Origin of the sequence: Rhodococcus sp. 5A-K4, from assembly GCF_046097995.1 — a bacterium.
GTDB classification, from domain to species: Bacteria; Actinomycetota; Actinomycetes; order Mycobacteriales; family Mycobacteriaceae; genus Rhodococcus_F; species Rhodococcus_F erythropolis.
The window spans coordinates 56176-112886 of the sequence record NZ_JBJURM010000012.1; the positions used below are offsets into that span (position 1 = coordinate 56176).

General features: G+C 63.1%; 54 protein-coding genes and 1 pseudogene (2 of these 55 only partly in view). 34 read left to right on the forward strand and 21 right to left on the reverse strand.

Features of this window, described 5'->3' with window-relative positions; genetic code table 11:
- The 7 genes from ACKAMS_RS17265 to tsaD form a co-directional block, all read left to right on the forward strand.
- Window positions 1-663, forward strand: partial view of an NAD(P)H-hydrate dehydratase gene (locus ACKAMS_RS17265; RefSeq protein WP_408989292.1) — the final stretch only. The gene continues 771 nt to the left of window position 1, outside the view; the window shows 663 of its 1434 coding nt (coding positions 772-1434); its start codon lies beyond the left edge, outside the window; it ends in the stop codon at window positions 661-663.
- A 55-nt stretch (window positions 664-718) separates the two neighbouring features.
- Window positions 719-1921 carry an alanine racemase gene (gene alr / locus ACKAMS_RS17270; protein ID WP_019747575.1) on the forward strand — a complete coding sequence of 401 codons (1203 nt, stop codon included), beginning with the start codon at window positions 719-721 and terminating at the stop codon, window positions 1919-1921.
- Window positions 1918-2970, forward strand: a complete 1053-nt coding sequence (locus ACKAMS_RS17275) for an alpha/beta fold hydrolase (protein WP_003940782.1) — start codon at window positions 1918-1920, stop codon at window positions 2968-2970. Before alr ends, ACKAMS_RS17275 begins: the two co-directional genes overlap by 4 nt.
- The gene (gene tsaE / locus ACKAMS_RS17280) at window positions 2960-3451 is read left to right on the forward strand and encodes a tRNA (adenosine(37)-N6)-threonylcarbamoyltransferase complex ATPase subunit type 1 TsaE (RefSeq protein ID WP_019747576.1); all 492 of its coding nucleotides are present in this window, start codon (window positions 2960-2962) and stop codon (window positions 3449-3451) included. The genes ACKAMS_RS17275 and tsaE overlap by 11 nt, the downstream gene beginning before the upstream one ends.
- 107 nt (window positions 3452-3558) lie before the next feature.
- Window positions 3559-4227, forward strand: a complete 669-nt coding sequence (gene tsaB, locus ACKAMS_RS17285; RefSeq protein WP_408989293.1) for a tRNA (adenosine(37)-N6)-threonylcarbamoyltransferase complex dimerization subunit type 1 TsaB — start codon at window positions 3559-3561, stop codon at window positions 4225-4227.
- Between the two features lie 10 nt (window positions 4228-4237).
- The gene (gene rimI, locus ACKAMS_RS17290; RefSeq protein ID WP_020906927.1) at window positions 4238-4732 is read left to right on the forward strand and encodes a ribosomal protein S18-alanine N-acetyltransferase; all 495 of its coding nucleotides are present in this window, start codon (window positions 4238-4240) and stop codon (window positions 4730-4732) included.
- Complete coding sequence (gene tsaD / locus ACKAMS_RS17295; RefSeq protein WP_046378262.1) at window positions 4729-5766, forward strand: tRNA (adenosine(37)-N6)-threonylcarbamoyltransferase complex transferase subunit TsaD; 1038 nt, start codon at window positions 4729-4731, stop codon at window positions 5764-5766. The genes rimI and tsaD overlap by 4 nt, the downstream gene beginning before the upstream one ends.
- Window positions 5767-5769: 3 nt before the next feature.
- On the opposite strand, the gene ACKAMS_RS17300 is transcribed toward tsaD, so the two are convergent.
- Window positions 5770-7356 (reverse strand): Hsp70 family protein, encoded by a 1587-nt coding sequence (locus ACKAMS_RS17300; RefSeq protein ID WP_046378263.1) that lies wholly within the window; start codon window positions 7354-7356, stop codon window positions 5770-5772.
- Between the two features lie 161 nt (window positions 7357-7517).
- On the opposite strand from ACKAMS_RS17300, the gene ACKAMS_RS17305 reads away from it, so the two are divergent.
- Window positions 7518-8078: a potassium channel family protein gene (locus tag ACKAMS_RS17305; protein ID WP_020906930.1), complete on the forward strand. Its 561-nt coding sequence runs from the start codon at window positions 7518-7520 to the stop codon at window positions 8076-8078.
- A gap of 19 nt (window positions 8079-8097) precedes the next feature.
- Here the strand turns inward: ACKAMS_RS17305 and ACKAMS_RS17310 are convergent, their stop codons facing one another.
- Entirely contained in the window at window positions 8098-9813 is a 1716-nt protein-coding gene (locus ACKAMS_RS17310) for a TIGR03767 family metallophosphoesterase (RefSeq protein ID WP_019747582.1), read from the reverse strand.
- 233 nt (window positions 9814-10046) lie between these two features.
- Here ACKAMS_RS17310 and groES point away from each other — a divergent pair, with 233 nt between their 5' ends.
- Entirely contained in the window at window positions 10047-10346 is a 300-nt protein-coding gene (gene groES / locus ACKAMS_RS17315; protein ID WP_003940763.1) for a co-chaperone GroES, read from the forward strand.
- 86 nt (window positions 10347-10432) lie between these two features.
- On the forward strand, window positions 10433-12043 hold the full coding sequence (gene groL, locus ACKAMS_RS17320) for a chaperonin GroEL (RefSeq protein ID WP_019747583.1): 1611 nt from the start codon (window positions 10433-10435) through the stop codon (window positions 12041-12043).
- 76 nt (window positions 12044-12119) lie between these two features.
- On the opposite strand, the gene ACKAMS_RS17325 is transcribed toward groL, so the two are convergent.
- The 4 genes from ACKAMS_RS17325 to ACKAMS_RS17340 all read right to left on the reverse strand — a co-directional run bounded on the left by ACKAMS_RS17325 (window position 12120) and on the right by ACKAMS_RS17340 (window position 14743).
- Window positions 12120-12857, reverse strand: a complete 738-nt coding sequence (locus tag ACKAMS_RS17325; RefSeq protein ID WP_019747584.1) for an anti-sigma factor domain-containing protein — start codon at window positions 12855-12857, stop codon at window positions 12120-12122.
- A gap of 1 nt (window position 12858) precedes the next feature.
- Window positions 12859-13527 carry a sigma-70 family RNA polymerase sigma factor gene (locus ACKAMS_RS17330; RefSeq protein WP_019747585.1) on the reverse strand — a complete coding sequence of 223 codons (669 nt, stop codon included), beginning with the start codon at window positions 13525-13527 and terminating at the stop codon, window positions 12859-12861.
- 88 nt (window positions 13528-13615) lie between these two features.
- Window positions 13616-14281 (reverse strand): fasciclin domain-containing protein, encoded by a 666-nt coding sequence (locus tag ACKAMS_RS17335; protein ID WP_007728616.1) that lies wholly within the window; start codon window positions 14279-14281, stop codon window positions 13616-13618.
- 165 nt (window positions 14282-14446) lie between these two features.
- Window positions 14447-14743 (reverse strand): WhiB family transcriptional regulator, encoded by a 297-nt coding sequence (locus ACKAMS_RS17340; protein ID WP_003940939.1) that lies wholly within the window; start codon window positions 14741-14743, stop codon window positions 14447-14449.
- 755 nt (window positions 14744-15498) lie between these two features.
- Between ACKAMS_RS17340 and ACKAMS_RS17345 the strand changes: the two genes are divergently transcribed.
- From ACKAMS_RS17345 to ACKAMS_RS17355, 3 genes are all read left to right on the forward strand, one after another.
- Window positions 15499-16197, forward strand: coding sequence for a hypothetical protein (locus ACKAMS_RS17345; protein ID WP_097388218.1), 699 nt, complete (start codon window positions 15499-15501; stop codon window positions 16195-16197).
- A gap of 176 nt (window positions 16198-16373) precedes the next feature.
- Window positions 16374-16952, forward strand: coding sequence for a sigma-70 family RNA polymerase sigma factor (locus tag ACKAMS_RS17350; RefSeq protein ID WP_003940953.1), 579 nt, complete (start codon window positions 16374-16376; stop codon window positions 16950-16952).
- The gene (locus ACKAMS_RS17355) at window positions 16936-17871 is read left to right on the forward strand and encodes an anti-sigma-D factor RsdA (protein WP_223257858.1); all 936 of its coding nucleotides are present in this window, start codon (window positions 16936-16938) and stop codon (window positions 17869-17871) included. The genes ACKAMS_RS17350 and ACKAMS_RS17355 overlap by 17 nt, the downstream gene beginning before the upstream one ends.
- Window positions 17872-17973: 102 nt before the next feature.
- Here the strand turns inward: ACKAMS_RS17355 and ACKAMS_RS17360 are convergent, their stop codons facing one another.
- The gene (locus ACKAMS_RS17360) at window positions 17974-18378 is read right to left on the reverse strand and encodes a DUF5319 domain-containing protein (protein ID WP_003940777.1); all 405 of its coding nucleotides are present in this window, start codon (window positions 18376-18378) and stop codon (window positions 17974-17976) included.
- A gap of 243 nt (window positions 18379-18621) precedes the next feature.
- Between ACKAMS_RS17360 and guaB the strand changes: the two genes are divergently transcribed.
- From guaB to ACKAMS_RS17375, 3 genes are all read left to right on the forward strand, one after another.
- Complete coding sequence (gene guaB, locus ACKAMS_RS17365; protein WP_020723641.1) at window positions 18622-20145, forward strand: IMP dehydrogenase; 1524 nt, start codon at window positions 18622-18624, stop codon at window positions 20143-20145.
- A 27-nt stretch (window positions 20146-20172) separates the two neighbouring features.
- Window positions 20173-21312 (forward strand): GuaB3 family IMP dehydrogenase-related protein, encoded by a 1140-nt coding sequence (locus ACKAMS_RS17370; protein ID WP_021332462.1) that lies wholly within the window; start codon window positions 20173-20175, stop codon window positions 21310-21312.
- 173 nt (window positions 21313-21485) lie between these two features.
- A complete protein-coding gene (locus ACKAMS_RS17375; RefSeq protein ID WP_020906934.1) occupies window positions 21486-23240 on the forward strand; it encodes a GMC oxidoreductase in 1755 nt (584 codons plus the stop codon).
- An 83-nt stretch (window positions 23241-23323) separates the two neighbouring features.
- On the opposite strand, the gene ACKAMS_RS17380 is transcribed toward ACKAMS_RS17375, so the two are convergent.
- Both ACKAMS_RS17380 and ACKAMS_RS17385 read right to left on the reverse strand, forming a co-directional pair.
- Window positions 23324-25081: an Ig-like domain-containing protein gene (locus ACKAMS_RS17380; protein WP_408989294.1), complete on the reverse strand. Its 1758-nt coding sequence runs from the start codon at window positions 25079-25081 to the stop codon at window positions 23324-23326.
- Window positions 25082-25132: 51 nt separating this feature from the next.
- The gene (locus tag ACKAMS_RS17385) at window positions 25133-26902 is read right to left on the reverse strand and encodes an Ig-like domain-containing protein (RefSeq protein ID WP_408989295.1); all 1770 of its coding nucleotides are present in this window, start codon (window positions 26900-26902) and stop codon (window positions 25133-25135) included.
- Window positions 26903-27269: 367 nt separating this feature from the next.
- Here ACKAMS_RS17385 and guaA point away from each other — a divergent pair, with 367 nt between their 5' ends.
- Entirely contained in the window at window positions 27270-28841 is a 1572-nt protein-coding gene (gene guaA / locus ACKAMS_RS17390; RefSeq protein ID WP_019747593.1) for a glutamine-hydrolyzing GMP synthase, read from the forward strand.
- A gap of 56 nt (window positions 28842-28897) precedes the next feature.
- On the opposite strand, the gene ACKAMS_RS17395 is transcribed toward guaA, so the two are convergent.
- Window positions 28898-29131, reverse strand: coding sequence for a hypothetical protein (locus ACKAMS_RS17395; RefSeq protein WP_020906937.1), 234 nt, complete (start codon window positions 29129-29131; stop codon window positions 28898-28900).
- The gene (locus ACKAMS_RS17400; RefSeq protein WP_408989296.1) at window positions 29128-30522 is read right to left on the reverse strand and encodes a PspC domain-containing protein; all 1395 of its coding nucleotides are present in this window, start codon (window positions 30520-30522) and stop codon (window positions 29128-29130) included. The genes ACKAMS_RS17395 and ACKAMS_RS17400 overlap by 4 nt, the downstream gene beginning before the upstream one ends.
- Window positions 30523-30758: 236 nt before the next feature.
- Between ACKAMS_RS17400 and ACKAMS_RS17405 the strand changes: the two genes are divergently transcribed.
- The 3 genes from ACKAMS_RS17405 to ACKAMS_RS17415 are packed head-to-tail and all read left to right on the forward strand — an operon-like array spanning window position 30759 to window position 34190.
- Window positions 30759-32039: a PspC domain-containing protein gene (locus tag ACKAMS_RS17405; protein ID WP_408989323.1), complete on the forward strand. Its 1281-nt coding sequence runs from the start codon at window positions 30759-30761 to the stop codon at window positions 32037-32039.
- A complete protein-coding gene (locus tag ACKAMS_RS17410; protein WP_020969075.1) occupies window positions 32036-32695 on the forward strand; it encodes a response regulator transcription factor in 660 nt (219 codons plus the stop codon). Before ACKAMS_RS17405 ends, ACKAMS_RS17410 begins: the two co-directional genes overlap by 4 nt.
- A gap of 49 nt (window positions 32696-32744) precedes the next feature.
- Complete coding sequence (locus tag ACKAMS_RS17415) at window positions 32745-34190, forward strand: MFS transporter (RefSeq protein ID WP_211917119.1); 1446 nt, start codon at window positions 32745-32747, stop codon at window positions 34188-34190.
- Window positions 34191-34194: 4 nt separating this feature from the next.
- Here the strand turns inward: ACKAMS_RS17415 and ACKAMS_RS17420 are convergent, their stop codons facing one another.
- The 6 genes from ACKAMS_RS17420 to ACKAMS_RS17445 all read right to left on the reverse strand — a co-directional run bounded on the left by ACKAMS_RS17420 (window position 34195) and on the right by ACKAMS_RS17445 (window position 39773).
- Window positions 34195-35403: an MFS transporter gene (locus tag ACKAMS_RS17420; protein ID WP_211917117.1), complete on the reverse strand. Its 1209-nt coding sequence runs from the start codon at window positions 35401-35403 to the stop codon at window positions 34195-34197.
- Between the two features lie 188 nt (window positions 35404-35591).
- The gene (locus ACKAMS_RS17425) at window positions 35592-36986 is read right to left on the reverse strand and encodes a cell wall metabolism sensor histidine kinase WalK (RefSeq protein ID WP_042951320.1); all 1395 of its coding nucleotides are present in this window, start codon (window positions 36984-36986) and stop codon (window positions 35592-35594) included.
- Window positions 36983-37681: a response regulator transcription factor gene (locus ACKAMS_RS17430; protein ID WP_211917115.1), complete on the reverse strand. Its 699-nt coding sequence runs from the start codon at window positions 37679-37681 to the stop codon at window positions 36983-36985. The genes ACKAMS_RS17425 and ACKAMS_RS17430 overlap by 4 nt, the downstream gene beginning before the upstream one ends.
- A gap of 75 nt (window positions 37682-37756) precedes the next feature.
- A complete protein-coding gene (locus ACKAMS_RS17435) occupies window positions 37757-38398 on the reverse strand; it encodes a phosphatase PAP2 family protein (RefSeq protein ID WP_211917113.1) in 642 nt (213 codons plus the stop codon).
- Window positions 38399-38400: 2 nt separating this feature from the next.
- On the reverse strand, window positions 38401-38985 hold the full coding sequence (locus ACKAMS_RS17440; RefSeq protein WP_020969077.1) for a M15 family metallopeptidase: 585 nt from the start codon (window positions 38983-38985) through the stop codon (window positions 38401-38403).
- A gap of 110 nt (window positions 38986-39095) precedes the next feature.
- On the reverse strand, window positions 39096-39773 hold the full coding sequence (locus ACKAMS_RS17445; protein WP_029254940.1) for a helix-turn-helix domain-containing protein: 678 nt from the start codon (window positions 39771-39773) through the stop codon (window positions 39096-39098).
- Between the two features lie 151 nt (window positions 39774-39924).
- Here ACKAMS_RS17445 and ACKAMS_RS17450 point away from each other — a divergent pair, with 151 nt between their 5' ends.
- Both ACKAMS_RS17450 and ACKAMS_RS17455 read left to right on the forward strand, forming a co-directional pair.
- Complete coding sequence (locus tag ACKAMS_RS17450) at window positions 39925-40761, forward strand: class I SAM-dependent methyltransferase (RefSeq protein WP_019747605.1); 837 nt, start codon at window positions 39925-39927, stop codon at window positions 40759-40761.
- Window positions 40761-42149 carry an FAD-binding oxidoreductase gene (locus ACKAMS_RS17455; RefSeq protein WP_019747606.1) on the forward strand — a complete coding sequence of 463 codons (1389 nt, stop codon included), beginning with the start codon at window positions 40761-40763 and terminating at the stop codon, window positions 42147-42149. Before ACKAMS_RS17450 ends, ACKAMS_RS17455 begins: the two co-directional genes overlap by 1 nt.
- 27 nt (window positions 42150-42176) lie before the next feature.
- On the opposite strand, the gene ACKAMS_RS17460 is transcribed toward ACKAMS_RS17455, so the two are convergent.
- Window positions 42177-43376 carry a serine/threonine-protein kinase gene (locus ACKAMS_RS17460; RefSeq protein WP_020906948.1) on the reverse strand — a complete coding sequence of 400 codons (1200 nt, stop codon included), beginning with the start codon at window positions 43374-43376 and terminating at the stop codon, window positions 42177-42179.
- Between the two features lie 227 nt (window positions 43377-43603).
- On the opposite strand from ACKAMS_RS17460, the gene ACKAMS_RS17465 reads away from it, so the two are divergent.
- From ACKAMS_RS17465 to ACKAMS_RS17495, 7 genes are all read left to right on the forward strand, one after another.
- A complete protein-coding gene (locus ACKAMS_RS17465) occupies window positions 43604-44524 on the forward strand; it encodes a hypothetical protein (RefSeq protein WP_408989297.1) in 921 nt (306 codons plus the stop codon).
- Window positions 44521-46074, forward strand: a complete 1554-nt coding sequence (locus ACKAMS_RS17470; RefSeq protein WP_029254945.1) for a DNA polymerase Y family protein — start codon at window positions 44521-44523, stop codon at window positions 46072-46074. The genes ACKAMS_RS17465 and ACKAMS_RS17470 overlap by 4 nt, the downstream gene beginning before the upstream one ends.
- A 164-nt stretch (window positions 46075-46238) precedes the next feature.
- The gene (locus ACKAMS_RS17475; protein WP_097387591.1) at window positions 46239-47084 is read left to right on the forward strand and encodes an alpha/beta hydrolase; all 846 of its coding nucleotides are present in this window, start codon (window positions 46239-46241) and stop codon (window positions 47082-47084) included.
- Window positions 47071-47826, forward strand: coding sequence for an alpha/beta fold hydrolase (locus ACKAMS_RS17480; protein ID WP_020906952.1), 756 nt, complete (start codon window positions 47071-47073; stop codon window positions 47824-47826). The genes ACKAMS_RS17475 and ACKAMS_RS17480 overlap by 14 nt, the downstream gene beginning before the upstream one ends.
- Before the next feature lie 67 nt (window positions 47827-47893).
- On the forward strand, window positions 47894-48235 hold the full coding sequence (locus tag ACKAMS_RS17485) for a DUF6292 family protein (RefSeq protein ID WP_020906953.1): 342 nt from the start codon (window positions 47894-47896) through the stop codon (window positions 48233-48235).
- 45 nt (window positions 48236-48280) lie between these two features.
- Complete coding sequence (locus ACKAMS_RS17490; RefSeq protein ID WP_408989298.1) at window positions 48281-49918, forward strand: sulfatase-like hydrolase/transferase; 1638 nt, start codon at window positions 48281-48283, stop codon at window positions 49916-49918.
- 87 nt (window positions 49919-50005) lie between these two features.
- A complete protein-coding gene (locus ACKAMS_RS17495; RefSeq protein WP_408989299.1) occupies window positions 50006-50962 on the forward strand; it encodes a R2-like ligand-binding oxidase in 957 nt (318 codons plus the stop codon).
- 9 nt (window positions 50963-50971) lie between these two features.
- Here ACKAMS_RS17495 and ACKAMS_RS17500 read toward each other — a convergent pair whose 3' ends face one another.
- Window positions 50972-51610: an HD domain-containing protein gene (locus ACKAMS_RS17500; protein WP_408989300.1), complete on the reverse strand. Its 639-nt coding sequence runs from the start codon at window positions 51608-51610 to the stop codon at window positions 50972-50974.
- A gap of 125 nt (window positions 51611-51735) precedes the next feature.
- On the opposite strand from ACKAMS_RS17500, the gene ACKAMS_RS17505 reads away from it, so the two are divergent.
- The gene (locus ACKAMS_RS17505) at window positions 51736-52692 is read left to right on the forward strand and encodes a GlxA family transcriptional regulator (RefSeq protein ID WP_408989301.1); all 957 of its coding nucleotides are present in this window, start codon (window positions 51736-51738) and stop codon (window positions 52690-52692) included.
- On the opposite strand, the gene ACKAMS_RS17510 is transcribed toward ACKAMS_RS17505, so the two are convergent.
- Window positions 52689-53522 (reverse strand): alpha/beta hydrolase, encoded by an 834-nt coding sequence (locus ACKAMS_RS17510; protein WP_019747617.1) that lies wholly within the window; start codon window positions 53520-53522, stop codon window positions 52689-52691. The two genes, ACKAMS_RS17505 and ACKAMS_RS17510, sit on opposite strands and share 4 nt — an antisense overlap.
- A 127-nt stretch (window positions 53523-53649) precedes the next feature.
- Between ACKAMS_RS17510 and ACKAMS_RS17515 the strand changes: the two genes are divergently transcribed.
- From ACKAMS_RS17515 to ACKAMS_RS17530, 4 genes and pseudogenes are all read left to right on the forward strand, one after another.
- Window positions 53650-54153, forward strand: a complete 504-nt coding sequence (locus ACKAMS_RS17515) for a hypothetical protein (protein WP_046378271.1) — start codon at window positions 53650-53652, stop codon at window positions 54151-54153.
- A 9-nt stretch (window positions 54154-54162) separates the two neighbouring features.
- Window positions 54163-54736 (forward strand): annotated as a pseudogene (locus ACKAMS_RS17520) (YdeI/OmpD-associated family protein).
- Between the two features lie 30 nt (window positions 54737-54766).
- Window positions 54767-55669 carry a sucrase ferredoxin gene (locus ACKAMS_RS17525; RefSeq protein WP_372436777.1) on the forward strand — a complete coding sequence of 301 codons (903 nt, stop codon included), beginning with the start codon at window positions 54767-54769 and terminating at the stop codon, window positions 55667-55669.
- Window positions 55670-55853: 184 nt separating this feature from the next.
- Complete coding sequence (locus ACKAMS_RS17530; RefSeq protein WP_021332472.1) at window positions 55854-56435, forward strand: GNAT family N-acetyltransferase; 582 nt, start codon at window positions 55854-55856, stop codon at window positions 56433-56435.
- A gap of 14 nt (window positions 56436-56449) precedes the next feature.
- Here ACKAMS_RS17530 and ACKAMS_RS17535 read toward each other — a convergent pair whose 3' ends face one another.
- On the reverse strand, window positions 56450-56711 hold the final stretch of the coding sequence (locus tag ACKAMS_RS17535) for an NAD(P)H-dependent oxidoreductase (protein ID WP_141487504.1). Its footprint extends 353 nt past the window's final position; only the last 262 of its 615 coding nucleotides appear in the window; its start codon lies beyond the right edge, outside the window — the gene reads right to left on this strand; it ends in the stop codon at window positions 56450-56452.

The window sequence follows — 56711 nt, forward strand, 5'->3', positions numbered from 1 at the left end:
CTGGTTCGCTACGCCGGGCACGGCGCCGCCGAGGTGCTCGCCCGGTTCCCGGAGGTGATTGCGAGTGAGACGTTCCAAGCCGCCGGGCGGGTTCAGGCCTGGGTGGTCGGACCCGGTATGGGTACCGACGACGACGCCGCGCGGCTTCTGGCGTCGGTACTGGCTACCGATGTACCCGTTGTCGTCGATGCGGACGGACTTACCCTCCTCGCTCAACGTCCCGAACTTGTCGCAGCCAGGACCGCGCCGACTCTTCTGACGCCCCACGCCGGCGAGTTCGCACGATTCACACCACTCGGCGACGACAGAATCGCGGCCACGCGTGCTCTCGCCGAACGCCTCGGAGTCACGATTCTGCTGAAAGGCCATACGACGGTGATCTCGGATCCCGGCGGTGAGGTCCTGGTCAACGACGCCGGCGGCTCCTGGGCGTCGACCGCAGGCTCGGGTGACATCCTCTCCGGTGTGATCGGCGCGTTGCTGGCGGCGGGTCTGAGCCCTCTCGAAGCCGGGGCCGTCGGGGCGCGGGCTCACGCGTTGGCTGCGAACATCGCCGCTGCCGGCGGTCAGAGCGATGTCGCCGGAGCACCGATTTCGGCTTCGCCGCTGCTGGGAGGTCTGCGCGAGTCGGTGCGTGTGCTTCGCTCTCTTGCCCTTGATTGAGGGTGTTCAAACCCGAACACGTGTCCGATTCTGCGCGGGTGGCAGGATTGTCGCCATGACGCTTGCCCAGGGAAGAGCACCGAAGGAGCCTGCGGAGGGGAAGGCGAGCCGACTCGACGACGCAGTAGGGCCGCAGACGGAGGCAGTCGTCGATCTGGACGCGATCGCGCACAACGTGCGTGTCCTGCGTGAATTTGCCGGTGATGCAGCGTTGATGGCGGTCATCAAGGCGGACGGATACAACCACGGCGCAGTTGCGGTTGCGCGGACGGCACTGTCGGCCGGAGCCCGGGAACTCGGCGTCACCACCATCGCGGAGGCACTGGTCCTTCGCGAGGCAGGCATCACCGCTCCCGTCCTGGCCTGGCTGCACGGCCTCGACGCCGATTTCTCCTCGGCGATCCGGTCCGACGTCGAGATCGGCGTGTCCTCGCCGCGGCACCTGGCTGCTGTCGTCGACGCGGCACGGGTTCTGGGACAACAGGCGACCGTGACGCTCAAGGTGGACACCGGTCTCAATCGCAACGGCGTCTCGAGAACCGAGTGGCCGCAGATGCTCGACGACCTCGCTACTGCCCGGGACGAGGGCACGATCAGGCTGCGCGGAGTGTTTTCCCATCTTGCGCACTCGGACGAACCGCATCATGACGTCATCGACATGCAGAAGCAGCGTTTGATCGAAGCGGTTGCCGACGTCCGCGCTCGCGGATTCGAACCCGAAGTTGTTCATCTTTCCAACTCCGCCGCTACAGTCACCCGTCCTGACCTGCAATTTGACATGGTTCGACCCGGAATCGCGATATATGGATTGTCTCCGGTGCCCGAACTCGGAGATTTCGGTTTACGACCGGCGATGACGCTGCGAGCGAAGGTGATTCTGGTGAAGAAGGTGGCCGCCGGAGAGGGCGTCTCCTACGGGCATCAGTGGGTCGCACCGCACGACACCACTCTTGCGCTGCTTCCCGTCGGCTACGCCGACGGTCTGACTCGTTCACTGAGCGGCAAGTTCGAAGTGCAGTTGGGCGGCAAGCGTCGCCAGGCCGTCGGGCGGATCTGCATGGACCAGGTGTTGGTGGACCTGGGGCCGGACGGCGACGGAGTTCGCGAAGGCGACACCGCGATCTTCTTCGGCAACGGCGATCACGGCGAACCCAACGCGCAGGCCTGGGCCGACGTACTCGACACCATTCACTACGAGGTCGTGACCGGAATACGTGGACGCACTGTGCGTACGTACATCGGGGGAGAGACGTCATGAAGACTGCAGGAAAGATGAGCATTCTCGGTGGCCTGCTCAGTGCTGTGGCGCTCGGCTCGATGGCCGGCGTGAATGCATTCAAGACCGCGACGCGTCCGGGCCGGGAAATCTACGCGGACGAGGACTTCGACCTCATGACGCGCGACCGCAAGAGCACGGTGCGCACCGAGGACGGCGTCGAGCTGGCAGTTCGCGAAGTGGGACCGGATGACGCTCCGCTGACAGTCGTTTTCGTGCACGGGTACTGCCTGAGTGCGCTGTCCTGGCATTTCCAGCGCCGCCAGCTCGAAGAGCGATGGGGCAACAAGGTTCGCATGGTGTTCTACGACCAGCGCGGACACGGAGATTCAGGTATGCCGCGTTCGAAGAGTTGCACGGTCTCGCAGCTGGGCCGCGACCTCGCGACTGTCGTCGAGGCCAAAGTGCCCAAGGGACCGATAGTTCTCGTCGGCCACTCGATGGGCGGCATGACGGTGCTCGCGCTTGCCGGTCAGCGACCCGAATGGTTCGAGGGCCGAGTCATCGGCGTCGGGCTGGTCGCGACGACGGCGGCAGGGCTGGCCGAGACCGGTCTGACCCGCAATCTGCAGAATCCGATCATCGACGGGTTCCGGTTGGCAGTGCGCACCTCGCCAGGAGTGGTTCAGCACGCCCGGGGCGCTGCGCGAGTACTGATCACGCCGATCCTGCGTGCAGCGTCGTACGGCACCGATGTCAGCCCACGACTGCATGAGCTGTCGGACGGCATGCTCGACCGGACCTCGGTCGTGACCATCGTCAATTTCTTGCGGACGTTGGAACTGCACGACGAGTCCGCGTCCCTCGAGGTGCTCGCGCACACACCGGCAGTCGTGATCTGCGGCGATCAAGACATGATGATTCCGTTCATCAGCTCCAAGCGTCTCGCTGCCGATCTCCCCGAGTCTGAACTCGTGAGAGTTCACGGGGCCGGCCATCTGGTGCAGCTCGAGTTCCCGGCGATCGTGACGGACGCAATCGACAAGCTGGTGCAGCGTGCACAGGTAGAAGAGCGGTCCGATGTCGGCTGAGAACGCCACGGGACTTCCCGAATCCGGACAGATCACGTTGGAAACGGCAGAGGATACCGAGGCTTTCGGCCGACGGTTGGCGGCGGGACTTGTTGCCGGCGACCTGGTGGTGCTGGACGGGCCACTCGGGGCGGGCAAGACCGCGTTGACGCGCGGAATCGGCGCCGGGCTCGGAGTGCAGGGCCGGGTGACGTCCCCGACGTTTGTCATCGCTCGTGAGCATCGTCCGGGCACCCGCCCCGGCGGCGGAGTTCCCGTCGGCATGATCCACGTCGACGCATACCGGCTGGGAGACAGCGGACCGCATGCGCTCGACGAACTCGATGCCCTCGACCTCGACACCGATCTCACCGATGCAGTGGTGGTGGTCGAATGGGGTGGTGACGTCGTGGAAAGGCTCGTCGAACGACACTTGCGAGTGCAGCTTCATCGGGAACCTGAATCGGATGTGCGGACTGCGAGTTGGTCCTGGACGTCGTGAAACGGCGTTTGGTGTCGCAGACGTCGTGAAACGGCGTTTGGTGTTACGGACGTAGTGACCCTCCCGGGCCGGAAGTAGTTCTTCACGTGCGGGTACCCTGAGAAATCGTGCTTGTTCTCGCAATTGACACCTCCACTCCGGCAGTCACTGCCGGTGTCGTCTCCCTGTCTGCTCCGTCACCGGACACCGAGTCACCGGGCACAGTGGAGACGCTTGCCGTGCGTGTCACGGTCAATCCTCGTGCGCACGCCGAGGTCTTGACCCCTCACGTCCTCGAATGCCTCGCCGAGGCCGGGCTCATGCCGGCAGAGTTGAACGCCGTCGTCGTGGGTGTCGGGCCGGGGCCGTACACCGGACTGCGTGTCGGCATGGCGACAGGCGCTGCTTTCGGTGATGCACTCGGTGTTCCCGTGTACGGCGTGTGCAGCCTCGACGCCATCGCGGCTGCGGTACCGACCACACAGAGCCTGCTCGTCGTGACTGACGCGAGGCGTCGCGAGATCTACTGGGCGCGCTACGACGGCGGAGTGCGCGTCGAAGGACCGGCTGTGAATTCCGCCGGCGACGTCGATCCTTCGCCTTCGACGCTGATTGCCGGATCTGCTTCGCACGTGGACTTCTTCGATCTGCCCGTCGACCCGGCGGAGACACCCTCACCGGCCGGCTTGGTCACAGTCGCTGCTCGCGAGATTGTGGCCGGATCGGTTCCGGCCCCGCTCGAGCCGCTGTACCTCCGACGCCCGGATGCGAAGACCCTCGCAGAACGTGGCAAGTGAGACCGAGCAGATGAAGTACAGCATCGAGCCGATGAACGTCGATGACGCCGAACGGTGCGGGGAGTTGGAGCGCGCGTTGTTCGCGGGCGACGGACCCTGGAGCGCGCAAGCGTTTGTCTCGGAACTTGCGGGCGCACATAATCATTACTTCGTTGCCAGGGAACCCGACGGTCACGTCCTCGGCTACGCCGGAGTCGCGTTGTTGGGCGCGTCGCCGAACATGGAGGCCGAGGTTCACACCATCGGTACCGATCCCTCGGCTCAGCGACTGGGAATCGGCGGCGCGTTGCTCGATGCGCTTCTGACCCTGGCGGATTCACGGCAGTGTCCGGTGTTCCTGGAAGTGCGCACCGACAACGACCCTGCCATCGCGCTGTACCGGCGCGAAGGATTCGAGATCGTCGGAACACGAAAGAAGTACTACCAGCCCAGTGGGGCAGATGCGTACACGATGAGACGGCCCGCCGTGCTCGGTGTCCGCGAAATTGAGGAGCAGCAAGCATGATCGTCATGGGTGTCGAAAGCTCTTGCGACGAAACAGGTGTCGGTATCGTTCGCTGGAACGGTGACGGAACCTGCGACCTGTTGGCCGACGAGGTGGCATCGAGCGTGGATCAGCACGCCAGGTACGGGGGAGTGGTTCCCGAAGTAGCCTCGCGGGCTCACCTCGAGGCGATAGTGCCGACGATGCGCCGTGCCCTTGCTGCCGCCGGTATCGAGAAGCCCGACGCACTTGCCGTCACCATCGGACCCGGCCTGGCCGGTGCGCTACTGGTCGGTGTCGCCGCCGCGAAAGCCTATGCCGCAGCCTGGAACATACCGTTCTATGCGGTCAATCATCTCGGCGGTCACGTCTCGGTTGACACTCTCGAGCACGGTCCGTTGCCCTCGTGCGTCGCATTGCTGGTCTCCGGTGGTCACACGCACCTGCTTCACGTCGAAGATCTGGGCAAGCCCATTGTCGAACTGGGCACGACTGTCGACGACGCCGCCGGTGAGGCCTTCGACAAGGTGGCCAGACTGCTCGGGCTCGGCTTTCCCGGCGGACCGGCACTCGATGCTGCTGCGCAAGAGGGAGATCGGAACGCAATCGCCTTCCCCCGCGGCATGACCGGCCCGCGCGATTCGCGGCACGACTTCTCGTTCTCGGGACTCAAGACGTCCGTCGCCCGCTATGTCGAATCGAAAGAGCGCGCAGGCGAGGCCTTTTCGATCCCGGACATCGCTGCCTCGTTCCAGGAAGCGGTTGCCGACGTCCTGACGATGAAGGCAGTGCGTGCAGCCAAGGACGTCGGGGTCGACACGTTGGTTCTCGGCGGCGGCGCCACGGCCAATTCACGTATCCGTTCACTCGCCGAGCAGCGCTGCGCCGAAGCCGGCATCACGTTGCGCATTCCGAAACCTCGACTGTGCACGGACAACGGCGTGATGATCGCTTCGTTGGCTGCCCACCTGATCGGAAACGGTGCGGGCCCTTCGGAATTGAGTGTTGCCACGGACCCGGGGCTGTCGGTCTCGGTCAGCCAGTTGATGCACTGAGAATCAACCGGCTGGGACCGGTTCCCGATCCGGTGTGGTCGCGGGGCCGGTTTCGGGCGTCGAGGTATTCGGTTCACCGGGTTTTGTCGTCGGATCACCACCGGGGGTGGTGAGTTCGGTTTCGGTGGAACCGGATCCAGGATTTTCCGGCGTCGTCGGGTTTTCGCCGCCGCTCTCACCCGGGCCGAGACCGCCGCCGGGGTTTGCCTCGGTCGGATCGACAGGGGGAGTCGCCTCGGTGTCCGGAAGCGTCGGCCACCACGCCGGTGGATCGGGCAGCGTGATTCCGGGGATGGTCGGCCAATTCGGGGTGGTCGTTGTCGTCGTCGGCGGTGTGGTTGTCGTCGACGTGTCCGGTATCGGCGCCGGCGGAAGCGTGTACTGATGCGTTGTGTACGAGTGAGTGTCGAACGGCTGTGAGTCGAACGGCGTTGTGGGATAGCCGTACTGCGGGAACGTGCTGCCCACTACCGAAGGCAGAGGATCATGCGAGGGGATGATCGTCGATCCGGTGCTCGGCGTCGCTTCGGGGCTCACCGTCGTCGTGGTCGAACCGGTTCCGACAGGAGAGACCGCGGTGTCGTCGGTCGGCACCAATTCCTTTGCGCCGTAGCCGAGTACCAGTCCGCCGACCACGAGCGCACCGATCAAAGCTCCCGAGACCTTGGCGGTGGATCCCGAGCGCTGGTCACTTCCGGAGCCCAGCAAGGGGAAACGAATTGCGGTGATCGAATCTGCCAGGAGTGCAGCACCTTTGGTTGCCGCAGTCTCGGGCTCGACGATCTCGACCAAGGGGAGGTCGACGGCAGCGGCGACGGCGGACCGCACGGCCGGAATGTGTGCGCCACCGCCGATGAGCACAACGGCACCGACCGGCCGCGGTGAGCCGTTCACGACTTCACGGATGAAGGTGACGGCGCGCTCGATATCCGGGGCGATGATGGCTTCGAACTCGTCGCGCGTGATCGCCATTGCGTCGACGGGAAGGTCGATGGTCACCTTGGCGGCGGTGGACAGTTGCTCTTTCGCGACGTGGCACCGGGCAGCAAGAAGCTCCGCGTCGGTGTACCGGCGCAGGTGCCCTGGCGCCTTCTCCGTCACGAAGTCGACCAATGCCCGGTCGATTCCGGCCCCTGCGAGGGCGTCGATACGGTCGGAATGCAGAACCTCACCGGTGTGGTCGACGACGGACACCGTCAGACCCTGATCGCCGACGTCCACCTGAGCTGTCGTGTCGTACCGCTCGGTTTTCCCGGTCTCGGCGAGATACGCGTGTACTGCGGCAGGTTCGGGGATGGCACGGACCTGCTTCGGCGAGCGCGAGAGAGATGACCTGATGCTCGCGAGCTGGTCGTCCGTGCGATAGCTGACACCGATCGAGCGCGGCGCTTCAGATCCGTCCGTTACCTGCGTCGTCATCAGCTTGATGGACGCCCGGACGAGGTCACCGACGTTGGAATTGGCCTGATCCGCCGAGACGAAGCGAGTCTCGGCAGGTACCGCTCCTGGCGCGTTTGTGCTGGTATCGGTGTCGACGAGTGCTGAATAGACACCGGAAGATCCAGTAGAAATTCCCAGTGAACAACTCATCGCGCACCTCCTCACAGTCAATACCGGTCAATGTTCAATCGACCGCCGTTATATGAACGTTACAGAAGGTTCGTGAGGATTGCTCAGTGCTTTTTGTCTCCATGACACCCTTTTCGGACCGAAAGGGTGGTTTTACCTGCGAAATTGTCGATCATTGATTCATGCGGAAAAAAGGCGATTCTCCCCACATCGACCGGGATCGACGACGCGCGCTGATCCGGGGTGCGGTGCTTCGACCCACGCTGACGATGATCGCCTTCGGATGTGCGTACTTCTTCCTGCCGTGGATCGATGTCCACACAGTGGGTGCGATTTTCCTCTTGATCGGTGGAGGGGCAGCGGTGCTTGCCGTGACGACCTGGCAGGTGCGTCGAATTCTGCGTTCCGATGTGCCTTCTCTGCAGGCGGTCGAAGCAGTGGCGGTCGTGATGCCGACCTACTTGCTGTTGGTGTCCATCACTTATTTTTCGGTCGAGCATGCGAGTGCCGGCAGTTTCACCGAACCGCTGTCGCGTATGGCGGCCCTGTACTTTTCGCTGTCGGTGTTCTCGACCGTCGGCTTCGGCGACATCGCTGCACAGACGGACCTTGCCAGGGGACTCGTGAGCCTTCAGATCGTCTGCAATCTGGTGTTGATCGGATTCGGCGTTCGATTCGTGGTTGCCGCAGTGTCGTGGGCGAAAGCGCACCGCTCGCCTTCGAGCGGACCTGAAATCACCTAGGACACTGCGGCAATCGGAGTCATCGTCCGGTGTGGACCAACAATTCGACGTTCTGGTCGACGCCGGTACCCGTCAACTTCGGGTCGCGGTGGATGTCGTTGAACGACAGTTCGCGGTACAGCGAGGCGAGCCCGGCTGCCGACTTGTCGCTGTACTCGACTGAATTGGGACTTTCCGCTTCGAAGAGCGTCGCAAGCAACGACACCGTTCCGTCGTGATTGTCCGCGATCTCGATGATGCGCCCGAGCTGTGGGTAGTCGATGTGAGAGGCGGTGTTGATCTCCCAGAAGCCCTGCTCGGGGGTCGCGCCGGGCCACGGGGTGATCTTGTTCTCGTGGGTGTGTCCGTTCACCCAGGCAAGTACGTTCGGGAAACGATGCAGCAAGTCCAGAAGCTGTGAACCGCGCAGGCGCGGCTCGAGGACGTTCTCGGGGTCGGGAATGAGATTGTCCATCGTGTCGCTCGTGTGGTGACTGAACAGCACGAAATAGGTGTCACTGCGCGACTCGGTGACGCGAGAGCCCGCGGCGTCGTAGTAGGTGCTGCTGCCGGCGCGCAGGGTGTTCTCGATCCACTGGAACTGAGCGGCGCCCAGCGAACCGTCGACAAGGCCTGCGCGGTTGGTGGAGTCCATGCTGATGCCGACGACGCCCGGTGCGATCTGGAACGAGTAGTAGCCGATACCGGTTTCGCCGGCGTCGGGGGCGAAACCGTGCCCGACAGGGCCGGGGCCGGTGTGCGCGGGATCAAGGTGTGCGGCGATGAACTGCCGGGGTGTGAACGGTGCGCGCGACGGGTCGGGGGTGACCTGGCGCGGCGGCGTCGTGAAGGCGGACAGGATTCCGGGAATCGCACTGGGATCGAACTTGGTGGCGATGTCGATCTGCTTGGCCTGCTCCGGTGAACCGGGCACCTCGAATTTGAGAGATCCCGTGTACATCGCTTCGAGCGGTGGGATGCCGCTGGGCACCGTGCCGGACACCGAATCGTCGTGGTTGCCGAACACGCAGTACCAAGGGGTGTTCAGGCCGGGGCTCGACACGGGAGTGAACGCGGCCCCGAAGAAGTCCGGAATCTCCGGGAAGCCGGCCTTCTTGTACATGTCGAGCATCGGCGATTCAGGGTTCCAGTACAGATCGGCACCCGAGTTCTGCACACCCTCGTAGCGGTCCTTGGCGCCGGTGTTGGCGACGACGGTTCCGCCGTTGAGTGAGGTGAGGAACCAGTCGAGTTCGGCGAATTCCTTGTTGTCCGTGTTGTCGCCGGTGGTGACCACGGCATCGAAGGGGCGCGAGGTGTGCGGGCCGCTCCCGATCGAATTGACGCGTCGGACAAGCGAAATCAGCCCGTGCGCCGTCAAGGTCTCCTGGGGGCGGAACGCCGAGCCGGTGATCTGATGGACGTATTCGAAGCGCATGGGGGACTGGGCGTCGACGATGTGGACGTCGGTCAACTGCACGAGTGAGGCGAGCGCGGTGCGTCGGTCCTCGCGTCCTGACTTCGGCTCGGCCAACTCGCTGCGCACGATGTTCGCCCAACCGGGACCGGCAGTGAGCCTGGTGTAGCCGCTGCTGCTGACGGGCGTGGACACGGACTCGAGAGTGGTGCCGGGACCTGACGTCGGAATGGTCGACGCGCCTGCGTATTGCAGGCCCCACGGCTTGCCAAGGCTGACCGCGCCGACGGCGCCGAGTCCGGCGAAGGTCAGAAAACTACGGCGATTGATGTTCGTCACGAAGTGAACAATAGGTGAACGTGGTGGACGGCTGTCCTGTTTCGCTCTGGACGAAGAGAAAAATGCGCCCAGTCCTTGAGGGTTGGCACTCTCACGTATAGAGTGCCAATTGGCGCTGATCGAGTTCCGGCACCCGCGACGACGGGACTGCAGTGACGCGCCGTAAACGGCATACCCAAACAGCTGTCCGAGGATCGCCTCGGACGCACATACCCCAAAGTGGAGGGCTCATCGTGGCGAGCGTCAACATCAAGCCGCTCGAGGACAAGATCCTCGTCCAGGCCAACGAGGCTGAAACGACGACGGCTTCCGGCCTGGTCATTCCTGACACAGCCAAGGAAAAGCCCCAGGAGGGCACCGTCGTTGCAGTCGGCGAAGGCCGCGTCAACGAGCAGGGCAACCGCATCCCGGTCGACGTCAAGGAGGGTGACACGGTCATCTACTCCAAGTACGGCGGAACCGAGATCAAGTACGCCGGCCAGGAATACCTGATCCTGTCGGCACGCGACGTGCTGGCTGTCGTCTCCAAGTAAGACACACGTGATCCGCCCCGGAGTCCACACAGGATCCCGGGGCGGAATGCGTTCACGCCCCGAAGATTCAGGAGCTGACAGAACAGATGTCCAAGCAAATTGCGTTCAACGAGACCGCACGCCGCGCTCTCGAAGCCGGAGTCGACAAGCTTGCCGACGCCGTCAAGGTGACCTTGGGCCCGCGTGGACGCCACGTCGTGCTCGCCAAGGCATTCGGCGGCCCCACCGTCACCAACGACGGTGTGAGCATCGCCCGTGAGATCGAACTCGAAGATCCCTTCGAGAACCTCGGCGCACAGCTCGTCAAGAGCGTCGCCACCAAGACCAACGATGTTGCCGGCGACGGCACCACGACCGCGACCGTTCTGGCCCAGGCCATCGTCCGCGGCGGACTCAAGAACATCGCAGCGGGCGCGAACCCGATGGCGCTCGGCGTCGGCATCAACGCCGCAGCCGACAAGGTCGTCGAGGAACTGCTCGCCGCGGCCACCCCGGTCGAGGGCGAGAAGTCGATCGCCCAGGTCGCCACCGTCTCCTCGCGTGACGAAGAGATCGGCAAGCTCGTCGGCGAGGCACTCACCCGTGTCGGAACCGACGGCGTCGTGACGGTCGAGGAATCCTCCACCGTTGCAACCGAACTCGTTGTCACCGAAGGCGTTCAGTTCGACAAGGGCTACCTCTCGCCCTACTTCGTCACCGACATCGATGCGCAGAAGGCCGTCTACGAAGATGCGTTGATCCTGCTCTTCCGCGAGAAGATCAGCTCACTTCCCGACTTCCTGCCGCTGCTCGAGAAGGTTGCCGAATCCGGCAAGCCGCTCTTGATCATCGCCGAGGACGTCGAGGGTGAAGTTCTCTCCACCCTGGTGGTCAACTCCATCCGCAAGACCATCAAGGCCGTCGCCGTCAAGGCGCCGTTCTTCGGTGATCGTCGCAAGGCATTCCTCGACGACCTCGCAGTCGTCACGGCAGGCACCGTCATCAACACCGACGTCGGCCTCTCCCTGAAGGAAGCCGGCCTCGACCTGCTCGGCAGCGCTCGCCGCGTTGTCGTCACCAAGGACGAGACGGTCATCGTCGACGGTGCCGGCACCGCTGACGACATCGCGACCCGCGTCGCGCAGTTGCGTCGCGAGATCGAGAACACCGATTCGGATTGGGACCGCGAGAAGCTCGAAGAGCGTCTGGCGAAGCTGTCCGGCGGCGTGGCCGTCATCAAGGTCGGCGCAGCCACCGAAACCGATCTCAAGGAACGCAAGTTCCGCGTCGAGGATGCGGTCAACGCGGCCAAGGCAGCAGTTGCCGAGGGCATCGTCCCCGGTGGCGGATCGGCTCTCGTTCAGGCCGGTACGGCTCTGATCGGGAACCTCGGCCTGTCGGGTGACGAGGCCACCGGCGTTGCCGTGGTCCGTGAAGCCCTCAACGCTCCGTTGTTCTGGATCTCCAGCAACGCAGGCATCGACGGATCCGTCGTTGTCAGCAAGGTCGCCGAGATGACCAAGGGCGAAGGCTTCAACGCTGCCACCCTCACCTACGGCAACCTGCTTGCCGACGGCGTCGTCGACCCGGTCAAGGTCACTCGCTCGGCAGTGGTCAACGCCGCTTCCGTCGCGCGCATGATCCTCACGACCGAGAGCGCTGTCGTCGAGAAGCCGACCGAGGCAGTTGCCGACACCGGACACGGTCACAGCCACTAGCTCGCTGCTCGTAGTTTCGACAAAGAAGAGATCCCCCACCGGATTCCGGTGGGGGATCTCTTCTTTCGTCTGGCGATCAGATGAGCGGGATCGTTGCGAACGGCTCGCTGGTGGGCTGCTGCGATCCGCCGGGCGGTTCGACCGTGAACGCCAACTTCGTGTTCGGGCCGATGCCGTCGAGCACCACCTGGGTAGTGGGTTTGACGTCGCTCGGAGCCATCGTCCCCATCGGGATCATCGTGGTGTCGTCGGTGTCGCCCGGCACCAGCCACATCTGGTAGACGGTATCCGGACTCGGGGGAGTCACATCGTTCATCACGAGGACTGCGGCGTCTTCGGAGGGCGAGAACAGCGTCGTGGCACTACCGCCGCCCGGAATGTCACGCGTCGTGGCATGAACGTCGGGTGCTGCCATGATTTCGGATGCGGGGTTCTGCGGCGGCGTGTTGTCGGACAGCGTGCGTCCGATTCCGATGCCGCCGACCAGGATTGCGACTGCGGCGGCCGCCGCAAGAGCCATGGTCCACGGGCGTCGACGGTTACGACGCTCGGCCAGCGAAACCGGGGCGTTGGGAGCCGCGGTCTGTTCTGCGATCGAGGCGAGGACGCTGCTGCGCAGTGACGGCGGGGGCTCGACGGCGTCGACGACGGTCATCGCGGCCATGGTTTCGGAGGTGAGTCGGACCTGGGCGTCGAATTCGGCGCGGGTCGCGGAGTCCGAAGCGGCAAGTCGTCTGTCGACCTCACGGCGCTCGTCGAGGTCCAACGCATCGATCGCGTAGGCGTACGCGTAGTCGATCAGCTCTTCGTCCATCTCACATCACCCCCAAACATCCACGTAGGCGCAGTAGTCCGTCGCGAATTCGCGACTTGATCGTGGGAATCGCCACGCCGAGATCTTCGGCCACCTCGCGGTACGTTCGGCCGCCGTAATAGGCGAGAGTCACCGATTGGCGCTGAGTGTCCGTCAGCGTTTCGAGACAGTCGGTGACAGCACGATGCTCGTCTCTTCGTGTCACTTCGTCGCTGACGACGTCGAACTCGGGAGTGGCATTGGTGGTGTCGTAGAGAGCCTGTCGATCCGAACTCGACTGTTCGGAGCGCACGCGATCCACCGCGCGGCGGTGGGCAAGCGTCAGAAGCCAGGAGAGTGCGGACCCCTTGGCAGGATCGAAGCTGTCGGCCGATTTCCAGGCTTGGAGGTAGACCTCTTGGACCGCTTCCTCGGAGAAGCCTGGATCACGGAGTACACGGAGAACCATGCCGTAGACACGGGAGCTGGTTCGGTCGTAGAACTCGGCAAAGGCGCTCTGGTCGCCACCGGCCACGTTCGCGAGGATCACTGCCAGCTCGCGTGATTCCACGATTCGCGCGGTGCGGGCCGCAGAATTGTCCGTCGGGCATGCGTCGGCCGCATCCGACGCATGGTCTGGCTCGCTCACGAAGAGTTGTCTCGCTTCATCGCGTACAACCGTAGCGTGCATGTCCGGTTCTTTTCTCTCGGCCCGCCGTTGGCCGCCGTGCGCCTTTATTAACCGCGGGGGGTTAATAAAGGCGCACAGCAGGTGGGGACTACTGCGGCATCAGCACCGAATCGATGAGGTAGACGGTGGCGTTTGCGGTCTTGACCCCACCGCAGACGACAGTTGCGTCGTTGACCTTGATGTTGTCACCGGATCCGGTGACGGTGACCGTTCCGCCCTCGGCGGTGGGGTGCGTTCCGTCGATCGCGTCAGGAGCGATCTGGCCGGGAACCACGTGGTAGGTGAGGATCTTGGTCAGCGTGGCGCTGTCCGTCTTGAGGCTGTCGATCGTCGCGGGGTCGATCTTGGCGAATGCCGAGTCGATCGGTGCGAAGACGGTGAACTCGCCGCCGTTGAGAGTGTCGACTAGGTTGACGTCCGGGTTGAGCTGTCCGGAGACTGCCGCGGTCAAGGTGGTGAGCAACGGATTGTTGGATGCCGCTGTGGCAACCGGATCCTGGGCCATTCCGCTGACCGATCCGGCGCCGCTCGGCACTGCGGCTGCATAGTCGGCACAACCGGCACCGACCAGATCAGAAGCAGGCTCCGCCATCGCGCTGCTGGGAGACATGCTCGATCCCATGGCAGAAGACGTCATGGCGGCGCTGGACGTGTCGGTCGACGAATCGTTGTCGTCGGAGGAGCAACCGACGACGCCGAAGACGGCGAAAGAGGCTGCTGCGGTGACTGCCAGAACTCGAGTAGAGGTGTTCATGGGTCTGCCTTCCTGAAGGGATGTGCTGAGGTGCACTGTCAGAAGGCATTCGGAGTCGGTTGTCGACAGGATGGGTCGGAGTCGGAAATTCTTTTCAGGAGCTGGTGTACACAAGCAAAAGCCCCCGAAAACTCTCGGGGGCCTTGTGCACTCGACCTACGTGTATCAGGAAGCTATGCGGGTGGTGCGACGGTGGCGCGCATGTAGTTCACGTTCGGTTTCCGACATTCCTCCCCAGATGCCGTACGGCTCGGCGACGGTCAGCGCGTGGCTGCGGCACTGCATCAGTACCGGGCACTGACGGCACATCTCTTTTGCGCGGGTTTCGCGCTGGGCACGTGCTCTACCGCGTTCGCCATCGGGATGGAAGAACATGGAGGAGTCGACTCCGCGGCACAGACCGTGCATCTGCCAGTCCCAGATGTCTGCGTTGGGGCCTGGAAGGTGATTCGGTGCAGGCATGTTGACTCCTTACTGCAAGCTCGCGTTGATCAACGAGCGGACCAAGTTGCCCGGAGGTTATCCGGGCCTTCTGAATCGTTCACGCTTGCTAACCGTAAGGGTGCTGAGTAAATCGCGTCAATAGGCTCGTTCAGTGGCGATCGGCATATATCGAAATGCGAGAGTTAACGAAGTATATATTTACATTTCGGGTCTCTCATGCGTTGTGCTGCGCCGATGTTGAAATCGGGTCGATCGAGGTGGTGGCAGGCAAGCCTGGCTGCTCGAGATGCGAAACCCACAGATCAGGGATATGTTTGGTGCTGATCGCCCGGCGAAAACACTCAGTCGTTCGGCTCGGTTTGCGTCATTTGTCCGATATTGCGCGGGCAGGGTCGTACTCCATTTCGGGACTTAGTGCCCAAGTTTCAACTAGGACATTTGTCCAATAAGTAATGCGCAGTTAACGTCACGGATATATGCCCGTTAAATATCATTACGAGTACATTCGGCAAATCTCAGTTGAATATCTGATTAACTCCGACAAACTTGCCTTTTCGTCTTCCCGTGCGGCAAACGGCATCGGTCAGGCGCTTGTCTGTTGGCGCTGCTGCGATGATCTACCTGTGTCGACACCTGAGCCCCCTGAATCGCCTTCGTTCACTGAGTCACCTGGCCTTCCCGGGACTCTCGAATCCGCTGCATTCGGTGCGGATCCGGACCTTGACCGTCTCCCGGCGCCGTGCTCTACCCGGGATTGGTGGACAACGGCAGTAATTCTGGGTGGTCAGGGGCACTACGCCAGGGCGCGGGCAGCATTGGATGTCCTCGATCGGCTCACGACGGGGTCCTCGACGCACGCGGATCGAGTTCTTGCCTCCCTGTCTGCCAGTACGAGGGCGTCGTTTCTTCGCCAGAGTGGACGTCATGCACTCGCGTCGACGTGGGACGGGCGCGCACTGGCGATCGTCGGCGGTCTGCCAGTCGATCCAGAGGCTGCCTGTGACGCTCTGACCGGTCTGGCCGCGGACGCCCTCGGCTGTGGCCGGCTTCCGCTCGGCTGGCGCCTGCTGGCGGAATGTCGGACCCGTCTGGGCGGCGAGGGCGGGCTGTGGCGGCAGGAAATTCGGATCGAATGGGTCTCGGCGGAACTGGCTCTGGCAGGAGGTGACTTCGCGCGCGCCCGCAGACACGCAGAACGCGCCGTCGAATTGTCGGGGAAATCGGAGTCCGTCCGGCACCGCGTGAAGTCGGATCTACTGCGCAGCGCCGCGCTGACCGGAACAGACCCGAGCTCGGCGGTGGAGTCGGCAGCGGAAGTGCTGGCGCGGTGTCAGCAATACGGCCTGCTGCCCCTGGCCTGGGCGTCGTCGCTGCTGATCGAGGGCGTGAGCGGCGGGAGGACCTCGCCGAGTGCCCGTGAGATCGGCGATCTGATTGCGATGCGCGGTGGATCACTCCTACCTTTGTCGTAATCGATCCACCCGAAGTCTCTCGCGAACGATTCCCACAGGGCTGTTTCGATATCGCGACTGCTGGGCGGGCATGCGGAGACCAGCCGGTCCGGATGGTTACTCTTAGAGGGTTCCGCTGAGAGCGGGAGCACACCCGCTCGGGAGGTGCCACTGTAACGCCAGGATTTTCGCTGACGATGACAAATACGAGCGATGAGTTGGACACCGCGGTCGCCGCTGCTGCGCAGGGCGACCGTACAGCTCTAGCTTTGGTTCTGGAGAACATCCGACCGATGGTGGTGCGCTACTGCCGCGGTCGAGTGGGTGCGGCCGAGCGGGGACACCTGTCCGCTGACGACGTCGCGCAGGAAGTGTGTCTGGCCGTGATGACCGCGCTGCCGCGTTATCAAGACCAGGGACGCCCGTTCATGGCCTTTGTGTACGGAATTGCCGCGCACAAGGTTGCGGACGCACATAGAAGTTCCGCCCGTAACAAGTCGGAGCCCGTTTCCGAAGTACCGGATGTAATAGCACTGGATGATGGTCCCGAACAGCGAGCACTCGATTCGGAGTCCAGCAGACAGATGCATGAACTTCTCGGCACACTTCCGGAGAAGCATCGAGAAATCTTGATACTTCGCCTGGTGGTCGGGATGTCGGCCGAGGAAACGGCCGTCGCCGTCGGTAGTACCGCCGGAGCTGTACGAGTCGCTCAGCACAGGGCGATCGCGAAACTGAAAAAAGAAGTAACGAAAGCAGGTGAGAGCTTTGGCTAGAGACGAGGGGCGTGACGCTTCGAATCTCGGTGATCTCGCCGACGACGGTACGCCAGTGGACTTGGCTGCGGTTCGGCGTGACGATGCGCTGATCGAGTCCATTTCGAGTGGCGGGCCGGTAGCAACCGATAGCACCGAACAGTACGAACTTGCGTTGATTCTCTCGCAATGGCGTGACGATGTCGTTGCGACTCCGATGCCCGAGGGTCCGTTGTTGGACGATGTCATCGCTGCAATCACAGCGACGCCGTCCGGCTTCTCCGATCGTCAGCGTTCACGTTCCCGTTCCCGATTGCGTGTGGTCCGCCCGATCGCCGCCGCAGCAGCTGTTGCAGCAGTGGTCTTCGGTGGCGCCACAGCGATGGCGTACGACGCCCAGCCCGGCGATGCCCTCTGGGGCGTCAAGCAGGTCGTCTTCGCCGACGAGGCCAACTCGACGGTCGCGAAGATCGACACGACATCCGAGCTGGAAAAGGCCGAGCGTCTGTTGGCCGCCGGGGACATTCCCGCGGCAAAGATGGTGCTGGACAACGCAGCTCACCGTGCCGATGCGGTCAAGGACTCGCAGGACAAGACGGATCTCGTCGAGCGTTGGGGCAAGTTGATGACGCAGGTCCAGGAGACCACGTCACCCGCAGTACCGCCGTTGACGTCCGATCAGCAATCCTCGCTTGCCACCTCTCCCACGGCGATTCCGGGGACTTCAGTCAATCCGGCCAACCCTCAGTTGTCTGGCGGCGTGACCACAACGACAACGCCCGACCCTGGAATCATGCAAGCGCCTGGTCCAAGCGCGGCGTCGTCTACACCGTCATCGTCGCCCACGACGACTACCACGACCACGACGACCACCACGACAACGACGTCACTGGCCCCGGCCTCGTCGCCGTCGGGTGATTCTTCTTCACCCCCACCCTGAGGTTCCCGCTCTGATCGCATCGTTGCGGTCCAGGTTCATACGAAAGTGGCCGACAAGCAATTGCTTGTCGGCCACTTTCGTATGAACCTGGTGGGGTTTCGCTCAGCTGTCGAAACCGTCGCCGTGCATCGCCTCGTTCATCGACGCGTCGGCGTATCCACGGCAGTAGTCCCACGTGACATATGCCTCAGGCATCGGGTCGTAGGCAGGCTCGTGGGGGCGGACGGTTCCGTCCACGAGGAGCTGTAGCAGGTTTGCGCGCAGCATGTCCCAGTCGTGGTAGTGATCTTGTTGGCAGTCCTCGCAGCACACTACGAGACCGCGGATGCCGCGGTGGGCGAGGAGCGCCTCGTAGACGGCGAGGTCAGCGAGATCCTCCTCGACCGCTTGGCGTTCGTGGGGGTCGAGTGGTTGGCCCGGCTCGATGGCATCGAGAGCCGCGGAGGGGTCAGCTGGGTCGCCGGCGAAGGGATCTGGCGGCAGACCGGGGGGCAGTTGATCACGCACAGCACCACGGTACGCAGGTCAGGGGGGTCAGCGCCACTTGTTACGCGTACCCGCAGCGTGGGTGGGATGGTTCGGACCTTTGAGTGAGCCGATACCATGGTGTGCAACGCCGGGAAAAGGTGCCAGGAATTTCTTTCCGTGCAGGCGCCTTCTATCCGATATCCAGCTTTCGTAATCCGTTTCGAGGCGGCTGCTACAGCGGTCGCCCTGGGCGAATCTAGGTCCATGGAGGGTCCTGACCGCATGAGTAGTTCTGCAGGACATGTACACACCGGAGGAGACGACCCCAACAAGGTCGCGATGCTGGGACTGACTTACGACGACGTGCTGCTGTTGCCTGCTGCGTCCGACGTCATCCCGAGCCAGGTCGACACGTCCAGTCAACTGACCCGCGACATCCGTCTGCGGATTCCGTTGGTCAGTTCTGCGATGGACACCGTCACCGAGTCGCGCATGGCAATTGCGATGGCACGCGCCGGCGGCATGGGTGTTCTGCACCGCAACTCGTCCGTCGAGGTTCAGGCAGGACAGGTCGAGACCGTCAAGCGCTCCGAGGCCGGCATGGTGACCGATCCCGTCACGTGTAAGCCGACCGACACCATGGGTGAGGTCGACGCGAAGTGCGCTCGCTTCCGCATCTCGGGTCTGCCGGTCACCGACGACGCCGGCCAGTTGGTCGGCATCGTCACGAACCGTGACATGCGTTTCGAGGTCGACCAGAATCGTCCGGTCGTCGAGATCATGACCAAGATGCCGCTGATCACCGCTCAGGAAGGCGTCACCGCAGACGTGGCACTGGGCCTTCTTCGTCGGCACAAGATCGAGAAGCTGCCGATCGTCGACGGCAACGGCAAGCTCACCGGCCTGATCACGGTCAAGGACTTCGTCAAGACCGAGCAGCATCCGGACGCCACCAAGGACCGTGACGGTCGACTGCTCGTCGGCGCTGCAGTCGGTGCAGGCGACGACGCCTTCCAGCGTGCGATGGCGCTCACCGATGCCGGTGTGGACGTACTTGTGGTTGACAGTGCGCACGGTCATTCGTCCAACGTTCTCGACATGATCGCCAAGCTCAAGCGTGAACTGGGTGAGCGGGTTCAGATCATCGGTGGCAACGTCGCTACGCGCGCGGGTGCTCTGGCACTGGTCGAAGCCGGTGTCGATGCCGTCAAGGTCGGAGTCGGCCCTGGTTCCATCTGCACCACCCGCGTCATCGCCGGCGTCGGTGCCCCTCAGGTCACGGCCATCCTGGAAGCGGTTGCCGCGTGCAAGCCTCTGGGTGTGCCCGTCATCGCTGACGGTGGACTCCAGTTCTCCGGTGACATCGCGAAGGCTCTCGCCGCGGGTGCGTCGACGGCCATGCTGGGTTCGCTCCTGGCCGGTACCGCTGAATCGCCCGGCGAACTGATCCTGGTCGGCGGCAAGCAGTTCAAGAGCTACCGCGGAATGGGTTCGCTCGGCGCGATGCAATCGCGTGGCGAGGCCAAGTCGTACTCCAAGGACCGGTACTTCCAGGACGACGTACTTTCCGAGGACAAGTTGGTTCCGGAAGGCATCGAAGGACGTGTTCCGTTCCGTGGCCCGCTTTCCCAGGTGACGCACCAGCTCACCGGTGGTCTGCGCGCTGCCATGGGTTACACGGGGTCGGCGACGATCGAGCACCTGCAGAACGCTCAGTTCGTCCAGATCACGGCGGCCGGTTTGAAGGAAAGCCATCCGCACGACATCACGATGACTGTCGAAGCACCCAACTACACCGCTCGTTAGCAACCAGTACACGAGAAAGGGGCGCGCGTGCGCGACCTCGTTGAGATCGGCATGGGTCGAACGGCCCGACGTACCTACGAGTTGGACGATGTGAACATCGTTCCCTCCCGGCGAACCCGTTCGTCGAAGGAGGTGTCGACTGCTTGGCAGCTCGACGCTTACAGGTTCGACATCCCAGTCCTCGCACATCCCACCGACGCGTTGGTCTCGCCGACCTTCGCGATCGAGCTGGGTAAGCGCGGCGGCCTCGGTGTCATCAACGGTGAAGGCCTGTGGGGTCGTCACCCCGATGTCGAGGAGAAGCTCCGGCGTCTCGTCGAGATCGCCGAAAAGGACGGTGGCGTCGACGCAGCCATCCGCTACTTGCAGGAGCTGCACGCGGCACCGCTGCAGGCGGGTCTTCTGGCTGCTGCGGTGGCGCAGGTCCGTGATTCGGGGGTCACCACTGCCGTTCGGGTCAGTCCGCAGAATGCGCGCGCACTGACGCCCGAGCTGATCAAGGCCGGAATCGACCTGCTGGTCGTCCACGGGACGATCATCTCGGCCGAGCACGTCGTGCACACCGAGCAGGAACCGCTGAACCTCAAGACGTTCATCTCGGAACTCGACGTTCCGGTTGTCGCTGGTGGGGTCAGTGACCACCGCACCGCGCTGCACCTGATGCGTACCGGCGCTGCCGGTGTCATCGTCGGGTACGGCTCCACCGAGGGTGCAACCACCACCGGTGAGGTCCTGGGTATCGGCGTTCCGATGGCCACGGCCATTGCCGACGCTGCAGCAGCCAGGCGCGACTACCTCGACGAGACGGGTGGACGCTACGTCCACGTCATCGCCGACGGTGACATCGCAACTTCGGGTGATCTGGCGAAGGCCATCGCCTGCGGTGCCGACGCTGCCGTTCTGGGCGCGCCGCTGGCCGTGTCCGCCGAGGCGCCGGGTGGCGGCTGGTACTGGCCGTCCGCTGCGGCTCATCCTTCGGTTCCGCGTGGAGCGCTTCTTCCGGTTTCCTACGGCGAGCGTCCGAGCCTGGATCAGGTCCTGAGCGGTCCTTCGGATGATCCGTACGGTTCTCTGAACTTCGTCGGCGGTCTTCGTCGGTCGATGGCCAAGGCCGGGTACTCCGACCTCAAGGAGTTCCAGAAGGTCGGGCTGACGGTCCGCGCGTAGTTTGTACCTTTCTGTGGCCCCGGTTCTTCGTGAACCGGGGCCACAGTTCGTTGTGCAGGACTTTCTTCCGTTCCTGATACTTGCGGTTACGCTTATGGGGCCCCTTGTGGTGGTAGTCACAAGGGATAGGTGCATACTGGCGGGTAACTACGGTTCACGGTGGAGGTGTCCTGATGGGCAAGCAACGGGCAACGGACTACGACGTACTGATCGTCGGATCCGGGTTCGGCGGAAGCGTGAGCGCGCTTCGTCTCGTGGAGAAGGGCTACAAGGTCGGCGTCATCGAAGCCGGCCGACGGTATGCCGACGAAGATTTCGCGAAGACCAGCTGGGATCTCAAGAAGTTCCTCTGGGCTCCGAAGCTGGGTTGCTTCGGCATTCAGCGCGTGCATCTGCTGCGCGACTGCCTCATCCTCGCGGGTGCAGGGGTCGGCGGCGGGTCGTTGAACTACGCCAATACGCTGTACCAGCCACCGGAGCCGTTCTTCCAGGACAAGCAGTGGGCGCACATCACCGACTGGCGAAGTGAGCTCACCCCGTACTACGAGCAGGCTCAGAAGATGCTCGGCGTCGTGCAGAATCCGCACATGACGCCCGCTGACGAGATCATGAAGTCGGTCGCCGACGACATGGGCGTCGGCGACACGTTCATCCAGACGCCCGTCGGCGTCTACTTCGGTGAGCCGGGCAAGAAGGCGAAGGACCCGTACTTCGGCGGCGTCGGACCCGAGCGCACAGGTTGCATCGAGTGCGGCGAGTGCATGACGGGCTGCCGTCACGGCGCGAAGAACACTCTCCTCAAGAACTACCTGGGCCTTGCCGAGACAGCCGGCGCCGAGATCATTCCGATGACCACTGTGTCCGGACTTCGTGAGGCTCGCGACGGTTCGTGGGATGTGTTCACCGAGCGAACCGGTGCATTCGGACGAAAGAACCGCCGCACCTACACGGCTGCGAACGTGATTCTCGCGGCCGGAACGTGGGGCACTCAGCATCTGCTCTTCGACATGAAGGACACCGGAGCGCTGCCCAAGCTCTCCGACAAGCTCGGCGAGCTGACTCGAACGAACTCCGAATCCATCGTCGGCGCAGGCAAGTACAAGGTCGATCCTGCACTCGACCTGACCCGCGGAGTGGCGATCACGTCGTCGTTCCACCCGAGTAGTGACACCCACATCGAGCCGGTCCGCTACGGCAAGGGTTCCAACGCGATGGGACTGCTGCAGACCTTGATGACGGATGGCGGTGGCTCGACACCGCGGTGGATCAAGTTCCTCGGTGTGGTCGCGAAGAACCCGTACCAGATGCTGCGCATGCTGACTGTCAAGGACTGGAGCGAGCGCACGATCATTGCGTTGGTCATGCAGAACCTCGACAACTCGATCACCACGTACACGAAGAAGGGCCTGTTCGGTCGACGCAAGGTCACCAGCAAGCAGGGCCACGGTCAGCCGAACCCGACGTGGATTCCCGAGGGCAACGAGGCGACGCGTCGAGTTGCCGCGAAGATCGACGGCGTCGCAGGCGGCACGTGGGGCGAGATCTTCAACGTTCCTTTGACCGCGCACTTCCTGGGCGGTTGCGCTATCGCGTCGGATTCCGATCACGGTGTCATCGATCCGTACCACCGCGTGTACGGCTACCCGACGCTCAGCGTCGTCGACGGTGCAGCGGTGTCGGCCAATCTCGGCGTGAATCCGTCGCTGACCATCGCCGCTCAGGCCGAGCGCTCGGCCTCGCTGTGGCCGAACAAGGGGGAGACGGACCTGCGTCCCGCCCAGGGCAGCGGCTACGAGCGTTTGGCTCCGATTGCACCCAAGTCGCCCGTGGTGCCGGCGTCGGCTCCGGCAGCGCTGGTTCTGCCGATCGTGAAGATCACCGGCGGCAAGACGGCTACGGCTGTTCCGGCGGAGCCTGCTGCCGGATAGTTCACCGCGAACCGAAAAGGGGCGTGTCGTCGAGGATTCGACGGCACGCCCCTTTTGCAGTTTCAGATCGTCAGCCCACCTTGTCAGCCGCCCAGCGACCCGAAGAGGGTGCCGAGGTCGAGGCTGCCGGTTCCGCCACCGGGTCCGCCGTCGGTATCACCGGGGACGGTCAGGGTCTGCGGCGCAGAGGCCGAGGACGTGTAGCCCGAAGCACCCACGAATTCGGCGGTGACACTGTAGGTCCCGGAGTTGTAGAAGGTGGCAGGTACCGTTGCGACACCGTTGACCACGTCGACCGGTCCACCGATGAGGGTGTCACCGACCTTGAACTGGACCTTGCCCGTGGCACCGGCCGGATCGACCGTTGCCTTGAGTGTCACCGGGGTGTTCTTCTGAACAGTTCCGACGGCGTCGAGAACCGTGGACGTCTCGACGTCAGCGGGAGCCGGAGTCGTGACACTGACCGGGAATGCCGGGGCAGCGGACGGCGCGAATCCTGGTGAACCCGTGAACTTCGCGACAACCTTGTGCGTTCCTGTCGAGGTGAAGGTGTACGGAGCGATGGCAACCCCGTCTGTTCCGACCGTGGCAGTCAGCGTTTCGGTGCCGTCGACGATGAAGTCGACGGTGCCGCCGGTGCCCTGCGGATCGACCTTGGCGGTGAGGTTGACGTCCTGACCGACCTTCGCGGTAGACGGCGAAACCGTTGCGGTAGTGGTCACGGCGTCAGGCGGCGCATCGGTCGTGACGGTCACGATCTTGGCCGACGCCGACGTCGACGCCAGGAATCCGGGTGCACCGCTGTAGCTCGCGGTGATGGAGTGCGGTCCGTCCTCGGTGAAGGTCGGGGAGATGCTTGCCGACCCTCCGGTGACCGGCACCGCGTCCCCGAGGGGGTTGTCGCCGTCGAAGAACTGGACGGTTCCACCGTTTGCGCCGCCGCTCACGTTGGCCGACAGAGTGACAGGAGTTCCGTTCTTGGCGTTGGCCGGTCCGACGACAGTGGTGGTGGTTGCCTTGTCCGCCTCGATGATCCGTGTCGTGGCGAGGGGGCCTGCGCCGCTGTTGAGCGGACCGTTCTCGGCGTCACGCGGGGTGCATCGCGTGGGTGCCCAGGCGGTGATGACCAGGGTGGCCTTGGGGAGGAACGTGAGGAAGTTGCGATCGTTGTTCCACGCTCCCGCGCTGCCGCCGGTGCGTACCTTCATCGCGACGTCCCCTGAATCGCCGGCCTTGAGAACTGCCTTGACCTGGGGGAGCTGGAACTGGGTGTAGCCGTCGGCATTGTTGGAACCGTCGACGTTCTTGCCGGTCGCCTTGACGACTATCCCGCCCTCGGAGTTGATGCTCGAGCTGGGGCTGTTGCCGATGACCTGGTTGTTTCCGGAGAGGCGCAGAATCGTTCCGTTGGGATCGACGTTGCCGTTCTCGTTGACACGCAGGATGTTCGGCGCGACACCGCTGAGCCCTGCCGAAGTTCCGGGAACGATGGTGGCTTCCACCAGGGTGGCGTTCGCGGGAACGTCGACGTCGACCTTGATGCGGGAGACGTTCTGGACGGTCGCCCCCGAAGCCGATCCGGGGAAGGCGATGGGACCGGGTTGGATGGTGACCTCGAAGGTCTCACCCGCTCCGACGCTCTCCGGTGCGTCGACGATGACCGAACCGGACTGGGACTGCGTGGTCGGACCGGCGACGGCGGACGGGGTTGCGAGGCAACTCGTTCCGAAAGTTGTTGTCACCGGGGCCGCTGAAGCGGGGATTCCCGCGAGGATGACGCCACTGGCGAGTGCCGTGACGGCTATCGGCGCCGCGATGCGGCGTCTGGAATGCACGAACATGGATTCTCCTGAGCTGGGTACGGGAGTGGTGTCCAAAGCTGATGTGGGGGACTAGCTTCCGAAGAGCGGGATGAGGCCGCTGAGTGAACCGGTGTCCACGCTTCCGGTGCCGCCGCCGTCGGTCGGCGCGGTGCCGACCTGCACGACCGTCGGGCCGGAGACGGAGTTCTTCCAGCCGGCGTCGCCGACGAAGTTGGCAGTGAGGCCGAACGTTCCCTCGTCGTCGAAGGTGTGCGTGAGCGTCGCGACGCCGTTGACGACGGCAACGGGTGCGCCGATGGGCGTCGTGCCGGACTTGAACTGGATCATTCCGTTTGCTGTTCCGGGTGCAACGGTGGCTTTGAGTTGCAATGCCTTTCCGACCTGAGCGGAGCCGCTGACAGTCAGGACAGTCGTGGTGTCCGCGCGGGCGGGCTCGGGATCGGTCACGTTCACCGTGAACGATGTGGACGTGGAGCCGATGAATCCGGTTCCGCCGGAGAACTCGGCAACCACGGCTGCGGCACCGGCTGATGCGAAGGTGTGCGGGAGGATCGCGACGCCGTCACCCGTGCCGACGGGTGCGGTACCGACCTCGGCGCCGTCGACCTTGAACGTCACGGTTCCGCTGCTCGGGATGGGGGAGACGGTGGCCGAGAGGTTGGTCGGTTCACCGACGACTGCTGTGAGCGGTTCGACAACGCTGGTGGTGGTTCCCCAGTCGGGATCGCTGACGTCGAGTTGGGTTGCGGTGGACACTGAATCGCCGTAGCCGGCCTCGCCGGTGAACACTGCGGTGAAGCTGTGCGTGCCGGAGGCGTCGTAGCTGCGGGTCAGGGAAGCCGTTCCGTCGACCACGGCCACCGGTGCGCCGAGGTTGGTGTCGCCGTCCTTGAACTGCACCGTGCCCACGGCGTTGGCCGGAGTGACGACGGCGCTCACGGTGATGCTGTCACCGACCAATGCTGCGTTCGGAGCCGAGATCGTGGTGGTGGTGTCCGCGGAGACGTCGACGGTCTGGACTCCGGAGGTCGAGCTGTGGAATCCCGGACCGGCGTTGTACGCGGCGGTGATGTCGTGGGCGCCGACGCTGTCGAAGGTGTGGGAGAGGGTGGCGCTACCGCCCGCGACCGGGACGGGTGAGCCGATGTCGTTGCCGCCGTCCTTGAACTGGACGGTGCCGCTCGCGTCGGACGGCGCAACCGTCGCGGTCAGGTCGACCGGCGTGCCGACCTTCGCCGTTGCCGGTGCAACCAGCGTGGTTCCGGTGGCGACAGACGGGTCGACGACCTGGACGTTGACGTTGATCGGGTTGAGGCCCTGCTGCGTGCTGAAGGCGTTGACGTCGAAGAGCATGCCGCTGTCGTACGTCCCGAACGCTGTGCCGACAGGGACCGTGTAGGTCGCTTCGAGCGTGACGGGTTGGTTCTTCTTGACGACGAATCCACCGACAAGGAAGGTGCAGCCGTTCGAGCACTTCGCTGAGACTCCGCCATCTGATTCGTTGCTGATCGTCGCCCGGTTGGTCACACCCAGGTAGGTGGCCTTGGCGCTGCCCGGCACGAGGACGAATCCTGCGGGCGGGATGTCACGGATCTTTGCGATCGACCGTTCGATGCCGCTTTCGTTGTGCTTGATCTCGGTCTTGTACGTGACGGTGTCGCCTGGGTGAACTGCCGCGTTCCCGATGACACTCTTCGTGAAGATCAGATTGTCGGTCGTGCCGGTGAAGGTGGTCGGCGGGGCTTCGTCAGCGGTGGCCGGCGTGCCGAGGACTAGAAGTCCGGCGGCAGCCGTCACAGCCGCGACAGGTATGGCGAGTCGTCGTATGAATCGACGCACAGGTCCTCCTCGAGGTGAGCGCCGTTCGGCGGCGCCGGCCGTTTGCGATCGTGATCCTGATCACTTGACGGGCGAGATTACCTTTACTGGACGTTTGGTTCAGGCGAATCGGTCAAACGTCCAGAAAATTCACCCTCCGTCCATTTCGGGCTCTGGCCTGCGATGATGTCGCCGTTTTGATTGCCGAAGCTAAGGTGCTGGCGATTGGGGCATCGTTGACCTGGACGGTGGTCTAGTTCGCCCCGAGGTCGCCGCGCAGTCCGGAGGGTCGGCCTTTGTAGTGACGTATCTCGCGCTCACTCGGCCGAGGAGCGGGCTGAGTCCATGCATGCGCAGAAGCGCTGGCTGCGGCGATTAGACTGCACCTGTGGCAGATATCGAGCAGCAGAGACCAGTTCTTGTCGTCGACTTCGGAGCGCAGTACGCGCAGTTGATCGCACGGCGAGTTCGCGAAGCCAAGGTCTACTCGGAGGTGATTCCGCACACCACGACCGTCGAGGAGATCGTGGCCAAGAACCCCTTGGCTGTTGTGCTCTCGGGTGGGCCCTCGAGTGTCTACGCAGACGGTGCTCCCAAGCTCGATCCCGCACTTTTTGATCACGACATCCCGGTTTTCGGAATCTGCTACGGATTCCAGGCAATGGCAGGCGCCCTCGGCGGCACCGTTGCCGAGACCGGTACCCGCGAATACGGCCGTACCGACATCGCGGTATCCGGTGGGTTGCTGCACGACGGACTTCCCGCGACGCAGCCGGTGTGGATGAGCCACGGTGACGCCGTCACCGAAGCGCCGTCCGGCTTCGAGGTGACTGCGACCAGCGATGGCGCTCCCGTCGCAGCGTTCGAAGATCGCGCCCGCAAGCTCGCCGGCGTGCAGTACCACCCCGAGGTTCTGCATTCCCCACACGGTCAGCAGGTCCTGAGCCGCTTCCTGCACGAGATCGCCGGTATTCCGGCAGCGTGGACGGCGTCCAACATCGCCGATGCGCTGATCGAGCAGGTTCGCGAGCAGGTCGGCGACGGACACGCCATCTGCGGTCTGTCCGGTGGTGTCGACTCGGCTGTCGCTGCGGCTTTGGTTCAGCGGGCAATCGGCGACCGGTTGACGTGTGTCTTCGTCGATCACGGTTTGATGCGAGCCGGTGAGCGCACGCAGGTCGAGCAGGACTTCGTCGCGGCAACCGGTGCGCGTCTGATCACCGTGGATGCTGCGGACACCTTCATCGGTGAGCTGGCTGGGGTCACCGATCCCGAGACCAAGCGCAAGATCATCGGCCGCGAGTTCATCCGCAGCTTCGAAGGCGCAGTCAGTGATGTTCTGGGCGAGAACGCATCTCACGGTGCGACCGTCGACTTCCTCGTGCAGGGCACCCTGTACCCGGATGTCGTGGAGTCCGGCGGCGGCACGGGAACTGCAAACATCAAGAGCCATCACAATGTCGGCGGGCTGCCGGAAGACCTGCAGTTCAAGTTGGTCGAACCGCTGCGTCTGCTGTTCAAGGACGAGGTCCGTGCAGTGGGCCGCGAACTCGGTCTGCCGGAAGAGATCGTCGGACGCCAGCCGTTCCCCGGTCCCGGACTCGGTATCCGCATCATCGGTGAGGTCACCCGCGATCGCCTCGAGATCCTGCGTCATGCAGATTCCATTGCGCGCGAAGAGCTTACGTCTGCAGGCTTGGACGGAACGATTTGGCAGTGCCCGGTGGTTCTCCTCGCCGACGTCCGCAGCGTGGGCGTGCAGGGTGACGGCCGGACGTACGGTCATCCGATCGTGCTGCGTCCGGTCTCGAGTGAAGACGCGATGACCGCGGACTGGACGCGTCTGCCGTACGAGACCCTCGAGCGCATCTCGACTCGAATCACCAACGAGGTTGCGGACGTGAACCGCGTAGTCCTCGACGTGACGAGCAAGCCGCCGGGAACTATTGAGTGGGAGTAAAAAACAACTGTGCGCCTTTATTAACCCCCCGCGGTTAATAAAGGCGCACAGCAGTTTTACTTGCGGTTGCGCCGATTCGGCAGAATCACCAGCAGTAGTCCTGCCACGACGGCGGCACCGACGAACAGCCAACGGAATTGAATGTTCGCTGCCGGCGCCAGGGAGAACGGCCCGACCAACGCCCACACGCTGACCAGTAGTGCGGCCAGTCCTGCGATCAGCAGAAGTGCCGAGGGGCGCTTGGATTCTCGGGTCTCGTCCTGGTCTGTCGTCTCGTCGTACTCGCTCATGATTGCGTCACCTTCAGACTGCCGAACGTGGCTTTGGCGTTGATGGTCAGTGTGGGCGAATCCGGTGTCACTTCACGGCCCGGGTGTATTCCGCCGTCGAGGCAACCTGATCCGTCACCCATGACGACGGTGCAGCTGTTCTTGACGTTGACGGTTGGTGGCACCATGACGGTGAACTCGCCGAACGACGCCGCGACGTCGATGGTCTTGTCCTCGGTGAACTTGACCCCGTTGAGGTCGAGAGTGAAGCTTCCGAAGGCTCCCGAATACGACGGCTCCAACTCGGAAGCTGTTGCCGGAGTCCATCTTTGCTCACCCGAGGCGTCGAACTCGATCGGGTAGACCAACGAGGCGAGAAGCACGAAACCCACGAGTGGTCCGGTGACGACCAGCAGGCCGTACCCCTTGCGGAAGAATGCCCCGAGGATCAGGCCGAGTGCGATGACGGCGAGTCCGACAGCACCGACTCGGCCGGGAGTGAACCACTCGTTGCCGGTTGCGGCGCCCGCTGCCCCGGTGACTGCGGCGACGATGATTGCGAGTCCGAGGACCGTCAGCGTCCAACGCGAGCGACGCTTACGTGGCGGCAACGGGAGCAGCGGTGTGGCCTTGGCTGCCGGATCCGGAAGATCCCAGGCGAACGGAGCGACACCGAGCGGATCCCAGGACGGCGGCGTGATGGCGGCCTCACCGATCACCTCGGTCGGATTGGTGCTGACCGAAGCGCTCGGGTCCTTCGACAGGTTGATCGTCGGATGAGCGGCCTGGGATTGTGGTGACTGCTGCGGATGGTCGGCCGGTCGTTCCTCGGGCACATAGCTGTCGGGGAGTTTGGTGTACGGCGTGTACACGGGAGGCTGATTGGGCGCGAAGTATCCGGGGGTGAACGGCCCAGGCGTGAATCCGGTGCCTGGATACGCGGTACTTGCGCCGACATAAGGCGACGTGTTCTGCGGCAGTGCGGGCGGGATGGGCGCTCGTTGGTAGAGCAGCCACAGGCCACCGACCATCAGGATCAGCCCGATCAGTCCGGAACCACCCAGACCGACGCCGACGGGGCCGACAGTCGTAGCCGCGATGGCGAGGGCCACCAGCAAGACGATGGTCTTGGTACTGGAATCGGAACTGTGTCCGCGGCCCATCAACGACTGCGCGGGGGACGATCCGTCACCGGCACGAGCAAGTACCAACCAGCCGGCGAGGTAGAGAAGGATGCCTGAGCCACCGAAAATGGTGGACGCGACAAACGCCACGCGTACGAGAACGGGGTCGATGCCGTACCGGTATCCGATTCCGGCGCATACCCCAGCCACGTGACCTTGTGCCGGCAGACGCACGGGGCGGGTCCGCCACAGATCCTGGATCTGTTCTTGGAAAGTCGGATTGTTCATGAATCAATCCTGGCTTCCGAGGCAGCCTCCGCGCATCAGGGCCAACCCTGATCTTTGTGGTGATCGCGGGTGAGTGTGGCGGCCTGATTCAGGGTTGGACCCTGATGTGTGTCCGCGTGGTTCGTGCCAGTATCGACTATGTGCAATATCTGTCAGATCCGCCGTTCGTGAGCGGTCCCGCTCCCGGGTTTGCGGGAGGCCCGCCCGTCAACGGGGTACCGGTGCATCCCGTACCCATGAAGAATGGCGTGCCCATTCCGGGTGCCGTGCCACTGCGAAAGCTGGAGCGGCGCTCCGGCGGTCGCATCGTCGCCGGAGTTGCGGGCGGTATCGCCGATCATCTCGGTATCGACGTCCTGAAAGTGCGCGTCGCCTTCACGATTCTTGCGGCGATGGCCGGATCCGGCATCGTCATTTACGGCGCCCTGTGGATCTTCACCTCCGCCGGCACGGACACGCAGAAGCCGTCCGCGGCCGAGCGGCAGCGGGCGTACGGCTTGATCGCTCTCGGATTGGGCGGCGCAGCCGCGTTGTCCTGGTTGTTCAGCGGCACGGCGGGTTCGGTGCTCGCGCCGTTCTTCGTCGTCGCGATCGGTGCCGCCTTGGTGTGGCGCGAGTTCGACTCCGACGGTCCCCGAACTGTCATCGGCTTGCCGCAGCGGCCTACCGTTCTGACGTGGGCGCGGGTGGTCGGGGGAGCCACCTTGATCATCTTGGGTCTTGGCGTTGTCGTCCTTGCTCAGGTCGACCTCGAAGCACTGCGCTCGTCTCTCTTGGCGGTGGTCGTGACGCTGATCGGTGTCGGTTTGTTGACGGTGCCGCTGTGGCTGCGGATGTGGCGTGCTCTCGGCGCCGAGCGTGCGGCCCGAATTCGCAACGACGAACGTGAAGAGATTGCGTCGCATCTACACGACTCCGTCCTTCAGACGTTGGCTCTGATTCAGAAGCAGTCCGACAACCCACAAGAGGTGGCGCGCCTGGCCCGCGGTCAGGAACGCGAGCTGCGCAAGTGGTTGTTCAGCGGCGGCGACATCGACCACACGAGCCTGACGGAAGGCCTGAAGATCATCGCCGGTGAAGTGGAAGACCAGCACGGTGTCACGGTCCGTCCCGTCACTGTCGGCGACGTACAACTTGAAGGCGAAGGCGTCGAGAACGGCCTGCCCAAGGAAGCGTTCACCGCGCTCCTCGGTGCGACGCGTGAAGCTCTCGTGAACTCGGCAAAGCACTCGGGGGAGAAGGAAATCAATCTGTTCGCCGAGGTCGAGGGTGATCAGGTCAGTGTGTTCGTTCGTGATCGCGGCGTCGGATTCGACGTCGACGCGGTGCCGGAAGATCGCCAGGGGCTGGCCAAGTCGATTCGTGGTCGAATCGAGCGGCGCGGTGGCCGCGTCGTGGTTCGATCCGACATCGGAAAGGGCACCGAAATCCGCGTGCACATGCCGCTCGGTGACTCTGCTCTAAAGTGGGACCAGACTGCTGACCGTGTCGACAACCCCGAGGAACAGCCCCAGTGACTTCGCTTGCGCCGCCCCCGTACCGCGTATTTCTTGTCGACGATCATGCAGTGTTCCGCTCCGGGGTGAGGGCCGAGCTCTCGCGCGAGACGGATATGGATGTCGTCGGTGAGGCCGGCGGCGTCGCGGAGGCAATCGCCGGTATCAACTCGACGAAGCCGCATGTCGTTCTGCTCGATGTCCACATGCCCGACGGTGGTGGAGTGGCAGTTCTGCGCGGAATCGATTCCGGCCCGGTGTGCCTGGCGCTCAGCGTTTCCGATGCCGCCGAAGACGTGATCGCGGTGATCCGCGGCGGTGCGCGCGGGTATGTGACCAAGACGATCTCGGGATCCGAACTTGCCGAGGGCGTACGACGCGTTGCCGGTGGTGACGCGGTGTTCGGGCCGCGCCTGGCAGGTTTCGTGTTGGACTCCTTCACCGGACGCTCCAATGCACCCGAGCCACAACTCGATCCGGAACTCGACTCGCTCACTCCGCGAGAACTCGAAGTGCTCAGATTGCTGGCACGTGGGTACACCTACCGTGAAATTGCCGAGGACCTGGTGATTTCCGTGAAGACCGTCGAGACTCACGCATCGAACGTTCTGCGAAAGACTCAGCAGTCCAATCGCAATGCGCTGACACGTTGGGCACATCGCCGACAGATCGACTGAATTTCCGCGCACCCTTTCGCGATTGCGAGTGAAGGCGCACCATGGACCGATGACGGAACCACTGGCGCTCGCGTCGAGACGTGGGCGTTGGGTTGTCGCCGCCACCGTTCTCGGCTCGAGCATGGCTCTCCTCGACGGCACCGTCGTCAACATTGCTCTGCCGCACATCGGCGAGGACTTGAATTCCGGTGTCGCCGGGCTGCAGTGGACTCTGAGTGGATACACCTTGGCATTGGCGTCGCTGATACTGCTCGGGGGAGCCCTCGGCGATCGTTGGGGTCGGCGGCGGGTATTCGTTTGGGGGACGGTCTGGTTCGCGGTCGCGTCGTTGCTGTGCGGAATTGCACCTGACATCACGTTTCTGGTGATTGCGCGGATCCTGCAGGGAGTGGGAGCTGCGCTCTTGACGCCTGGCAGCCTTGCCATCATTTCCGCGTCACTTCGCGAGGAGGACCGCGGTGCGGCGATCGGCTTGTGGTCGGGCTTGGGTGGTGTCGCCGGCGCTATCGGTCCGCTGTTCGGTGGTTGGCTGGTGGAAGTGGCGGGATGGCGATCGGTGTTCCTGCTCAACATTCCGTTGGCGATCGTCGTGGTGTGGGCAGCGGTGCGCCACGTGCCCGAGAGCCGCGATCCGCATCCGCCCGAGCACCTGGACGTGGTCGGATCTGCCTGCGCAGTAGTCGGTCTCGGGGCGCTGACGTACGGGCTGATCGAAGTCAACCCGATAGTCGGGCTGGTCGGGGTGCTCGCGCTGTGCCTGTTCGTTGTGGTGGAACGTCGATCGCCGAGTGCGTTGGTGCCGCCGTCCCTGTTTCGTTCGCGGATGTTCGTCGCGGCCAATCTGGTGACTCTCGCGGTCTATGCGGCTCTTGGCGGTGTGTTCTTCCTGCTCGTACTGCAATTGCAGTTGGTCGCGGGGTACTCGCCGGTGGCTGCCGGCGTCGCAACGGTACCGATCACCTTGGCATTGTTGCTGTTGTCTTCGCGCGCGGGCAGTTACGCGCAGACGCACGGACCGCGATTGCCGATGACGGTCGGACCCGCGGTGGCCGCGGTGGGGTTGGTGTTGATGACGCGGATCGGCCCGGATGCGTCGTACCTGACCGTCGTGCTGCCGGGAGTTCTGGTCTTCGGCCTCGGCCTGGCGGTGATGGTGGCGCCGTTGACCGCCGCCGTGCTCGGCTCGGTGCCGGTGGAGCAGTCCGGAATCGCGTCGGGTGTGAACAATGCCGTTGCTCGCACGAGCCAGCTTCTTGCGGTTGCGGCCTTGCCTGCCCTGGTGGGTATCGATGCCGAGAGCCTGGTCGATCCGTCGAGTTTCTCCGACGGTTTCCGGTACGCGATCTACATCTGTGTGGCGCTGCTGTTGATCGGTGCGGCGATCGCCGCGACGCTGATTCGTAATCCGGCAGTCGAGCCTGTTCAGGAAGCGGATTCGGTTGCCTGCAAGCCGCATTGTGATCTGACGGGACCTGCAGTGCAACCGAACCGATGAGGGACTAGACGCTGATGTCGCGATCTCGGCTGGGCACCAAGGGGATTGCCGCGGCTGGAAATGCCGCGACTATCGCGAAAGCGAGCGGGTAGCCGACCGCGCCGATCAGCGCACCGACCACCGGGCCCACTGCTGACGCGGCAATGAACTGGCCGGTGTTCTGGGCGCCCAACGCTTTTCCTTGCCATTTCGGCCCGGCAGCTTCGGCGACGGATGTGAACGCCAAACCGTTGTCGGCGACGCTGACGGTTGTTGCCAGCAGCAGGATCAGGGCCGGAACGCCCCAAGGCGCTGCGCCGGCTGCTGCCATTGCCAACATGACCGCGGATGCGGAGACGGCAACCAACCTCAGCGGGCCTACTCTGCTTCCGGCGCGATCACTCCAGATGCCGACGACGATGCGACCGAGTGCACCCACGAACTGGGAGATCCCGATCAGGAGTCCCGCGGGCGCCGCATCCCAGCCTTGCTCGCTGATCAGCCAGACCAGACCGAACGTCGAGAGGGTGAACTGCGGAAACACCAACAGTGCCGAGACGAGGTGAATGCGCCAGAGGAACCAGTTCGAGAGATAAGGGTTGATCGTCTCGACCGGGATATCGGTGGACCGCGCCGCCGGGCGCGGGGGATTGACCAATGCGACGGCACAGATCAAGGCGAGGACGCCGTTGAGCGCCACCGACAGTCCGACGGCCGAACCGATTCCTACGTTCGCGGCGAGAGTCGGGATGGTCAACGACGCAATGGTCACGCCCAGTGGCTGTGACATCTGCCTGATGCCCATCGCTAGGCCGCGCCGATCCTTGGGAAACCAGCCGACCACAACACGCCCACTGGCGGCGTTGGTGCTCGCCGCAGCCATTCCGCCCAGTAGAAATGCGATCCCGAGGAGGGCGTAGTTGTCGGTGGTGGTCGCGGCGAGCGCGGCGATCGCCGTCAGCGCGAGCCCGATGGAGATGACCCATTTCTCACCGAATCTGTCGGCCATCGCTCCCCACGCCACCAAGGTGAGAACCATGCCGAAAGTGGGTGCAGCGGCCAGGGTTCCGGCTTGTGTCAACGAGAGACCGTGCTCGGAATGCAGCAGCGGGATCAAAAAGGCGGGGGTGCTGACGAAGACGGTGCCTGCGGCCTGGGCTGCGACGCCGATTCCGAGCATCGTCCACGCCTTCGGGGAGACGGCCGTCTCTTCCAACCGCGACGCCTGCGTCATGGTGCCCTCCGATTTCTACGCTGTTCGACGATGCCGACGCTACTCGTGTGGTTTCACATGTTGAAACCAGAATCCCATTATTTGGTCAAACTTGGGCGGCCCAGGGTGCGAAGTGCCCACCCCTTTTCGAGCGAACGGTACGACGATCGCCTTGGGTGCGCCGAAAGGTACGTTCGCTCGGGAAGGGGTCAGCGATGGGGCAGGCGAACCGTGAAGATCGTGCGCCCGTCCACCTGGTCGACGCCGATGGTGCCGCCGTGCAAGTGCACGTTTTCGACGGCGAGGGAGAGCCCGAGTCCGCTGCCCTCGCTGCGTCCGCGCGCGGTGTCGACCTTGTAGAACCGCCGAAAGATCGCCTGCCGGTCTTCGGGTGAGATGCCGGGGCCGTGGTCGACGACGGTGATGACGGAGAAACCGGGTTCTGCGCTCAACTCGACGCGAACCGGAGGCGCTCCGTGGCGCAGTGCGTTGCCGACGAGGTTGGCGACGACTATGTCGATTCGACGCGAATCCACTCTGGTGCTGACGTTTTCGGGTGCACGGAGTTCGACGGTTTCTGTCCAACCTCGGCTCTCGAGTGTGCGCTCGGTCAATTCGACGAGGTCGACGTCGTCGAGGACGAGACGCGCCTGTTGTGAGTCGTGGCGCGACATTTCGATCAGATCTTCGACAAGTCGAGTGAGCTTGCCGATCTCACTGCTCACGATGCGCGCTGCAGCGGCGGCGTCCGGCGGAAGATTGGGGATCTCTTCGCGGAGGATTTCGCTGACCGGAACCAATGCCGCCAGCGGCGTTCGAAGCTCGTGGGAGACGTCGGCGACAAATCTTCTCGACTGCTCTTCCGATTCTTCCAGACCTCGGATGACCGCTTCGTTGCGAGCGACCATGTTGTTGAAAGTTGTTGTGACCTGGGCAAGTTCGGCTACTCCGTCTTCGGGGAGCCGGACGCTCAGGTCGCCGTCGGCGGCGCGGGCGGCGGCCTCGTCCAGGCGTTTGAGCGGACGGACCAGCGTCGACGCGATCCAGAGTCCGAGCAGACCGCTCACCAGCACACCCGCCGCGAGGGTGAGACCGACAGCTCGAAGCAGGTCGTCGAACTTGTCCTGCACCCCTACCAGCGGCCGGATGGTGACGGCTTTGACCAGTGTCTCGTTGTCGTAGCCGTCGTCTGCAGTCATGTCCACGACATTGACCGACATTCCCAACATGATGCGCTGGGAGTCGAGTCTCTCGAAGCGGATCAGTTTGGGACTGTCCAAACCCTCTTCGAAGCTGGGTGGGATCGTTGCCGCATCCACTGATCCTTGACGGATGACTTCGCCGTCGACGATCAGAGTCATGTCGGACTGGAAGATCTGTCCGAGGGTGTCAGGTGTCAGCCCGTCTACCGGCGGTCCGTTGCTGTACTGCAGTTCGTCGCGAAATTGTGCCGTTGCCACGTCCTGAGCGTTGGAATAGATCCACGACCGCGCCATGAACGAGACGACGCCTGCGGTTGCTCCGGCGATGATCACGACGATTGCGATGAACACGAGCACGAGCCTGGTCCGCAGACCGTCGACCCGAAGCCAGGTCGGTCTCATCGGGCCGGGCTGGAGTTGAAGCGATACCCGAACCCGCGCACCGTTTCGATCACGGTCGGTGCGGCTGGGTCGTCCTCGATCTTTCCGCGCAGCCGCTGCACTGCTGCATCGACGATTCGTGAGTCGCCCAGGTATTCCTGGTCCCAGGCTGCGGACAACAACTGCCTGCGGCTGAGAACCTGTCCGGGGTTTTCGGTCAGCGCCAGTATCAGTCGGAGTTCGGTCGGAGTCAGGGTCAGCAGCATCCCGGCCTTGCGTACCTGCAAGGACGACCGATCCAATTCCAGGTCGCCGAACTTCTCTGCGCCCGGCGCCACATCTGAACGCGTCGTTGCGGGTGCCGAGCGCCGCACGACGGCTTTGATCCGAGCATCGAGGACACGCGGACTGGCCGGTTTGACGACGTAGTCGTCGGCACCGGCCTCGAGGCCCGCAACAGTGTCGATGTCGTCGGATCTGGCGGTCAAGATGATGATCGGGATCGAACTGCGCGTACGGATGCGTCGACAGATCTCGTAACCGTCGGCTCCTGGCAGTCCGAGGTCGAGTAGGACGAGGTCGGTGGAGCCGAGGACGTCGTCGAAATCGCCGTTACCGTCGGGCCGATGGCTGACGTTGTGCCCGAGTCGGTTCAGTCCCAACGTGATTGCCTCGGCTACCGCTGGATCGTCTTCTATGAAAAGAATGCTCACCATGCGCTCACCTTGGACTCGCCATGATCAGGGGCCTTCTGCGGTCGGAGGAATCTCGGTCAGCCAAGGGTACAGGGGTCACACTTTCGAGAGCCGCTCGTTGCCTGAGTCCGCCAGTACTGCGTGCCGTGCGACGCTGGTGTTCAACGGAAATGCCGACACGGCGAGGGTGTAGCAGCCGACGAGCAGTAGCGCACCGATCACGTCACTCGGCCGGTGCCATTGCAACACGACTACCGAGATCGCGGTCCCGATGGTGATCAGCGCGCCGTTGACTGCAACGACTGCCCGCCACCTCGAGGGTGTGACGAGCACGATCGCGCAGACCAGAGCAGCGATGGCCGTCAGCGTGCCGCTGGGGAAGGAATTGTGCATCACCAGGCCGTTCAGGTCCGGTCGATCCAACGATTGTTTGAGAACCCAGGCCGTCGTGATGGGACCGAGGGTCACGACGACGACGCGTAGGGCCAGCGCAATCGGGTTGTTGCGCAATGTGATCATGAGTGTCACGAGCACTCCTCCCACTATCAGTATCGGAGTGACGAGGCCGATGAACTCGGTGGAGAACACACTGAGTCCTTCGGAGGTGGCCGCGCCCACCATGAGTTGTTGGTCGACGATCTGACCACCAGTCGTGTTGACGGCCAGTTCGAATTCGACGACTCCGAGGATCAGGAGTGCCAGTGCGGCAATCAGTCTCGCGGGTTTGACTCGTGTCATGATCAGCCTTCCGCTCTCTCGTCCGAAGGGTTGCTCAGTTGGGGCGGGCATTCCCCGCCGGGAGTGGTTGCCAATTCGAAATGCCACATCTCGTTGGCATAGGTCTGACAGAGGCCGTAATCATTGCCGTGCTGGATGAGCCAGTCGTCGGCATCGGTCGGTCCGATGTCGACGGCTTGTCCGCTGACATGCTTCGACAGACTCGGGGAGTGCACCCATTTGGACGCTTCGTTCATGCTGCCGTACTTGACGACGGCTTCGTCGAACAGTCGCTGTTGGTATGCGGCGGACCGCCAACCCGAGGTGACGTGCATGTTCACTCCGGAGGCCTGTGCGTCGGCCGCTGCCGACTGCAGCGCCGCGAGAAGGGCGGAATCGAGACGGGCCAGTGCAGGTACATGGGTATCCTGCACGCTGATGCCGTCCTCGATCTCGCCGCCTGCGGGTCCTGAATCAGGCTGAGTGGCAAGGTAATTACCACTCTTGGGCTTTGCTTCTTCTGTGTACGAGCATGCGCTGAGCGTGAGCGCACCCAGTGCGACTGCACCGAGTGCGGCGAGGCGGATTATTCCGCGGTGGCTGGGCATACAACAGAGACTGCTCGGTCAGTGTCACCGTCAGGTGGTCGCCGTTCGTCGACGGTGTCACGGTCTGAAACAGCTCTGTAACAGGACGGAACGGGGCTGGTGAGCGCGCTTTACACGGGGCGCGGGATCGATGCGAAAGTCGACAGTTCGAACCACGAAGGCAAGCTACGACGCAACGCCGTAGGCCCCGAAATGGTGACGTCACCTGACCGTATGGCGTCCGACCAGGTCAGGTTACCGCGCCAGATCTCGGTCATCGGTCGCAAGCCCGCAGAGACCGACACCGCAACGTCGAAACCCGGATCGATATCGCACATGTCCACCTCCCCGGAATTGATGACGAGCCACCAGTTTCGCGAATGTTCACGCACTCCGGAGAAAACGAAGTGCACCACGGTCTTTCCGTCGGGAACCACGGAGTGATCCACGCGTCGATGCATGTCCCACAGCAGCAGTTTCGGATCCAGGTCTTCATCGCCCAGCTCGCCGATCCACCTGGTACCCCAGATTCCGAGAGCTTCGACCACAGGGCGCAGTTCTCGGCCCGCGTCGGTCAATCGGTAACTGACGACGCAGTCGGTTTCTTCTCGCTCCACGATGCCGGCGATCGCGAGTTGGTGCAGCCGCGTGGAGAGCAGAGTCGGTGACATTCGCGGAAGTCCGCGTCGGAGATCGTTGAAATGGTCGCTTCCCATCATCAGTTCGCGCAGGAGAAGCAGCGTCCACCGCTCGTCGAGTAGCTCCATCGCCTTGGCGACGGGGCAGAACTGGTGGTACGAGGACCCCATCACTCGATCGTAGGCCTCTGGAGTGCTCCGGTACAGATTTCGTACTGGAGAGGAGTGAACCGTCGTCGTAGCGTCGAAGTAACGGCATGAATGTTGTCGGGCTCCGAGGTTGTTGGGCTCCGAGTACCAAAAATATTGAAGGAGAACGGTAATGAGTGAATCGACGGAAACGCTCGGGCTGGATCGTGAGCTGAAGGCCAAGCATCGGGCCATGTGGGGTCTCGGTAACTATCCGGCGGTGGCCACGCAGGTCATTGCGGAACTCGGGCCGGTACTGGTCGGCGAGTGCGGTGTGCAGAAGGGTGACCGCGTGCTGGACGTCGCGGCGGGGTCCGGCAATGCCGCCATTCCGGCGGCCGCGCTGGGTGCGCAGGTGATCGCCACTGACCTGGCTCCCGAATTGTTCGTAGCGGGTAAGGAGGCCGCTTCCCTCGCCGGAGTCGAATTGGACTGGCAGGAGGCCGATGCCGAGGCTCTTCCTTTCGGCGACAACGAGTTCGACGTGGTGCTTTCGTGCGTCGGTGTGATGTTCGCACCGCATCATCAGCGCGCCGCGGACGAACTTGTGCGAGTATGCCGACCCGGCGGAAAGATCGGAGTGCTGAGTTGGACTCCGACGGGATTCATCGGCGAGATGTTCAAAACGATGAAGCCGTACGCACCGCCGCCGCCTCCTGGTTCGCAGCCGGCGCCTTTGTGGGGCGATGAGAACCATGTTCGTGATCTGCTCGGCGATGTGGCCTCGAGGAAAGACGTACTTCGTGTGGACACATTCAGCGGGCCGGAAGAGTTCCGTGATTTCTTCAAGAAGAATTACGGGCCGACCATCGCGGTGTACCGGAACATCGCCGGCGATCCCGACCGAACGCAGGCGCTGGACCGCGATCTGCTCGAGTTGGCGGAAAGGTACGGCAGCGGAAGCGAACCGTTCACGATGGAGTGGGAGTACCTGCTGGTCACCGCGACGCCCGATGGGGGAGGTGCGTGATGACGACGGTCGAGTTCGCGCCACTGAAATCGGCGATCACAGGTTCTGTGTTCGGCCCCCGAGATCCGGAGTACGACGACGCCAGATCGATCTGGAACGGGCAGATCGATCATCGTCCGGCGGTGATCGCCAGGTGCCGGTCGGCGTCGGATGTGGCTGTGGCACTTGCATTTGCCAGAGCCCATTCGTTGGAGGTTTCGGTCAGAGGTGGCGGGCATTCCTACCGAGGCACATCGGTGTGTGAAGGCGGAGTGATGATCGATCTCAGTGCGATCAACGTAGTCAGCGTCGCCCCGTCAGCGAAGCGAGCCAGGGTCGGTGGTGGTGCGACGATCGCCGACCTCGACAAGGCGACGCAGGAACACGGGTTGGCGGTGACCGGCGGAGTGATCAGTGATACCGGCGTCGGTGGCCTGACACTCGGTGGTGGCATGGGGTGGTTGACCCGCACGCTCGGCCTGGCGATCGACAATCTGGTGTCGGCAGAGGTGGTGCTCGCCGACGGTTCGATCGTTCGAGCCTCCGAGAACGATCACAGCGACTTGTTCTGGGCACTGCGCGGTGGCGGCGGAAATTTCGGAGTGGTCACCGAGTTCGAGTACCGTCTGAGCGAGATCGGTCCGGAAGTGCATCTGGGACTGTTCTTCTGGGGGATGGAGGACGGACCCGCAGCGCTTCGTCTGTGCCGCGAGGTAGTGCCTGCCCTGCCGAGAAATGCGGGTGCGATGGTTGCCGTCAGTTTGTCCGCGCCGCCGGCGCCGTTTGTCCCGGATCAATTTCACCTACTGCCCGGATACGCTTTGCTGGTAGCCGGTTTCGGATCGGAAGTAGAACACTCGAACGCGATTGCGCCGATTCGAGAGGGCTTGCCGACGCTTTTCGAGTTCGTCACTCCGATCCCGTACGTCGGCTTGCAGTCGATGCTCGACGAATCGGAACCGTGGGGTGCGTACGCCTATGAGAAGGCTTTGGACCTGGTGGATTTCTCCGACGACGTGATCGATGTTCTGACCGAACAAGCGGGCAAGAAATCGTCGCCGATGTCCTTCATGCCGATCTTTCCGCTGCAGGGAGCTTTCACTTCCGTCGGCGAGGACGACACAGCGTTCGGTGGTTCTCGCACACCGCATTACGTGTGCAATATGACGGCGACGGCCACCGATGCCGGGACGCTGGAATTGGATCGATCGTGGGTGCGTGAGACCTGGGAAGCCTTGCGTCCGTTCTCGTCCAACCAAGGCGGGTACGTCAACTTCATGACCGACGTCGACGAGGACCGAGTGCGAGCTTCCTACGGCGCGGGGAAGTACGCGCGGTTGTCCGCAGTCAAGGCGAAGTACGACCCGGACAACGTGTTTCACCTCAATGCAAACATTCTGCCTGCGTGAAGCTTGTGCTCAGACCGTGAACACCAGTCAGGCGGTGAACACCAGGATGACGACGATCAGTGCGGCCAAGACGATGACGGCGACCATGCCGGTCATGGCGAGGGGAGCCCACGCGACTACCTTGTCGCGGGTGCTGGCATCGGCGGGTCCGGTCGGCATCCGCGGCGGCCAGGAGAACATGTCCATCGGACTGGGAACGTTTCGCAGTGGCGTGTTCTGTTGCACTGCAGGAAGTCCGGTGACCGTGGAGCCGGTCAGGCGATTGCGGCGGTGTGGGTCGGCGAGTTGTGTGGTGCGGTGAGCCCAGGCCGGCACGGCGCCCTCGGACGAGTAGACGGGAGCGTCGATCAACTGATCGATCGTGCCGCCGCCGGTCGCGGCTGCGGCGAGCGCGTCGCGTGCCTGAGCCATCGTCGGCCGACGGGTCGGGTCCGGCTCGAGGAGCTGAAGGAGAACATCGGTGAGCGGTCCAGACTTGGTGGGTCGGTAGATCTCGGCCTTGGCGACACGATGCAGTAGGGCGATGGCGTCCGAGTCGATGCCGAAGGGCGGTTGGCCCTCGATCACCGTGTAGAGCGTCGACCCGAGTGAGAAGACGTCGCTGGCCTCGGTGGGGTCGTCGCCGCGGGCAACTTCGGGTGCGAAGTACGCGGGAGTGCCGGTGATGACCTCGTCCTGGGTGTCGGACACGTCGCTCTTTGCGCGGGCGATGCCGAAGTCGCTGATCTTGACGGTGCCGAGGGACTTGCCTCGGTCGGCGATCAGGATGTTGCCGGGTTTGATGTCGCGGTGGACGATGCCGGCGGCGTGCGCTTCGGTGAGTGCCGCAGCGATCTGTGCGCCGATCTGCGCGACTTCGAGTGGTGGCAACGTGTCCGCCAGGTTCATGGCCTGGGCGAGGCTGCGGGCCGGGAAGTACTCCATGACCAGCCAGGGTTCGCCGGACTCGATCGCGACGTCGTACATGGCGATGGAGTGGGGATGGGTGAGCTTTGCGGCGTTCCTGCCCTCGCGCAATGTACGTTCGCGGACCTCTTCGGCCGTTTCGGTGTCGAGGCCTTCCGTACTTGTGACCTGTTTCACCGCGACATCGCGGCTGAGGAGGGTGTCGCGGGCCAGCCAGACGGCGCCCATCCCTCCGTCGCCGATCTTGGAGCGGAGTCGGTACCGCCCCGCCAGCAGGTATTCGGGCCCGATGCCCCTCCCGGTCTGCTCTTGAGCTGTCACATCTCAAGGTTAATGGATTGATGCCACTGTGACGCTCGAGGCTCCTGTGAACTGGGTTTTTGGCTCTGCTTGACGTGTCGGGGGTGACACGGTTTACTGAAAACAGTTCGAAAATATGTTCGAAATTGCTGTTCGTTGGATGCATGTCAGACCCGACTTCCCCGCGGTTTGCCGGCTGGTTATGGATTGCTGCCGAGTGAGTTTTTCCGGTGTTCCGGAGGATGGGGATGACCGAGGTGACCGAGTTGGTAGAGCTGTCGGCAGATGCGGCGGGGTTGTCCCGTCAGGATCGGCTGGCACAGCTCCGCCGACAGATCGCGTCCATTCCCTCGCGAGGCGATACGTCGTTTTCGGGACCGAGTGTTTCCGGGCCCGGTGTTTCTGTGGCCGGTGTTTCTGTGGCTGGTGTTTCCGGGACAAGTGCAGCGGCCTCCGAGAGTGTTGCCGACCGGGACAGGCCGGTCGTGGACCGTGCGCACAAAGCCGGTGTCCTCCCGGTGCCGGAGGGTATCGCCGCATTGTTACCGCAGGGCGGTTTGGTGCGCGGAACCGTGGTGTCCGTCGAGGGCGCAGCGTCCTTGCTTTTGGGATTGGTCGCGTCGGTGACGGCGTCCGGAGGATATGTTGCAGTCATCGGGCAGCCTCGACTGGGATTGCTGGCGGCGTACGAGATGGGTGCGCAACTGGAACGTCTGGCACTCATTCCGGCGCCTGGGCCGGATCCGGTCGAGATCGCCGCCGTGCTGCTCGACGGTATGGATCTGGTGATTCTGGGATTGGCGGGTGCGTCGGTATCCCCGTCGCGTGCGCGGGCGGTGGTCGCACGTGCTCGGAGCAAGGGCTCGACTCTTGTTGTCACCGAAGGTCACTGGGACGGAGCCGAGGTTCGGTTGGACGCTCGGGTTCATGGCTATGGTGGGTTCGGTCAGGGCCGGGAGTTGGGGCGTGGACGGCTCAGTTCCCTGAGCCTCGCGGTTCGTGCTCGGGGGCGCTCGTTCCAGCCCCGGACCACGCGTCTGGACATCTGCAGTGCAGCCGGGCGGGTCGAGTGGGTACCTTCTCGGCCGGTTGAGGATGTGTCGTCGCAGGTGGTGTCGGAGCAGGTGATGCCGGAGCAGGTGGTGTCGTCGCAGGTGGTGTCACTGTGAGCAGAGTTCTGGCGTTGTGGTGCCCGGACTGGCCGGCGGTGGCAGCGGCAGCGCTTGCCGATCTTCCGGCCACACATCCCGTCGCGGTCACTTCGGGTAATCGGGTGATCGCATGTTCGGCGACGGCTCGTGCGGAGGGAGTGCGACGAGGCCTGCGCCGACGCGAGTCGCAGGCTCGCTGCCCGGAACTGTATGTGGCGATGGCAGATCCGGAACGCGATGCAAGATTGTTCGAGCCGGTGGCCGCGGCCATCGACGCGGTGGCACCGGGCGTCGAGGTACTCCGTCCTGGTTTGTTGGTGCTCAGCGCGCGTGGTGTCAGTCGGTACTTCGGTTCTGAGGAAGCTGCGGCGGAACGATTGGTGGATCAGGCATCTGCTGCGGGTGTCGAGAGTCAGGTGGGGGTGGCAGATCAGCTGTCCACGGCGGTCATTGCCGCGCGCCGGGCAGCGTTGGTGCCGCCGGGGGAGGGGGCACGGTTTCTGGCGCCGCTACCCATGCCGGAGTTGGCGGCCGAACCCAGCCTGTCTGCACCGCATCGCGGGGAGCTGGTGGATCTGCTGCGCAGGCTCGGGATCAGAACCATCGGTGCTTTTGCGGATCTACCGGCAGTGGACGTCGCTTCGCGTTTCGGTGCCGATGCGGTGCTCGCGCATCGTGCGGCGCGCGGTGAACCCGAACGGCCACCGTCGGCGCGGACACTTCCGCCGGACCTGGAGGTGGAGCAGCATTACGATCCGTCGATCGAGCGGGTGGATGCCGCAGCGTTTGCCGGGCGCGCCTTGGCGAGTCTCCTGCACGACAAGTTGTCTGCTGCCGCGGTGGCGTGCACCCGTCTGTCGATTTCGGCCAGTACGGGTAACGGTGAAAATCTTTCTCGGACTTGGCGTTGCGCCGAACCTCTGACGCCGGAGGGAACGGCCGATCGAGTGCGATGGCAACTGGATGGCTGGCTCACCGGGCGCAGTGAGACCCGGCCAACCGCAGGCATAGCCGTGTTGCGTCTGGAACCGGTGGAGGTGGTCAGTGCCGGCGCTTTGCAGTTGGGGCTGTGGGGCGGTGTCGGCGACGAGGAGGAGCGAGCCAGGCGAGCATTGGTGCGCGTGCAGGGTCTTCTGGGTGGCGAATCGGTTCAGGTCGGTGTCCTGAGCGGAGGTCGAGGGCCCTTGGAGCGAATTACCTTGTTGCCCTTGGGTGACGAGCGGGTAGCTACCCATGATCCGACAGCCCCGTGGCCGGGCCGTCTGCCACAACCGTCTCCGGGGTCGATCTTCGTCGACAATCCCAAGGTGTGGCTGGGGGATGTGGCCGGTAACGCCGTGTACGTCACTGAGCGCGGTGTCTTCAGTTCGCAGCCGGGAAGGCTGAAGTGGGGGAGCAAGGAATGGGCAGTGCAGGGGTGGGCCGGGCCCTGGCCGGTTGACGAGCGATGGTGGGACGCTGCCTCGGCACGCACGGCGGCGCGGGCTCAGGTTCTGTTGGAGGAATCGCGTGCGCTGCTGATGATCTGTGAAGGCGGTGGATGGTCGGTGGAGGGTGTGTACGAATGAGCTCGCAGGTATAGCTAGCTGTACCCGCCTGGTCGAGTCGACTGTACGAACAGTAGGGGCGTTGGCACCATCGTCATGCCGTCGCTCGGCTCCTAGCGTTGATGACATTCAAAAAGTAACCGTTGCAATGATTCTCACCGTTGCAACTCTTTACGAGGAGTGTCATGGCAACGGCGGGTCGACCTGAAGTTTCCGGAACCGATCGACTTCACTACGAGCAGACGGAGCTGCACGACGCACAACTTCTGGCGTACGACGAGTCTGGCGAAGGCCGGATCGTGGAGGTGTTCGGCGATGTCGCCACAGCCGAGCACATCGTCATCTTCGTGCCGGGCAACGACAACGGATTGGGAAACTACTTCGACGAGAACCGTCCGACAGGACCACGAGCGAGCGGATGGACACTGGGAAGAATGCTCCGAACGCTCGGACGGAACGACCACGTCGCGGTGATCGTGTGGGTCGGTTATCGGACGCCGTGGGGATTTCTCGAGTCGTTCTCGCGGACACTCGCAGAACGCGGTGCGATCGATCTGGCGCGATTGACACGCATCCTGCCGCATTCGGCGCATGTGACGCTCGTCGGACACAGCTACGGGGCCGTGGTGTGCGGACTCGCCCTCCCGTCGGCGCGAGTAGACGATTGTGTGGTGCTCGGTAGCCCGGGGATGGGGACCAGTTCTCGCGAAGACCTGTGCTTTGCCGGAAATCTCTGGGCCGCGCTGGGGCCGTCGGACTGGATTCGGTATTTCCCACGCGTGAAGATCGGTCGCCTCGGGCACGGCCCGTCTCCAGTTCGGGCGCAGCACGGAGCTGTTGTTTTCGACACCGGTGCCATTCGAGGGCATTGTGGATACTTCGCCGATGCAAGCGAGTCGCTGCGCAACATCGCGAGGATCGGGCTCGGTCGCTACGACGAGGTCACGCGGCCAGGGCAGTTGCCGCCTCGGCTGACAGCTTCAGCAATCCACGAGGACAGGTCTATCCTGGGAACTCGTGAGTGTCGCTAACGTACGAAGTGCCGGCGGGGTCCAGATCAGCTACCGCGATTCCGGCTCGCATCCCAGTGTTGCCGATCTGCCTCCGGTAGTCCTCGTGCACGGAATGGGTGGCGACAGCGGTACCTGGGACAAGTTCGCGCGGACCTTGCGATCACGCAACCGGCGAGTTGTCTCGGTCGATCTTCGCGGCCACGGCCGGAGCGCTCGGGCGTCGTCGTATCTGTTCGACGAGTTCGCCGACGACGTCATGGACGTGTGTGATCATCTCGAACTCGATCAGGTGGATCTCGTCGGCCATTCGCTCGGCGGGCACGCGGCGTCGTTGATCGCGCAGAAACGACCCACCGTGGTGCGGAAGTTGGTCATCGAGGAAGCGCCGTTGCCGCTACGCACAGGTGACGCAGAACAGGTATTCGCGAGGAAATTGCCGAGTGTGCCAGAACTGTGGCATGCAACAACAAGTCTGGTGCGGCACCCGCGAGCTGCGCTGACGTTCGATCGCTCGATGACGCGGTCCGCGCTCGAGCAGTTCCGCCGACCGGATCCGCAGTGGTGGGATCGGTTGCCGCTCATCGAGGCTGACATGTTGTTCCTGCGTGGAGGTCTGGGCGGGATGGTGGATCCCGATCGCCTCGACGCTGTTGCCGCCACCGTCGCGCGCTGCGAATTGGTCTCGTTCCGTACCGGCCACAGTGTCCATCGCGACGGCCATCGCCAATTCGAATCCGTTGTGTTGCCGTTCATTTCCTGAAAGCGCAATACTCGATCAGTTCCGGCAAGAACCCATCCGCTACGCGTGCGGCACCGAATGTACTTCCATGCATACCAACGGCAACGACTGGTCCGCACACGAATACGTCGACGCGGTAGCACGATCCGTTCACGGTGAGACCGTCCGATGGCCGCAGGGACCGAGTATGGATGCGGTGATCGTTCTGCCAGTTCATGCCCGAAACCATCCGGGGAAGAACGCGGTTCTGCTCTGGAATCACGACTTCGGTTGGTCGTGGGGTGTCGAGGAGGCTGACGTGCGAAGGACGATTTCGATTGTCGACCCTCTCGGTATCGGCCGGACACCGGATCCGCTGCGCTGCGCGGATCGAGTCATCGAACTGATCAGCGCCGAGGCAGTTTGCTCGCGCATGTGTAGCGAACACTGATTCGGTCAACTCTGGGGCCACAACGCCTCCGAGAGGACGACGCCCGTGAACCCAGAGAACGTTCCTGCCTCGCACTGTCATTCATTGCCGCGCCGGACGTTCCTCGGTGGCGTCGGTGCTCTTGTCCTCGCCGGAGTGGCAGACGTGGCAACCGGCGCGGCGAGCGCGGCGCCGGCGAAAGCATCGCCCGCCGATCGGTTTCCGCAGAAACCCAACATCGTTGTCATCATCACCGATCAGGAGCGCCGGCCGATGTATTGGCCGCAGGGCTGGGCTGATCAGAATCTGCCCAACCGCAAGAGGATTGCCGATCACGGGCTGACGTTCGACCAGGCAGTGTGCAATACCGCGATGTGCTCGCCCAGTCGTAGTACGTTCTTCACCGGCCTCTTTCCTGCGCAGCACAGGGTCACCAGAACCCTCACCGAAGGCGGCACTGTCTCACCCACCGAGCCACAGTTACAAGTCTCCGAGCAGAACATGGCAAAGCTGCTGGCGTCGGCCGGCTACAACGTTCAGTACCGGGGGAAGTGGCATCTGAGCAAAGGCGTCGAGGGTGGTGATCCGACAAGTGACGATGTAGCGGGATTCGGCTTCGAAGGGTGGATTCCCCCCGACGCGGGTCAGGACACCAATCCGGACCACTTCGGTGGCGGGTGCGCCGACCATGATCGCCGTGTTGCCGAGGAGGCAGTCGATTTCCTCTCCGGATCTGCGGTCACATCCGGGCAGCCTTGGGCGCTCATCGTCTCGTTCGTGAACCCACACGACGTCCTCGCGTACCCCCAGACCTGGAATGCGATGAACGGAACGTGCGACAACTATGGATCGGACGCGCCAGGCGCCTTCGAGCAGGGGATCGACTTGCCGCCCACTTTCGACGAGATCCTGGCACTCAATCACAAACCGACAGCGCAGGTTCAGTCGGAATTGCTACTCGCAGCCGGGCTCGGGCCGCTGCTCGGGCCTGATCAGGCACGCAACTACATCAACTTCTACGCCTACATGCACAAGGTGGTCGACGAACACATCGGCAGCGTGCTCGACGCGATCGAAGCCACCCCGCAGATGCTCGACGACACCGTGATCGTACGGATGTCCGATCACGGTGAGATGGGGATGAGCCACGGAGGTTTGCGGCAGAAGGTGTTCAACGCCTACGAGGAAACGCTGCGCGTTCCACTGGTCATCAGCAACCCCTTGCTGTTTCCCGAACCCGTTCGCACAGACGCCTTGGCGTCGTTGATCGACGTGATGCCCACTCTCGCCACTCTCGCCCAAGCGCCAGCGCGTGAATCGTGGAACTTCTCGGGTACCGATCTGACACCGGTCATCATCAACGCTGCCGCCTACCCCCACGGTCCCAGCGCGCAGGTTCAGGACACGATTCTGTTCACCTACGACGATCAGAATTGTGCGACGCCCGACGGTCAGAACATCGTCACGCAGCCCAATCACATCCGCTGCATCCGGGAGAGCCGGTGGAAGTACACGATGTACTTCGATCCTGCGGGAGTTGCTGCGCCGCAATACGAACTCTACGACTTACAAGCCGACCCCTTGGAACTGAACAATCTAGCCAATCCGCTCAATATCGGCTCGTATCGGCCGGATCTGGCGGCTCAGATGAACGCCAAGCTCTTCGCAGTGATGGAGACCAAGGGCGTTTCTCTGAAGGAATAGATCGAATTTCGCCAAAACTGATTCACGTTTCAGTTCTGCGGGCATGCTGATGGGGCATCTGTCTTCGGTTCGGGAAGAAGGAATGTCATGACTGTCACCTCGCCGGGGCGAGAAGGTTTCAGTACTCTTCGGTCGGGAGGGTTGAACTGGGATTCGTTCCCACTCCGATTGTTCACCAAGGGAAATGCCAAATTCTGGAACCCAACCGACCTCGATTTTTCCCAGGACGCTCGTGACTGGCGGGAGCTGACCAGCGAGCAGCAGCGCAGCGCCACCTTCCTGTGCGCGCAGTTCATTGCCGGTGAAGAAGCCGTCACCGAAGACATTCAACCGTTCATGAAAGCGATGTCGGCTGAGGGGCGATTCGGCGACGAGATGTACTTGACGCAGTTCTGTTTCGAGGAAGCCAAGCACACCCAGGTCTTTCGGCTGTGGATGGACGAAGTGGGATTGACCAGCGATCTGCATTCCTACGTCGCTGACAATCCGTACTACCGGCAACTGTTCTACGAGGAGTTGCCTTCGTCGCTACGCATTCTCGAGACGGATCCGAGTCCGGTCAACCAGGTGCGTGCCAGCGTCACGTACAACCACGTCATCGAGGGCAGTTTGGCGTTGACGGGCTACTACGCCTGGCAGAAAGTCTGTGCGACGCGCGGAATCCTGCCTGGCATGCAGCAATTGGTGCGAAAGATCGGTGACGACGAGCGACGGCACATGGCTTGGGGGACGTTCACCTGCCGAAGGCACGTAGCCGCCGACGATCACAACTGGGACGTCGTCCAGCAGCGGATGGGTGAACTCATGCCCATGGCACTCGGAATGATCAACTGGGTCAACGATCAATTCGAGGTGCAGCCGTTCGGTTTGGACAATCAGGAGTTCCTCGAGTACGCCGCAGACCGTGCGCAGCGCCGACTTTCGGCGATCGAGTCCGCGCGCGGGCGCGACGTCGCCGAGATCGACCTCGACTATTCGCCGGAGACCCTCGAGGAAAAGTTCGGGGCGGAAGATGCCGCTGCGATGAGTGAGGCGGCCAAATGACAGCGAATTCTACTGGGGCCAAGCCGAGTTCTGGATGACCTCGACAAAATCGATGTGCCGAAATCCCGGCACAAAATGTTCGAGTACGTCAGCGTTGACCGTCCCGAATGTACTTTCGGGACGGTGCTTGAAGCCTTCGGTGAAAGCCTTCAAGATCTGATTCTTGAAATCCGGGCGCGGGTGAGCCTCGGTGACGGCGTCAATGTCGGCCTGGTCGAGTTCGCTGTATCCGATTCCGAGTACATCGGTCTCCACACCCGCTGTCACCAAGGCGATTTCGGGTTCCAATCGGGAGGGGATCTCGGGCGTCGTGTGCAGAGCGATGCCTTCCCACACTGTGCGGATGTCGGTTTCGTCGACTCCGTAGCCGGTGAGGAATCGCCGCGCTTCGTCGGCGCCGTCCAATTCGAAACGTGACGTACTGTCCCGGAATTTCTCGGTGAGCCCCAGGTCGTGGAACATGGCGCCGACGTAGAGCAATTCGGGGTCGGCCTGCAGACCCAGACGCGCTCCTTGAAGCGATCCGAAGAGGAAGACACGTCGCGAGTGGTGAAACAGTAACTCGGACGCCGTATCTCGTACCAGCTCGGTGGCGTCGGCAGCCATCTTCGAATCGGGGATTTTCACACCGGCAATGATCGTGGTCATCGGTACCTGCTTGCTCGTCGTTGCTGCGAATTTCTCGGTCTATCCCAGTGTCGGTCGAGCACGCCCGCGGGCGCACCCTGATCTCGGCCATACTGTCCACAGATCAGGACGAAGGAGAGCGCATCGTGACCGCAGTGCATCGAGTTGCCGTCCTGGTGTTCGACGGCGTCAAACTGCTCGACGTCGCAGGTCCGAGTGAGGTGTTCGCGGAAGCCAATCGCGGCGGGGCGAACTACGAGTTGGTGATCTGCTCGGTAGGTGGACACGATGTCGACTCCTCGACCGGGATGCGCATTCCGGTCGACCGTGACGTTGTAGATTCCGGTTCTTTCGACACGTTGCTGGTCATGGGTGGAGACGTGTTCCCGTCGACGCCGGTGAGTCCGGAACTGCGCGAGGCAGCGAGCGATCTGGCGGGGCGTTCGGGCCGGGTTGCCTCGATCTGTACCGGGACATTCATTCTTGCGGCGAGTGGATTGCTCGACGGACGCCGCGCTACGACACATTGGCAACACACGGCAACGCTGGCGCGCGCCTATCCACAGATCACGGTGGTTCCTGACGCCATCTTCATTCAGGATGGCGCGGTGTTCTCGTCTGCGGGTGTGACCGCCGGCATCGACCTCGCTCTCGCATTGCTCGAGCGTGATCATGGTGCAGAAATGGCTCGACGCGTCGCACAACTTCTGGTGGTATTTCTCCAGCGTCCAGGCGGACAGTCACAGTTTTCGCCCTCGCTCAGTGGGCCGCGGCCTCGGGTCCCTGCGCTCCGAGAAGTGGTCGACGCCGTCGCGGCCGATCCGGCGGGGGAGTATTCGGTCGAGCAACTGGCTGCCCTGGCGCACCTGAGCCCGCGTCATCTGACGAGGCTCTTTCGCGAAGAATTAAGGACGACGCCGGCCAAATACGTCGAGTTGATCCGTTTCGACGCTGCGAAGGCGCTCCTCGATGCCGGCCACTCGGTGACCGAAGCCGCGCAGTTGGCGGGATTCGGCAGTTCGGAATCCCTACGACGAGCATTTTCGACTCATCTCGGAATCTCGCCCCAGGTGTACCGTCGTCGGTTTCAAGCGTTCGGCTAGGACTGACTTTCGTGCTTGCCTTGTGGCGGGCTCATGCCCTGCTTGTCGAGCCAGGCAAGGCTGTAATCGGCGATCTCACGCCAACCGTGGTCGATGGTCAGCGAGTGACCTCGGTCGCCGAATACCTTGTATTCGTTGATCGTCGGGGCCTTGGCGTACTTCTTGAACGAGCTGTCCGAACTGGCCTTCGGTACTGTGCGATCCTTACCGCCGCCGATCATCAGGAGGGGGCCGCGGCGGGCGTTGAAATCCACTGCAGCGGGGCTGTGGGGCGCGAAGTTGGCGAGTGCTGCCTCGAACAACGGCCGTCCGGGGGCGGGAATTGCATACTGCTCGAACAGGGCGTCGGACTCGTCCTGGGACACGGCGCTGGCGAAGGACTTGTGGAACGATTTTCTGTTGTGTGAGTAGGCCTTCCGGTAGTTGCCGGGGTTGGACAGGACAGGGAACACGCTTCCAAGCTGAACGAGAGGAAGTTTCAACACACCTTTGGGCTGAGCGGGGTCGATGGCAATTGCCGCGGTCGCCAACTTCTGGCCCAGCAGTTTCTGCGCGATCAAACCTCCGAACGAATGCCCGACCACGATCGGTGGTTCGTCGAGATCAGCGATCACCTTGGCGTAGTGGTCCGTCACGTCGTCGATGCCGTGTCCCGCGATGTCCTCCGGGTGTTCGCGCGTCTCACCCACCGTGGACGCATCCCCTGGCCATCCGGGTGCCATCGTGGAGTACCCCTGCGCGTTGAAAACCTGCGCCCAGGGATCCCACGTGGTCGGGTGCATCCAGAGTCCGTGGATGAACAGAACAGTCGGGTTGGACTTGGGCGACATGCGCGCTCCCCGCTATCGGACCGATGATCGATACGGGATGCCCGCTTTTTACAACCTCACGCATATTTTGTGGAGCTTTTCCGTCGGGTCATTCCGTTCTGTTGTTCGAAGATGGCACGATCGTGGCATGGCACCAACCGGCTCCGCGAAGGCGATGGCACTGTGGACCACCGCTTTTGTTGTCTCACAAGCAAACATTGCGCGTTTACTCGGGCCGGTGGCTCCTAAAGTATTGGAAGTGCAGACGGCGTTTTCCGCTCGTCGGTACCTCGAGATCTTGGACTCCATGGATGCGGAGGCCACGGCGCGATTTCGTAGTCACTACTACCCGGACTTCGTACATCCCGCGATCTACGCGATGGCTTTGCGGTCCGCAGGCAAGCGGCTCGGAGAGCGGGTTCCCCTTTCGACCGCAACTCGGCGCGCGCTTGCCGTAGCGCCGGTGCTGTCGGCGGCGGGCGATTATGTCGAGAACGTGATCGGCCTCCATTTCCTCGATCATCGCGACAGCATCACCGACTCGAGGGTTCGCGCCGCCTCGACGGTCAGTATTGCCAAATGGGTACTCGCACTCGGAACTTTCGGATATTTGTCGCAGGGTTTTGTCAGAGTATGGGTATCGCGAAAATGAGGAGCACTGATGGCAGTCGAACTCGGTACCGAATACTTTCGCTGACGGAGAAGAGTTCCGTCGATGGCTGTGCGAGAACCACGAGGCGGTCCCCGGGCTTTGGCTGAAAATGGCCAAGAAGACCTCGTCACACAGTTCGATCGACTACGACCAAGCGTTGGACGTTGCCCTGTGCTTCGGCTGGATCGACAGCCTCTCCCGGCGAATCGACGACGATTTTTTCGTGCAGAAGTTTTCGCGTCGCACTGCGCGGAGTCCGTGGTCCAAACGCAACGTCGAGATAGTCGCCCGCCTCGACGCTGCGGGACGTCTCGAGCCGTCCGGCATCGCTGAGATAGAGAAGGCCAAGGCCGACGGCCGCTGGGATCGCGCATACGAGGGAGCAGCCAAGGCCGAGGTCCCGAAGGACTTTCTCGATGCGCTTGCGGAAAACCCGAAGGCTCGCGAGTTCTACGCGACGCTCAATTCCACGGATCGATTCACCATCGCGTACCGACTGCAGGAGGCAAAGCGTCCGGAGACACGCGCCAGGCGGATCGAGAAGTTCGTGAACCAACTCGCGGAGGGCAAGAAGTTCTACTGAGCTGACTGGGATGGCTGATCGACTTTCAACGTGGCTGACACAATAGGGCTCGTGATCGAAGCCGAGACCTGTTCCGCGCTGTCTGCTGTTGACGAACCGTTGGCAGGCAGCGCTGCCGTCGTGCGGGGTTGGGTATGCCTCGAATTCAATGCCGCTTGGGGCCGTGACGTGCTGGACGGTACGGCCTTGGGGGAGGAGCTTGCCGCCGAGCTGAGTCGGCGAGCTGATGCTGCCGACGTACGAATCATGTTCATTCGGCGACCAGGCCGCACCGATCCGCTGACTGATGGGCACACGGTCTTGCTCGCGCGCTCCGATCCGAGCGACTCGTGGTGCGAACGGTTGCGCATCGATTCACCGGCTGATCTGCTCGACATCGATTTCGCGCTACTCGACGGCCCTCCACCAGGATTGGGCGACTCGGTGGACGAGCCAGTCGTCTTGGTTTGTGCGCACGGTAAGCGTGACCAATGCTGCGCTGTGTTCGGCAGGCCGATTGCCGCAGCGCTGATGTCGTCCTTCGGACCCCAGGTGTGGGAGTGTTCGCATACTGGCGGGCACCGATTTGCGCCGTCGATGATCCTGCTGCCGAGCGGCAATACGTACGGCCGTCTGTCCGCTGGTGAGAGTGTCACGGCCGTGGAGGTGGCTTCCCGAGATCAGGTCCATTTGCCAGGCCTGCGTGGACGGAGTTGCTGGTCTCCTGCGGGGCAGGCTTCGGAAATTGCCGTACGACAACAAATCAGCTGCGGAATCGACGATTTGGCTGTCATCGAGCAGGCCAGTGACGGGACATGCGTCGTCGCACAGGTGGACGGACGGCGGTGGATGGTCGAGACGGCGGTCTCCGAACTCGCGCCGCGTCCACCGAGTTGCGGCGCGGCGCCCAAACCGGTCAGGCCAGTTGTCGTCACGTCGATTCGAGAACTGTGATTCCCTCGTCGGTTCCATACGATCAGTCTCGATGAATGCGATCACATGGGCCGGCAGGTGGCGCAGAGGATACGGACTCCATCAGATCCACAGTCTGCTGGCGTGACAAGCGGATTCGGGACTTAGGCAGCGGCGGTTCGGGGGAATAGCGGCACCGTTGCAGGTGCGAAGTAGCATCGCAGCTATGACTGTCGATCTGGTTGCACCTGACGAGGCCTTGTGGGCGTCCTGGTTGGAGTCGCGTGACGAGTGGGGCGGACCGCAGGTGGACCAGCCCGGTTCGGCATTGGGAGTTGCGCAACGTCTAGATCTCGATCTTGCCTCCCGGGATGGATTCGGGCAGTGGGTGCAGGAGTTGTTGGCGCAGCCAGAGGCAGTGCCGGGGCCCGACATTGTCCCGGCAACCAACTGGTGGATCGTTCGAGACGGCAGGTATCTCGGCGCTATCCAGTTGCGGCACAGCTTGAATGAGTTCTTGGCCGATGTCGGTGGTCACATCGGCTATGGGGTCAGGCCGTCGGAACGCCGGAAAGGTTTAGCGTCGGCTGCTCTGCGGGAAGTGCTCACGTATGCAGGCGACCCGGTGGGGCTCAGTCGCGTCCTGATTACCTGCGACGAAACGAACGCGGGTTCACGTAAGGCAATCGAAGGGTGTGGTGGTCTACTCGACAGCGTGCGCCCAGCTGATCAGTTGTCGCGCAACCTCGGTCACACGGGGGATACGCTTCGCTACTGGGCAGTCACGGGCCGGTCAAGCGTCAGTTGACCGATGTCTGACCGTCAACGGGAAGCCACGGTCGCAGGGTAGGCGACACGGGCAGCGATGCTTTCGCTGAGGTCTTGGATTTCTGCGGCGAGGGTATCGCGGCTCTTCGTGTCCGACTCGTGAACGAATGTTGTCGATCCCAGTGTGGCACCGCAGTATTCGATGATGCCGCGCTCGATCTGTGTCTGGAAGGCCTCGTACACACCGTGGCGTTCGAAACTCTCCGCGTCGTCACCCGCGACCGGGATCAGGTGGACCGTGAGTCGGTCCAGTTTC

Excerpts from the sequence above, each read along its gene's own strand:
- alr (WP_019747575.1), top strand. The coding sequence starts at position 719 with ATGACGCTTGCCCAGGGAAGAGCACCGAAGGAGCCTGCGGAGGGGAAG.
- ACKAMS_RS17275 (WP_003940782.1), top strand. The coding sequence starts at position 1,918 with ATGAAGACTGCAGGAAAGATGAGCATTCTCGGTGGCCTGCTCAGTGCT.
- tsaE (WP_019747576.1), top strand. The coding sequence starts at position 2,960 with ATGTCGGCTGAGAACGCCACGGGACTTCCCGAATCCGGACAGATCACG.
- rimI (WP_020906927.1), top strand. The coding sequence starts at position 4,238 with ATGAAGTACAGCATCGAGCCGATGAACGTCGATGACGCCGAACGGTGC.
- tsaD (WP_046378262.1), top strand. The coding sequence starts at position 4,729 with ATGATCGTCATGGGTGTCGAAAGCTCTTGCGACGAAACAGGTGTCGGT.
- ACKAMS_RS17300 (WP_046378263.1), bottom strand. The coding sequence starts at position 7,356 with ATGAGTTGTTCACTGGGAATTTCTACTGGATCTTCCGGTGTCTATTCA.
- ACKAMS_RS17305 (WP_020906930.1), top strand. The coding sequence starts at position 7,518 with ATGCGGAAAAAAGGCGATTCTCCCCACATCGACCGGGATCGACGACGC.
- groL (WP_019747583.1), top strand. The coding sequence starts at position 10,433 with ATGTCCAAGCAAATTGCGTTCAACGAGACCGCACGCCGCGCTCTCGAA.
- ACKAMS_RS17325 (WP_019747584.1), bottom strand. The coding sequence starts at position 12,857 with ATGGACGAAGAGCTGATCGACTACGCGTACGCCTACGCGATCGATGCG.
- ACKAMS_RS17330 (WP_019747585.1), bottom strand. The coding sequence starts at position 13,527 with ATGCACGCTACGGTTGTACGCGATGAAGCGAGACAACTCTTCGTGAGC.
- ACKAMS_RS17335 (WP_007728616.1), bottom strand. The coding sequence starts at position 14,281 with ATGAACACCTCTACTCGAGTTCTGGCAGTCACCGCAGCAGCCTCTTTC.
- ACKAMS_RS17340 (WP_003940939.1), bottom strand. The coding sequence starts at position 14,743 with ATGCCTGCACCGAATCACCTTCCAGGCCCCAACGCAGACATCTGGGAC.
- ACKAMS_RS17350 (WP_003940953.1), top strand. The coding sequence starts at position 16,374 with ATGACAAATACGAGCGATGAGTTGGACACCGCGGTCGCCGCTGCTGCG.
- guaB (WP_020723641.1), top strand. The coding sequence starts at position 18,622 with ATGAGTAGTTCTGCAGGACATGTACACACCGGAGGAGACGACCCCAAC.
- ACKAMS_RS17375 (WP_020906934.1), top strand. The coding sequence starts at position 21,486 with ATGGGCAAGCAACGGGCAACGGACTACGACGTACTGATCGTCGGATCC.
- ACKAMS_RS17380 (WP_408989294.1), bottom strand. The coding sequence starts at position 25,081 with ATGTTCGTGCATTCCAGACGCCGCATCGCGGCGCCGATAGCCGTCACG.
- ACKAMS_RS17395 (WP_020906937.1), bottom strand. The coding sequence starts at position 29,131 with ATGAGCGAGTACGACGAGACGACAGACCAGGACGAGACCCGAGAATCC.
- ACKAMS_RS17400 (WP_408989296.1), bottom strand. The coding sequence starts at position 30,522 with ATGAACAATCCGACTTTCCAAGAACAGATCCAGGATCTGTGGCGGACC.
- ACKAMS_RS17405 (WP_408989323.1), top strand. The coding sequence starts at position 30,759 with ATGAAGAATGGCGTGCCCATTCCGGGTGCCGTGCCACTGCGAAAGCTG.
- ACKAMS_RS17415 (WP_211917119.1), top strand. The coding sequence starts at position 32,745 with ATGACGGAACCACTGGCGCTCGCGTCGAGACGTGGGCGTTGGGTTGTC.
- ACKAMS_RS17420 (WP_211917117.1), bottom strand. The coding sequence starts at position 35,403 with ATGACGCAGGCGTCGCGGTTGGAAGAGACGGCCGTCTCCCCGAAGGCG.
- ACKAMS_RS17425 (WP_042951320.1), bottom strand. The coding sequence starts at position 36,986 with ATGAGACCGACCTGGCTTCGGGTCGACGGTCTGCGGACCAGGCTCGTG.
- ACKAMS_RS17430 (WP_211917115.1), bottom strand. The coding sequence starts at position 37,681 with ATGGTGAGCATTCTTTTCATAGAAGACGATCCAGCGGTAGCCGAGGCA.
- ACKAMS_RS17435 (WP_211917113.1), bottom strand. The coding sequence starts at position 38,398 with ATGACACGAGTCAAACCCGCGAGACTGATTGCCGCACTGGCACTCCTG.
- ACKAMS_RS17440 (WP_020969077.1), bottom strand. The coding sequence starts at position 38,985 with ATGCCCAGCCACCGCGGAATAATCCGCCTCGCCGCACTCGGTGCAGTC.
- ACKAMS_RS17445 (WP_029254940.1), bottom strand. The coding sequence starts at position 39,773 with ATGGGGTCCTCGTACCACCAGTTCTGCCCCGTCGCCAAGGCGATGGAG.
- ACKAMS_RS17450 (WP_019747605.1), top strand. The coding sequence starts at position 39,925 with ATGAGTGAATCGACGGAAACGCTCGGGCTGGATCGTGAGCTGAAGGCC.
- ACKAMS_RS17455 (WP_019747606.1), top strand. The coding sequence starts at position 40,761 with ATGACGACGGTCGAGTTCGCGCCACTGAAATCGGCGATCACAGGTTCT.
- ACKAMS_RS17465 (WP_408989297.1), top strand. The coding sequence starts at position 43,604 with ATGACCGAGGTGACCGAGTTGGTAGAGCTGTCGGCAGATGCGGCGGGG.
- ACKAMS_RS17475 (WP_097387591.1), top strand. The coding sequence starts at position 46,239 with ATGGCAACGGCGGGTCGACCTGAAGTTTCCGGAACCGATCGACTTCAC.
- ACKAMS_RS17485 (WP_020906953.1), top strand. The coding sequence starts at position 47,894 with ATGCATACCAACGGCAACGACTGGTCCGCACACGAATACGTCGACGCG.
- ACKAMS_RS17495 (WP_408989299.1), top strand. The coding sequence starts at position 50,006 with ATGACTGTCACCTCGCCGGGGCGAGAAGGTTTCAGTACTCTTCGGTCG.
- ACKAMS_RS17500 (WP_408989300.1), bottom strand. The coding sequence starts at position 51,610 with ATGACCACGATCATTGCCGGTGTGAAAATCCCCGATTCGAAGATGGCT.
- ACKAMS_RS17510 (WP_019747617.1), bottom strand. The coding sequence starts at position 53,522 with ATGTCGCCCAAGTCCAACCCGACTGTTCTGTTCATCCACGGACTCTGG.
- ACKAMS_RS17515 (WP_046378271.1), top strand. The coding sequence starts at position 53,650 with ATGGCACCAACCGGCTCCGCGAAGGCGATGGCACTGTGGACCACCGCT.
- ACKAMS_RS17530 (WP_021332472.1), top strand. The coding sequence starts at position 55,854 with ATGACTGTCGATCTGGTTGCACCTGACGAGGCCTTGTGGGCGTCCTGG.